The organism is Collimonas sp. OK412, from assembly GCF_900112135.1.
Lineage (GTDB): Bacteria > Pseudomonadota > Gammaproteobacteria > Burkholderiales > Burkholderiaceae_D > Collimonas > Collimonas rhizosphaerae.
In genome coordinates, this window is the sequence record NZ_FOLC01000002.1 from 112,506 (window position 1) to 167,231 (window position 54,726).

General features: G+C 61.3%; 62 protein-coding genes and 3 tRNA genes (2 of these 65 running past the window's edge). 35 read left to right on the plus strand and 30 right to left on the minus strand.

The annotated features are described in order from the left end of the window. The 14 genes from lepA to BM062_RS03045 all read left to right on the plus strand — a co-directional run. Window positions 1-1,121, plus strand: the 3' portion of a protein-coding gene (lepA, locus tag BM062_RS02980; RefSeq protein WP_092392923.1) for a translation elongation factor 4. It extends 673 nt beyond the left edge of the window; only the last 1,121 of its 1,794 coding nucleotides appear in the window; its start codon lies off the left edge, out of view; it ends in the stop codon at window positions 1,119-1,121. After that, window positions 1,118-2,035 carry a signal peptidase I gene (lepB, locus tag BM062_RS02985; protein WP_092392926.1) on the plus strand — a complete coding sequence of 306 codons (918 nt, stop codon included), beginning with the start codon at window positions 1,118-1,120 and terminating at the stop codon, window positions 2,033-2,035. Before lepA ends, lepB begins: the two co-directional genes overlap by 4 nt. 27 nt (window positions 2,036-2,062) lie before the next feature. After that, a complete protein-coding gene (locus tag BM062_RS02990; protein WP_092392929.1) occupies window positions 2,063-2,431 on the plus strand; it encodes a DUF4845 domain-containing protein in 369 nt (122 codons plus the stop codon). Between the two features lie 62 nt (window positions 2,432-2,493). Next, entirely contained in the window at window positions 2,494-3,486 is a 993-nt protein-coding gene (gene rnc / locus BM062_RS02995) for a ribonuclease III (protein WP_092392932.1), read from the plus strand. Then, a complete protein-coding gene (gene era / locus BM062_RS03000) occupies window positions 3,483-4,412 on the plus strand; it encodes a GTPase Era (protein WP_092392935.1) in 930 nt (309 codons plus the stop codon). The genes rnc and era overlap by 4 nt, the downstream gene beginning before the upstream one ends. A gap of 24 nt (window positions 4,413-4,436) precedes the next feature. Next, complete coding sequence (recO, locus tag BM062_RS03005) at window positions 4,437-5,288, plus strand: DNA repair protein RecO (RefSeq protein ID WP_092392938.1); 852 nt, start codon at window positions 4,437-4,439, stop codon at window positions 5,286-5,288. 51 nt (window positions 5,289-5,339) lie between these two features. Beyond that, window positions 5,340-6,098: a pyridoxine 5'-phosphate synthase gene (gene pdxJ, locus BM062_RS03010; RefSeq protein ID WP_092392941.1), complete on the plus strand. Its 759-nt coding sequence runs from the start codon at window positions 5,340-5,342 to the stop codon at window positions 6,096-6,098. A gap of 11 nt (window positions 6,099-6,109) precedes the next feature. Then, entirely contained in the window at window positions 6,110-6,517 is a 408-nt protein-coding gene (acpS, locus tag BM062_RS03015) for a holo-ACP synthase (protein WP_092392944.1), read from the plus strand. After that, window positions 6,514-7,566, plus strand: coding sequence for a beta-N-acetylhexosaminidase (gene nagZ, locus BM062_RS03020; protein ID WP_092392947.1), 1,053 nt, complete (start codon window positions 6,514-6,516; stop codon window positions 7,564-7,566). The genes acpS and nagZ overlap by 4 nt, the downstream gene beginning before the upstream one ends. Before the next feature lie 207 nt (window positions 7,567-7,773). After that, a complete protein-coding gene (gene uvrC, locus BM062_RS03025) occupies window positions 7,774-9,642 on the plus strand; it encodes an excinuclease ABC subunit UvrC (protein WP_092392950.1) in 1,869 nt (622 codons plus the stop codon). Window positions 9,643-9,769: 127 nt separating this feature from the next. Then, entirely contained in the window at window positions 9,770-10,363 is a 594-nt protein-coding gene (pgsA, locus tag BM062_RS03030; protein ID WP_061540860.1) for a CDP-diacylglycerol--glycerol-3-phosphate 3-phosphatidyltransferase, read from the plus strand. A 114-nt stretch (window positions 10,364-10,477) separates the two neighbouring features. Further along, window positions 10,478-10,553: transfer RNA gene (locus BM062_RS03035), tRNA-Gly, on the plus strand. Between the two features lie 119 nt (window positions 10,554-10,672). Continuing rightward, window positions 10,673-10,746 (plus strand) — tRNA-Cys (locus BM062_RS03040). A 10-nt stretch (window positions 10,747-10,756) separates the two neighbouring features. Next, window positions 10,757-10,832 (plus strand) — tRNA-Gly (locus tag BM062_RS03045). A gap of 296 nt (window positions 10,833-11,128) precedes the next feature. Here the strand turns inward: BM062_RS03045 and BM062_RS03050 are convergent. Continuing rightward, the gene (locus tag BM062_RS03050; RefSeq protein ID WP_092392953.1) at window positions 11,129-11,965 is read right to left on the minus strand and encodes an IclR family transcriptional regulator; all 837 of its coding nucleotides are present in this window, start codon (window positions 11,963-11,965) and stop codon (window positions 11,129-11,131) included. Between the two features lie 185 nt (window positions 11,966-12,150). On the opposite strand from BM062_RS03050, the gene BM062_RS03055 reads away from it, so the two are divergent. From BM062_RS03055 to BM062_RS03085, 7 genes are all read left to right on the plus strand, one after another. Continuing rightward, on the plus strand, window positions 12,151-13,227 hold the full coding sequence (locus tag BM062_RS03055) for an ABC transporter ATP-binding protein (protein WP_092393562.1): 1,077 nt from the start codon (window positions 12,151-12,153) through the stop codon (window positions 13,225-13,227). Then, complete coding sequence (locus tag BM062_RS03060; RefSeq protein WP_371326536.1) at window positions 13,178-14,086, plus strand: ABC transporter permease; 909 nt, start codon at window positions 13,178-13,180, stop codon at window positions 14,084-14,086. Before BM062_RS03055 ends, BM062_RS03060 begins: the two co-directional genes overlap by 50 nt. A 17-nt stretch (window positions 14,087-14,103) precedes the next feature. Then, entirely contained in the window at window positions 14,104-14,901 is a 798-nt protein-coding gene (locus BM062_RS03065) for an ABC transporter permease (RefSeq protein ID WP_092392960.1), read from the plus strand. Between the two features lie 28 nt (window positions 14,902-14,929). After that, on the plus strand, window positions 14,930-15,226 hold the full coding sequence (locus BM062_RS03070) for a (2Fe-2S)-binding protein (protein WP_092392963.1): 297 nt from the start codon (window positions 14,930-14,932) through the stop codon (window positions 15,224-15,226). Then, window positions 15,219-16,604: an FAD/NAD(P)-dependent oxidoreductase gene (locus BM062_RS03075; protein WP_092392966.1), complete on the plus strand. Its 1,386-nt coding sequence runs from the start codon at window positions 15,219-15,221 to the stop codon at window positions 16,602-16,604. The genes BM062_RS03070 and BM062_RS03075 overlap by 8 nt, the downstream gene beginning before the upstream one ends. Continuing rightward, window positions 16,601-17,722: an NAD(P)/FAD-dependent oxidoreductase gene (locus BM062_RS03080; RefSeq protein WP_092392969.1), complete on the plus strand. Its 1,122-nt coding sequence runs from the start codon at window positions 16,601-16,603 to the stop codon at window positions 17,720-17,722. The genes BM062_RS03075 and BM062_RS03080 overlap by 4 nt, the downstream gene beginning before the upstream one ends. Before the next feature lie 88 nt (window positions 17,723-17,810). Further along, window positions 17,811-18,857 (plus strand): ABC transporter substrate-binding protein, encoded by a 1,047-nt coding sequence (locus BM062_RS03085; RefSeq protein WP_092392972.1) that lies wholly within the window; start codon window positions 17,811-17,813, stop codon window positions 18,855-18,857. A gap of 12 nt (window positions 18,858-18,869) precedes the next feature. On the opposite strand, the gene BM062_RS03090 is transcribed toward BM062_RS03085, so the two are convergent. Beyond that, a complete protein-coding gene (locus BM062_RS03090) occupies window positions 18,870-19,313 on the minus strand; it encodes an Lrp/AsnC family transcriptional regulator (protein ID WP_092392975.1) in 444 nt (147 codons plus the stop codon). A 133-nt stretch (window positions 19,314-19,446) separates the two neighbouring features. Here BM062_RS03090 and BM062_RS03095 point away from each other — a divergent pair, with 133 nt between their 5' ends. Further along, window positions 19,447-20,334, plus strand: a complete 888-nt coding sequence (locus tag BM062_RS03095) for a DMT family transporter (RefSeq protein WP_092392978.1) — start codon at window positions 19,447-19,449, stop codon at window positions 20,332-20,334. Between the two features lie 55 nt (window positions 20,335-20,389). On the opposite strand, the gene BM062_RS03100 is transcribed toward BM062_RS03095, so the two are convergent. The 21 genes from BM062_RS03100 to BM062_RS03195 all read right to left on the minus strand — a co-directional run bounded on the left by BM062_RS03100 (window position 20,390) and on the right by BM062_RS03195 (window position 38,498). Beyond that, window positions 20,390-21,082 (minus strand): alpha/beta fold hydrolase, encoded by a 693-nt coding sequence (locus BM062_RS03100; protein WP_092392981.1) that lies wholly within the window; start codon window positions 21,080-21,082, stop codon window positions 20,390-20,392. A gap of 150 nt (window positions 21,083-21,232) precedes the next feature. Next, the gene (locus BM062_RS03105; protein ID WP_139219977.1) at window positions 21,233-21,436 is read right to left on the minus strand and encodes a type 2 periplasmic-binding domain-containing protein; all 204 of its coding nucleotides are present in this window, start codon (window positions 21,434-21,436) and stop codon (window positions 21,233-21,235) included. Then, window positions 21,423-21,578 (minus strand): hypothetical protein, encoded by a 156-nt coding sequence (locus tag BM062_RS25505; RefSeq protein ID WP_175500862.1) that lies wholly within the window; start codon window positions 21,576-21,578, stop codon window positions 21,423-21,425. Before BM062_RS25505 ends, BM062_RS03105 begins: the two co-directional genes overlap by 14 nt. Before the next feature lie 120 nt (window positions 21,579-21,698). Continuing rightward, window positions 21,699-22,571 carry a pirin family protein gene (locus BM062_RS03110; protein ID WP_092392987.1) on the minus strand — a complete coding sequence of 291 codons (873 nt, stop codon included), beginning with the start codon at window positions 22,569-22,571 and terminating at the stop codon, window positions 21,699-21,701. Between the two features lie 182 nt (window positions 22,572-22,753). Then, window positions 22,754-23,356: a HupE/UreJ family protein gene (locus BM062_RS03115; RefSeq protein WP_092392990.1), complete on the minus strand. Its 603-nt coding sequence runs from the start codon at window positions 23,354-23,356 to the stop codon at window positions 22,754-22,756. Window positions 23,357-23,420: 64 nt separating this feature from the next. Beyond that, window positions 23,421-24,050, minus strand: coding sequence for an urease accessory protein UreG (gene ureG, locus BM062_RS03120; protein WP_092392993.1), 630 nt, complete (start codon window positions 24,048-24,050; stop codon window positions 23,421-23,423). Between the two features lie 35 nt (window positions 24,051-24,085). Beyond that, window positions 24,086-24,766 carry an urease accessory protein UreF gene (locus BM062_RS03125; RefSeq protein ID WP_092392996.1) on the minus strand — a complete coding sequence of 227 codons (681 nt, stop codon included), beginning with the start codon at window positions 24,764-24,766 and terminating at the stop codon, window positions 24,086-24,088. Window positions 24,767-24,780: 14 nt separating this feature from the next. Then, the gene (gene ureE, locus BM062_RS03130; RefSeq protein ID WP_092392999.1) at window positions 24,781-25,299 is read right to left on the minus strand and encodes an urease accessory protein UreE; all 519 of its coding nucleotides are present in this window, start codon (window positions 25,297-25,299) and stop codon (window positions 24,781-24,783) included. Between the two features lie 21 nt (window positions 25,300-25,320). Further along, window positions 25,321-27,024, minus strand: a complete 1,704-nt coding sequence (gene ureC, locus BM062_RS03135; protein WP_092393002.1) for an urease subunit alpha — start codon at window positions 27,022-27,024, stop codon at window positions 25,321-25,323. Window positions 27,025-27,036: 12 nt separating this feature from the next. After that, a complete protein-coding gene (locus tag BM062_RS03140) occupies window positions 27,037-27,360 on the minus strand; it encodes an urease subunit beta (protein WP_092393005.1) in 324 nt (107 codons plus the stop codon). Between the two features lie 17 nt (window positions 27,361-27,377). Next, entirely contained in the window at window positions 27,378-27,680 is a 303-nt protein-coding gene (locus tag BM062_RS03145) for an urease subunit gamma (RefSeq protein WP_092393009.1), read from the minus strand. Window positions 27,681-27,736: 56 nt separating this feature from the next. After that, window positions 27,737-28,645 carry an urease accessory protein UreD gene (locus BM062_RS03150; RefSeq protein ID WP_092393012.1) on the minus strand — a complete coding sequence of 303 codons (909 nt, stop codon included), beginning with the start codon at window positions 28,643-28,645 and terminating at the stop codon, window positions 27,737-27,739. A 6-nt stretch (window positions 28,646-28,651) separates the two neighbouring features. Further along, on the minus strand, window positions 28,652-29,350 hold the full coding sequence (gene urtE, locus BM062_RS03155; RefSeq protein ID WP_092393016.1) for an urea ABC transporter ATP-binding subunit UrtE: 699 nt from the start codon (window positions 29,348-29,350) through the stop codon (window positions 28,652-28,654). Between the two features lie 6 nt (window positions 29,351-29,356). Next, complete coding sequence (urtD, locus tag BM062_RS03160) at window positions 29,357-30,217, minus strand: urea ABC transporter ATP-binding protein UrtD (protein ID WP_092393019.1); 861 nt, start codon at window positions 30,215-30,217, stop codon at window positions 29,357-29,359. Beyond that, window positions 30,214-31,353: an urea ABC transporter permease subunit UrtC gene (urtC, locus tag BM062_RS03165; protein WP_092393021.1), complete on the minus strand. Its 1,140-nt coding sequence runs from the start codon at window positions 31,351-31,353 to the stop codon at window positions 30,214-30,216. Before urtC ends, urtD begins: the two co-directional genes overlap by 4 nt. Next, window positions 31,350-32,954, minus strand: coding sequence for an urea ABC transporter permease subunit UrtB (gene urtB / locus BM062_RS03170; RefSeq protein ID WP_092393023.1), 1,605 nt, complete (start codon window positions 32,952-32,954; stop codon window positions 31,350-31,352). Before urtB ends, urtC begins: the two co-directional genes overlap by 4 nt. A gap of 494 nt (window positions 32,955-33,448) precedes the next feature. After that, window positions 33,449-34,702, minus strand: coding sequence for an urea ABC transporter substrate-binding protein (gene urtA / locus BM062_RS03175; protein WP_092393025.1), 1,254 nt, complete (start codon window positions 34,700-34,702; stop codon window positions 33,449-33,451). Window positions 34,703-35,049: 347 nt separating this feature from the next. Next, window positions 35,050-36,132 carry a calcium:cation antiporter gene (locus tag BM062_RS03180; RefSeq protein ID WP_092393028.1) on the minus strand — a complete coding sequence of 361 codons (1,083 nt, stop codon included), beginning with the start codon at window positions 36,130-36,132 and terminating at the stop codon, window positions 35,050-35,052. Window positions 36,133-36,207: 75 nt separating this feature from the next. Next, complete coding sequence (gene dapA, locus BM062_RS03185) at window positions 36,208-37,152, minus strand: 4-hydroxy-tetrahydrodipicolinate synthase (RefSeq protein ID WP_092393032.1); 945 nt, start codon at window positions 37,150-37,152, stop codon at window positions 36,208-36,210. Window positions 37,153-37,203: 51 nt separating this feature from the next. Then, window positions 37,204-37,569, minus strand: coding sequence for a hypothetical protein (locus tag BM062_RS25860; RefSeq protein WP_254784883.1), 366 nt, complete (start codon window positions 37,567-37,569; stop codon window positions 37,204-37,206). A 128-nt stretch (window positions 37,570-37,697) separates the two neighbouring features. Further along, on the minus strand, window positions 37,698-38,498 hold the full coding sequence (locus BM062_RS03195; RefSeq protein ID WP_092393035.1) for an AraC family transcriptional regulator: 801 nt from the start codon (window positions 38,496-38,498) through the stop codon (window positions 37,698-37,700). A gap of 88 nt (window positions 38,499-38,586) precedes the next feature. Here BM062_RS03195 and BM062_RS03200 point away from each other — a divergent pair, with 88 nt between their 5' ends. Further along, on the plus strand, window positions 38,587-38,853 hold the full coding sequence (locus BM062_RS03200; protein WP_092393038.1) for a hypothetical protein: 267 nt from the start codon (window positions 38,587-38,589) through the stop codon (window positions 38,851-38,853). A gap of 31 nt (window positions 38,854-38,884) precedes the next feature. Here the strand turns inward: BM062_RS03200 and BM062_RS03205 are convergent, their stop codons facing one another. Both BM062_RS03205 and BM062_RS03210 read right to left on the minus strand, forming a co-directional pair. Further along, complete coding sequence (locus BM062_RS03205; RefSeq protein WP_092393041.1) at window positions 38,885-39,595, minus strand: N-acetylmuramoyl-L-alanine amidase; 711 nt, start codon at window positions 39,593-39,595, stop codon at window positions 38,885-38,887. Further along, window positions 39,592-40,545 (minus strand): LysR family transcriptional regulator, encoded by a 954-nt coding sequence (locus BM062_RS03210; RefSeq protein WP_217647557.1) that lies wholly within the window; start codon window positions 40,543-40,545, stop codon window positions 39,592-39,594. The genes BM062_RS03205 and BM062_RS03210 overlap by 4 nt, the downstream gene beginning before the upstream one ends. A gap of 136 nt (window positions 40,546-40,681) precedes the next feature. Between BM062_RS03210 and BM062_RS03215 the strand changes: the two genes are divergently transcribed. The 6 genes from BM062_RS03215 (at window position 40,682) to BM062_RS03240 (ending at window position 46,769) form a co-directional block, all read left to right on the plus strand. Next, the gene (locus BM062_RS03215; RefSeq protein ID WP_092393047.1) at window positions 40,682-41,920 is read left to right on the plus strand and encodes an argininosuccinate synthase-related protein; all 1,239 of its coding nucleotides are present in this window, start codon (window positions 40,682-40,684) and stop codon (window positions 41,918-41,920) included. Next, on the plus strand, window positions 41,921-42,676 hold the full coding sequence (locus BM062_RS03220) for a 2OG-Fe dioxygenase family protein (protein WP_092393050.1): 756 nt from the start codon (window positions 41,921-41,923) through the stop codon (window positions 42,674-42,676). It abuts the gene before it with no gap. 129 nt (window positions 42,677-42,805) lie between these two features. After that, complete coding sequence (locus BM062_RS03225; protein WP_092393053.1) at window positions 42,806-43,798, plus strand: DMT family transporter; 993 nt, start codon at window positions 42,806-42,808, stop codon at window positions 43,796-43,798. 483 nt (window positions 43,799-44,281) lie between these two features. Further along, the gene (locus tag BM062_RS03230; RefSeq protein ID WP_175500863.1) at window positions 44,282-46,177 is read left to right on the plus strand and encodes a S53 family peptidase; all 1,896 of its coding nucleotides are present in this window, start codon (window positions 44,282-44,284) and stop codon (window positions 46,175-46,177) included. 104 nt (window positions 46,178-46,281) lie between these two features. Continuing rightward, window positions 46,282-46,506, plus strand: coding sequence for a hypothetical protein (locus BM062_RS03235; RefSeq protein WP_092393059.1), 225 nt, complete (start codon window positions 46,282-46,284; stop codon window positions 46,504-46,506). Window positions 46,507-46,553: 47 nt separating this feature from the next. Continuing rightward, a complete protein-coding gene (locus tag BM062_RS03240; RefSeq protein ID WP_092393062.1) occupies window positions 46,554-46,769 on the plus strand; it encodes a hypothetical protein in 216 nt (71 codons plus the stop codon). A gap of 11 nt (window positions 46,770-46,780) precedes the next feature. Here the strand turns inward: BM062_RS03240 and BM062_RS03245 are convergent, their stop codons facing one another. Beyond that, window positions 46,781-47,182 carry a hypothetical protein gene (locus BM062_RS03245; protein ID WP_092393065.1) on the minus strand — a complete coding sequence of 134 codons (402 nt, stop codon included), beginning with the start codon at window positions 47,180-47,182 and terminating at the stop codon, window positions 46,781-46,783. Window positions 47,183-47,549: 367 nt separating this feature from the next. Here BM062_RS03245 and BM062_RS03250 point away from each other — a divergent pair, with 367 nt between their 5' ends. Next, window positions 47,550-48,200: a glutathione S-transferase family protein gene (locus BM062_RS03250; protein ID WP_092393068.1), complete on the plus strand. Its 651-nt coding sequence runs from the start codon at window positions 47,550-47,552 to the stop codon at window positions 48,198-48,200. An 80-nt stretch (window positions 48,201-48,280) separates the two neighbouring features. Next, the gene (locus BM062_RS03255) at window positions 48,281-48,637 is read left to right on the plus strand and encodes a DUF1304 domain-containing protein (RefSeq protein ID WP_092393071.1); all 357 of its coding nucleotides are present in this window, start codon (window positions 48,281-48,283) and stop codon (window positions 48,635-48,637) included. Window position 48,638: 1 nt separating this feature from the next. Here the strand turns inward: BM062_RS03255 and BM062_RS03260 are convergent, their stop codons facing one another. Continuing rightward, on the minus strand, window positions 48,639-49,178 hold the full coding sequence (locus BM062_RS03260) for an NADPH-dependent FMN reductase (RefSeq protein ID WP_092393074.1): 540 nt from the start codon (window positions 49,176-49,178) through the stop codon (window positions 48,639-48,641). Between the two features lie 75 nt (window positions 49,179-49,253). Further along, window positions 49,254-49,508 (minus strand): hypothetical protein, encoded by a 255-nt coding sequence (locus tag BM062_RS03265; protein WP_092393077.1) that lies wholly within the window; start codon window positions 49,506-49,508, stop codon window positions 49,254-49,256. Window positions 49,509-49,782: 274 nt separating this feature from the next. Between BM062_RS03265 and BM062_RS03270 the strand changes: the two genes are divergently transcribed. The 4 genes from BM062_RS03270 (at window position 49,783) to BM062_RS03285 (ending at window position 52,859) form a co-directional block, all read left to right on the plus strand. Next, window positions 49,783-50,781 (plus strand): alpha/beta hydrolase family protein, encoded by a 999-nt coding sequence (locus BM062_RS03270; RefSeq protein WP_092393079.1) that lies wholly within the window; start codon window positions 49,783-49,785, stop codon window positions 50,779-50,781. Window positions 50,782-50,827: 46 nt separating this feature from the next. Further along, entirely contained in the window at window positions 50,828-51,157 is a 330-nt protein-coding gene (locus tag BM062_RS03275; protein WP_371326544.1) for a 4a-hydroxytetrahydrobiopterin dehydratase, read from the plus strand. Continuing rightward, a complete protein-coding gene (locus tag BM062_RS03280; protein ID WP_092393085.1) occupies window positions 51,154-51,963 on the plus strand; it encodes an SDR family oxidoreductase in 810 nt (269 codons plus the stop codon). Before BM062_RS03275 ends, BM062_RS03280 begins: the two co-directional genes overlap by 4 nt. An 83-nt stretch (window positions 51,964-52,046) precedes the next feature. Then, window positions 52,047-52,859, plus strand: coding sequence for a DUF1223 domain-containing protein (locus BM062_RS03285; protein ID WP_254784884.1), 813 nt, complete (start codon window positions 52,047-52,049; stop codon window positions 52,857-52,859). Between the two features lie 87 nt (window positions 52,860-52,946). Here BM062_RS03285 and BM062_RS03290 read toward each other — a convergent pair whose 3' ends face one another. After that, window positions 52,947-54,305: an amidase gene (locus BM062_RS03290; RefSeq protein ID WP_092393091.1), complete on the minus strand. Its 1,359-nt coding sequence runs from the start codon at window positions 54,303-54,305 to the stop codon at window positions 52,947-52,949. 32 nt (window positions 54,306-54,337) lie between these two features. Further along, window positions 54,338-54,726, minus strand: the 3' portion of a protein-coding gene (locus BM062_RS03295; RefSeq protein ID WP_092393094.1) for a DUF2848 domain-containing protein. It continues 298 nt past the right edge of the window; 389 of the gene's 687 nt are visible here — the last part of the coding sequence; the start codon falls outside the window, past its right edge; the stop codon is at window positions 54,338-54,340.

Genomic DNA, 54,726 nt, shown 5'->3' on the forward strand with positions numbered 1-54,726 from the left:
TGATGGCTACCGGTTCCCAGCATCTGACGGAGAGCGTTGGCGTGTTTACGCCTAAATCGCAGGCCCGCGAATCGCTTTCGGCCGGCCAGGTGGGTTTCATCATCGCCGGCATCAAGGAGCTCAAGGCCGCCAAGGTAGGCGATACCGTCACCCTGGCCGGCAAGCCCGCAGCGGCGGCCTTGCCCGGCTTCAAGGAAGTGCAGCCGCAGGTGTTCGCCGGCTTGTTCCCGGTCGAGGCCAACCAGTACGATGCGTTGCGCGACTCGCTGGAAAAGCTCAAGCTGAACGACGCTGCCTTGCAGTATGAGCCAGAGGTATCGCAAGCGCTGGGATTCGGTTTCCGCTGCGGCTTCCTCGGTTTGCTGCACATGGAAATCGTCCAGGAGCGCCTGGAGCGCGAGTTCGACATGGACTTGATCACTACCGCGCCTACCGTGATCTACGAGGTGGTGAAGCGCGACGGCACCATCATGCTGGTGGACAATCCGTCGAAGATGCCCGATCCGTCGAATATCGAAGAAGTGCGCGAACCGATCGTCACCGTCAACCTGTACATGCCGCAGGAATATGTGGGTTCGGTCATTACGCTGTGCACCCAGAAGCGCGGGCAGCAGATCGACATGAGCTACCACGGCAAGCAGGTCAAGCTGACTTATGAAATCCCGATGGCGGAGGTGGTGCTCGATTTCTTCGACCGCCTGAAATCGACGTCGCGCGGTTACGCCTCGATGGACTACGAATTCAAGGAATACCGTTCGGCCGACGTGGTCAAGGTCGACATGCTGATCAACAGCGAAAAGGTCGATGCGCTGGCGATCATCGTGCACCGCGCCAACAGCCAGTACCGCGGCCGGGCAGTGGCGGCCAAGATGCGCGAGCTGATTCCGCGCCAGATGTTCGATGTCGCGATCCAGGCAGCGATCGGCGCCAATATCATTTCGCGCGAAAACGTCAAGGCTCTGCGCAAGAACGTGCTGGCGAAATGCTACGGCGGCGACATCAGCCGCAAGCGCAAATTGCTGGAAAAGCAGAAGGCCGGTAAAAAACGGATGAAGCAGGTGGGTTCCGTCGAGATCCCGCAAGAAGCATTCCTGGCAATCTTACAAGTGGATGAAAAATGACATTGCAATCAATCTTAGGAAATTTCGCATTAATCCTGTTTGTCTTGACTGTTGTCACCGGCATCATCTGGTTTTTTGACCGCTTCTACCTGAGCAAGCAGCGGCGCGCCAAGGCCGACGCCGCGCTGGCTGAATTCGATGCGCGCAACGCCAAGCTGAGCGCCGACGGCATCAAGCTGGAGAACAGCGGCCGCGCTGCGCTGGAGGCGAACCTGCTGCGCCAGCCGACCTGGGTTGAGTATTCCGGCAGTTTCTTCCCGGTGATCGCCATGGTGTTTTTCTTGCGCTCGTTCCTGTACGAGCCGTTCAAGATTCCATCGAGTTCGATGGTGCCGACCTTGCTGGTGGGCGACCTGATCCTGGTCAACAAGTTTACTTACGGTATCCGCTTGCCGATCCTGAATAAAAAAGTGATCGAAATGAATAACCCGCAGCGCGGCGACGTGATGGTGTTCAAATATCCCAAGGATATGTCGCTCGATTACATCAAGCGCGTGGTTGGGGTGCCCGGTGATAAAATAACTTACCAAAACAAGCGCTTAACGATTAACGGTCAAGCTCTTTCTTATGTGTCGTTGCCGGATTACCTGAATGAAGACAGCCTGGACTACTCCCAGCAATTCACGGAAAACCTGTCAAACGTGCAACATACGATCGCAGTGCGCAGCGGCCGGCCACCGATTTCGCTGGAAGGCGTGATGGATTTCCCTAACAAGGACGCTTGTTCCTATAACCCTGAAGGTTTTACCTGTACCGTTCCTGCTGGAAATTATTTCATGATGGGGGATAATCGGGATAACAGCGAAGACAGCCGTTACTGGGGATTCGTACCGGATGAGAATATTGTTGGAAAAGCATTTTTGGTCTGGATGAACTTAGGCAATTTCAAACGTATCGGCACTTTCTTTAAATAAACCATTTAAACCATTGCGGAGTCAGGGATGACAAGAATTTCCGGATCTACACGGAAGCAGCAGGGCATTACATTATTCGGCCTGATCGTTGTGTTGGCGGTCCTCGGCTGTATCGGTGTGCTGGTGGCCAAGGTGACGCCGACCACGATCGAATATTTTTCGATCAAGAAAGCGATCGCCGCAGCCCGGACGTCCGGCACCACGGTGCAGGAAATCCAGAATGCGTTCAACAAGCAGGCCGAGGTGGGCTACATCGATGCGATTTCAGGAAAAGACCTGGAAATCACCAAGAATGGCGACGATATCCAGATCAGCTTTGCGTACCAGAAAAAGATCCCGCTGGTCGGTCCTGTCAGCTTGCTGATCGATTATGCAGGCAGCACCGCCAAGTCTTGACCGGTGTTGCACCAAGGGTTGAAGAACTAGCGCGGACGACAACCGTAAACGTCGAAGAAAAAATGGACCTCATGTTATTGCAGAATCGGCTAGGCCACACTTTTAAGGATGCTACGTTATTGCAGCAGGCCTTGACGCATCGCAGCCATAGCACCTTGCATAACGAACGGTTGGAATTCCTCGGCGATTCGATCCTGAACTGTGTTGTCGCTTCATTGTTGTTCGACCGCTATACCAAGATAGACGAAGGCGACCTGTCGCGGGTGCGCGCCAACCTGGTCAAGCAGCAATCGCTGTATGAAATTGCGCAAAGGCTGGAATTGTCGCAATTCCTGCGGCTGGGCGAGGGCGAGCTGAAGTCCGGCGGCTTTCGCCGGCCTTCGATCCTGGCCGATACGCTGGAAGCGCTGTTCGGCGCGATTTTCCTGGACGCCGGCTTTGACGCCGCGCGCGACGTGATCCGCGCCTTGTATATCCCGATCCTCGATACTGTCGATCCCAAGACCCTGGGCAAGGATGCCAAGACCCTGCTGCAGGAATACCTGCAGGGGAAAAAGATCGCCTTGCCGCAATATAACGTCGTGGCTACCCACGGCGCCGCGCACAACCAGGAATTCGAAATCGAATGCCTGGTGCCGAAGCTGGATATCCAGGTCTTCGGCAACGGCGGCAGCCGCCGCGCCGGCGAGCAGGCCGCGGCCAAGCTGGCGCTGGAAGCGGTGCAAAAGGCCTTTGTGAAAGCGCCGGCCGCGCCGCGCAAAGCCAAGCCGCGCACCGCGCAGCTGAAACTGAGCGGAATTGCGACGATTCAGCCGGATGCGCCGGAAGCGGCGCCGGATGAAGCCGGCAAGCCTGCCGCGTCGGCCAAGGACAAAACCCCGGTCGAGGCAGCCGCCAAAACACCGGCGAAAACCCATGCGCCGGCCGTCAACGGCAGCGCTGAGGCAGCCGCCCCAGCCAAGGCGAGCCCTGTCGCGGAAACCATCGCCGCAGCCGGCGCCGCCGCTCCTTCTAATGCAACACCCCATACTACGAGTAAATCGAAAACCGCATGACAGACTCTACACCCCAGGCATCGACTGCTATGTCGTCGGCTGCAGCTGATTTCCGTTGCGGCTACATAGCTATTGTCGGTCGCCCTAACGTAGGCAAGTCGACCTTGATGAACGAGCTGATCGGCGCCAAGGTCAGCATTACGTCGCGCAAGGCGCAGACCACGCGCCATCGGATTACCGGGATCCAGACCGTGGCCGACACGCAGTTCGTGTATGTCGATACGCCAGGTTTCCAGACGCGCCATTCGAATGCGCTGAACAAGACGCTGAACCGCACCGTGACCACGACGCTGACAGCGGCCGACGTCATCCTGTACATCATCGAAGCAGGCACCTTTGGCCCGGCTGACCAGCAAGTGATGGCTTTGCTGCCGGCCAACGTGCCTTGCATCCTGGTGATCAACAAATCGGACCGGGTCAAGGACAAGGCGGTGCTGCTGCCGTTCGCTCAGAAAATCGCCGCCATGCGCGATTTTGCCGCGGTGGTGCCGGTATCGGCCAAGCTGCGCTTCCAGCTGGATAACCTGCAAGGCGAAATCCGCAAGCACCTGCCGGCCAATCCGCCGATGTTCGGCGAAGACGATATTACCGACCGCAGCGAGAAATTCCTCGCGGCCGAAATCGTGCGTGAAAAAGTATTCCGTTTTGTCGGCGATGAACTGCCTTATACCAGCACGGTCCTGATCGAGAAATTCGAACTTGAAGGCAACCTGCGCCGCGTGTTTGCGGCGATCCTGGTCGAGCGCGACACCCACAAGTCGATGGTGATCGGCCAGAAGGGCGCCCGCCTCAAGGATATTTCAACCCAGGCGCGGCTGGACATGGAACGTCTGTTCGGCGGTCCGGTGTACCTGGAAATCTGGGTCAAGGTGAAATCCGGCTGGGCCGACAACGAAGCCGGATTGCGCGCCTACGGCTACGAATAAGCCCGACTCCATACCTCACTGAGCATGAGCGCCATCATCGCTGACGACACCGCCGGAGAAGTTGCCATGCAGCCGACCGTGGTTGAAGATGAATTGATCGCCGTCATCGGCGAGGCTGGCGGCGCTGCAGCTTCCAGCCCGCCCAAACGCCGGGCCCGGCCGCTGGATACCCGCGTCACAGGCCAGCCCGGTTTTGTCCTGCACAGCTACCCGCACCGCGAAACCAGCCTGATCATCGATGTCTTCAGCCGCGATTACGGCCGCATCGCGCTGGTTGCCAAGGGCGCCAAGCGTCCCTTGTCGAAGCTGCGCGGCGTGCTGCAAACCTTCCAGCCCTTGTCGCTGAGCTGGAGCGGCAAATCCGAAATCCGCACCCTGATCGCCGCCGAATGGGTAGGCGGCTTGCTGCCGCTGGAAAAATCAGCCTTGCTGTGCGGTTTTTACCTGAATGAACTGCTGGTCAAGCTGGTGGCGCGCGACGATCCGCACGCGGCGCTGTTCGATCACTACGTCACCACGCTGAATCAATTGGCGCACCAGGAGCCGGCGCCTATCGTCCTGCGCCAGTTTGAAAGAGCGCTGCTCAAGCAGACCGGCGTCGCCGGCGATTTCACCCGCTGCACCAGCAGCCGGCAAGCGGTAGATCCTGCCGAAAATTACGTGGTCGATCCCGAACGCGGCCCGCGCCTTGCGCGCGCGGCCGATTCCTGGCCGCGCGTCAGCGGCAAGACCTTGCTCGACATGGAGCGGGAAGACTATAGCGATGTCGTCACCCAGGCCCAGAGCAAGGTCCTGATGCGCTTCCTGCTGGCCCACCACCTGGGCGGCGCGCCATTGAACACGCGGCAGATACTGATCGACCTGATGCAGCTGTAAATATGCAGATGACTGCCGCCGACAAATCCCATCCCATTACCTGAGCATACGATGAGCTATCTCAATCCTACCTCCGCCGTGATCGACCTTGGCGTCAATATCGATCACGTCGCCACCTTGCGCAATGCGCGCGGCACCACTTACCCCGATCCGCTGCAAGCGGCATTGCAGGCTGAAGAGGCGGGCGCCGATGTGATCACCTTGCATTTGCGCGAAGACCGGCGCCACATCAAGGATGCCGACGTCGAAATCATCCGGCCGCAATTGCGCACGCGGATGAACCTGGAAGCGGCAGTGACCCAGGAAATGATCGATTTCTCCTGCAAGATCAAGCCGGAGGATTCTTGCCTGGTGCCGGAGCGCCGGCATGAACTGACCACCGAAGGCGGCCTCGACGTCGTCAAGTATTTTACCCAGGTGCAGGCGGCGGTGCGGCAGTTGCAGGCGGAAGGCATCCGGGTCAGCCTGTTCATCGATCCTGAAGCCGACCAGATCCAGGCCGCGGCGGAAATCGGCGCGCCGGTGATCGAACTGCATACCGGGCGTTATGCCGAAGCGCATGACGAAGCAGGGCAGCGCAGCGAGCTGGAGCGGGTGCAGATCGCGGTGCAGGAGGGCGTCAAACGCGGGCTCAAGGTCAATGCCGGCCACGGCCTGCATTACAGCAATACCCAGGCCATTGCCGCCATTCCCGATATCGCCGAGCTGAACATCGGCCACGCCATCGTGGCGCACGCAGTGTTCGTCGGCTGGAAAAACGCCGTCAGCGAAATGAAAGCCCTGATGGTGAAAGCACGCCTGGGGAAATAGAAAGGCTTGTGATGATTTATGGCATCGGCACCGACATCATCCAGATTCCGCGCATAGCCGCAGCGCTGCAGCGCAACGGCGATCGTTTCGCCGAAAAAATCCTGGGTCCCCAGGAAATGGAAAAATACCTGCAGCGCAAAACCAAGGTAGAGGCGCGCGGCATCCGTTTCCTGGCCACCCGTTTTGCGGCCAAAGAGGCTTTTTCCAAGGCGCTCGGGCTGGGCATGAAGATGCCGATGACCTGGCGCGCCATGCAAACCTTGAATGCGCCCAGCGGCAAGCCTGTCGTCGTGGTCAACCCGGCGCTGGAAGAATACATGCAAAGCAGGGGCTTGACCGCCCAGGTATCGATTACCGATGAAGTGGAGTACGCGGTCGCCTTTGTCATTGTGGAACAGAATCGCGTGGAGAAAACATGAGTAGTGGTTTGAAACAGCGCGCAGCCGGCCAGGCTGCGCTTGGCCCGGTCATGCTGGACGTGGCCGGCGCCAGCCTGAGCGCCGACGATATCGGCCGTATCCGGCATCCGCTCACCGGCGGCGTGATCCTGTTCACGCGCAATTACCAGGATCGCGCGCAGCTGACCGCGCTGACCGCTGCGATCCATGCCGCGCGTCCCGGCATATTGATCGCAGTCGACCATGAAGGCGGCCGGGTGCAGCGCTTCAGGACCGACGGTTTTACCCGCCTGCCGGCGATGCGCCTGCTCGGGCAGCAATGGGACCGCGATGTGCTGGCGGCAACCAAAACAGCGACCGCGGTAGGTTTCGTGCTGGCCAGCGAACTGCGCGCCTGCGGCGTCGACCTGTCGTTTACGCCGGTGCTGGATCTCGATTACGGCGATTCCAGCGTGATCGGCGAACGCGCTTTCCATCGCGATCCGCGCGTAGTCGCCTTGCTGGCAAAGAGCCTGAACCACGGACTGGCGCTGGCCGGCATGGCTAACTGCGGCAAGCATTTTCCCGGCCACGGTTATGTGCATGGCGACTCCCATTCGTCGCTGCCGGTCGACGACCGCAGCCTGGCGCAGATCATGGAAGAAGACGTCAAGCCCTACGACTGGCTCGGCATGAGCCTGGCGGCGGTGATGCCGGCGCATGTGATTTATTCCAAGGTGGACCGGCACTCGGCCGGATTCTCCCGGAAATGGCTGACCATCCTGCGCGAGGAGATCGGTTTCAACGGCGTGATTTTCAGCGACGACTTGAGCATGGAAGCCGCCGGTTCGGCCGGCGGCGTGCTGGAGGGCGCCAAGGCGGCGCTGGCGGCCGGCTGCGACGTGGTCCTGATCTGCAATTCGCCAGACAAGGCGGACCAGCTGCTGGCCGGACTGGAGGGCGGCGCCACGCCGGCATCGTGCGCGCGCCTGATGGCGCTGGCGCCGCAAACGGCGGCGCTGGATTGGGAAACGTTGCAAGCCGATGCGCGTTACCTGGCCGCCAGGTCGCTGGTGCAAGCGCTGCTGTAAGGTATGATTTAGTGTAGTGTTTCGCACATAATGACACTTAATAAACGGCGTCTAGCCGACCGCGTCTTTTCGCGCCATGCGTCGTTGCAAATCCTCGCGATAGTCCAGCTATCGCTCCGGTTCGCGCGGGGCGGCCATCCGCCTAGCCTGACACAAAAATCCACCATTTCTTAAGCGCCATTATGTGCGAAACACTACACTAGCATCATGACTGAAGCTGAAATTCCCGATCCGCGCGCGGTGGTGCTGGAGACCGTCGCCAAGCTGCCGAACCTGCCTGGCGTGTATCGCTATTTCGACGCAGCCGACAATATCCTGTATGTCGGCAAGGCGCGCGACCTGAAGAAGCGGGTGTCGAGCTATTTCCAGAAGAACCTCGCCAGTCCGCGCACCGCGATGATGGTCGAGCGCATCGCACGGCTGGAGACCACGGTGACGCGCAGCGAAGCGGAAGCCTTGATCCTGGAAAGCAACCTGATCAAGAGCCTGCAGCCGCGCTACAACATTCTTTTCCGCGACGACAAATCCTATCCCTACCTGAAAATCAGCGGCCAGGAATATCCGCGCATGGCGTATTACCGTGGCGCGGTGGATAAAAAGAACCAGTATTTCGGTCCTTTCCCGAACGCCTGGGCGGTCAAGGAATCGATGCAGATCCTGCAGAAGGTGTTCTTGCTGCGCACCTGTGAAGACAGCGTCTTCGCCAACCGCACGCGGCCTTGCCTGCTGCACCAGATCCAGCGCTGCAGCGCGCCGTGCGTGAAGCTGGTCAGCCATGAGGATTACCTGACCGATGTCGACAACGCCGCCAAGTTCCTGCGCGGACGGCAGACCGAAGTATTGACGACGCTGGACAAGAAGATGCATGCCTACGCCGCCGAACTGAAGTTCGAGCAGGCGGCCGCGGTGCGCAACCAGATCACTGCGCTGTCGCGCGTATTGCATCAGCAAAGCATGGAAACCGTGGGCGACAGCGATATCGATATCGTCGCCGTCATCGTCCAGGGCGGGCGCGCCTGCGTCAACCTGGCGATGGTGCGCGGCGGCCGCCACCTGGGCGACCGCGCGTATTTCCCGAGCCACGTCGACGGCGCGCTGTCGAACCCGGAAGAAGCGGCGGGCGAAACCATTGAAGTCGCTGTGCTCAAAGCCTTCATGGCGCAGCATTACATCGATACGTTCATTCCCGGCACCCTGATCCTGAATATCGAATTCGACGAACCGGCCCTGATGGTGGCGCTGATGGAACAATGCGGCCACCGTATCAACCTGCTGTTCCAGCCGCAGGGGCAGCGCCGCCAGTGGCTGGAGATGGCGCAGAAGGGCGCCGAGATTTCGCTCGCCAGGCTGCTGTCGGAGCAGGGGTCGCAGCAATCCAGGACACGCGCGCTGGTGGAGGTGCTGGGCCTTGAAGTCGAAGATATCGACAGCTTGCGCGCCGAGTGCTTCGACATCAGCCATACCTCGGGCGAGGCCACGCAAGCATCCTGCGTGGTATTCCATCATCACGCCATGCAAAACGGCGAATACCGGCGCTACAACATCAAGGACATCACGCCTGGCGACGACTACGCCGCGATGCGCCAGGTGCTGATGCGGCGCTACGAAAAAGTGGCCAACGGCGACGGCGTGATGCCCGACATCGTGCTGGTCGACGGCGGCAAGGGGCAGGTTGAAATGGCGCGCCAGGTGCTGGCGGAACTGGGGCTGGATATCAGCCTGATCGTCGGCGTCGCCAAAGGCGAAGGGCGCAAGGTCGGGCTGGAAACGCTGATCTTTGCCGACGGCCGCGCCGCACGCGAGCTCGGCAAGGAATCGGCAGCATTGATGCTGATCGCGCAGATCCGCGACGAGGCGCACCGCTTTGCGATCACCGGCATGCGCGCCAAGCGGGCCAAGGCGCGCCAGAGTTCGCGGCTGGAAGAGATTGAAGGGATCGGCGCCAAACGCCGCCAGAAGCTGCTGGCGCGTTTTGGCGGACTGCGCGGCGTGGCGGATGCCAGCATCGAGGACATCGCCTCGGTCGAGGGGATATCAAGGCTGCTGGCGGAGGAGATCTACAAGCAGCTGCATTAGCACCCGCCGGCATTGTGTTGCAAGCCAGTTCTTTGCTTGTTGCTTTTGCAGGTTTTGTTTCCCAACTGCGGCATACTCCTAGATAATTAAAACATGAACAGTTGGCTCCTTACCCATAAAACCATTTATGCCATTTAACATTCCGATTTTACTGACCTGGTTGCGGGTTGCCTTGATCCCGTTGGTGGTCGGCGTTTTCTATCTTCCTGACCTCGGTTTTTCGACGCTGCAGCTGGGCCTGGCGTCCACCATCATTTTTATCGTCGCCGCAGTGACCGACTGGTTCGACGGTTTCCTGGCGCGGCGCTGGAACCAGACCTCGGCTTTCGGCGCTTTCCTGGATCCGGTCGCAGACAAGCTGATGGTTGCCGGCGCCTTGCTGGTGCTGGTGCACCTGGGGCGGGTCGATCCCATCATCGCGTTTGTGATCATCGGCCGCGAGATCGCCATCAGCGCCTTGCGTGAATGGATGGCGCAGATCGGCGCATCGAAATCGGTCGCCGTCAGCTCCATCGGTAAAATTAAAACCACGGCACAGATGGTCGCGATCCCGATGTTGTTGTATTATGGCGACCTGCTTGGCATCGATACCCGTTTCTGGGGACAGGTGCTGCTGGTGATAGCAGCGGTGTTGACGGTGTGGTCCATGTTTTATTATTTGCGTAAAGCGTGGCCGCTGATCAAGGAAACTACCGCAGCAAAAGAAAACAACAAGCAGTGAAGTAAAAAGTCGGTGTTTTGAAAAAATGTGATGAATATTTTTCGAAATTATTGACAAGCTCTGTAGATCAACTATAATGTCGTCTCTGTAGTTAATACAGAAAAAGAAACAAATGCGGGAGTAGCTCAGTTGGTAGAGCGCAACCTTGCCAAGGTTGAGGTCGAGAGTTCGAGACTCTTCTCCCGCTCCAGATTCAAAAAAGGAAGCTGGAAAAAGCTTCCTTTTTTTATGTAGAATCAATAGCTGATCGTATTGCCTGGCAGATGTCCATCCAGCCAATATGCTTTGATTTTGCAGCAGGACACCCCTGGCGGGGTAGCAAAGTGGTTATGCAGCGGCCTGCAAAGCCGTTTACGCCGGTTCGATCCCGACCCCCGCCTCCAGACTCCATATGCGGGAGTAGCTCAGTTGGTAGAGCGCAACCTTGCCAAGGTTGAGGTCGAGAGTTCGAGACTCTTCTCCCGCTCCATATTCCAGGCAAGGAAGATGAACATGTCTTCCTTGCCGTTTCAGTAAAAAATCCTCTCTTGATTTTCTCCTGATTTGCCGCGCTGCCTTCCTGCGCGCATGGATTTTCCGGAGCCTTGCCGTCGTTCGGGTGCCGATACAAGAGTAGATTCACCTTTCGCCGGGGCCACTTTCCAGATAGGACTGGGTTCCGGGAGTCTTCTCCTTTATCGGCTATCGCGACAGCCGCATCCTTTCCAATTTACGTTTTGCCATTCAGTTTGACGACCGGTCCGTACGCGCGAGCCGGTCGTTTTGTCATTTTGGCGGCTCAATCGGCAAGCCGCCGAGTATCTGCGCAGGCCTGCGCAGCACCGGGTCGAACGGGTTAAGCTGCGCGCCGACGCTCGCGGCTTCTTTCTTCAATATCTGCACCACGGTCGGCAAACGATCGGCATTCAGTCTTTCCGCCAGCGTGGCGACGCTCAGGGCGGCCACCGCACGGCCCTGGCGGTCCAGCACCGGCACCGCAATGCCCGCCATGCCGGGCAGCAGCCCGACGCCGTGGCTGGCGGCGTAGCCAAGATCGAGAGAACGCTTGATTTCGGTGCGCAGATACACTTCGTCGTACAAGCCCAGGTCCAGCAGGCGCGGCAGGTTGAAGCGGATGATTTCTTCCCGTTCTGCTTCCGGCAGGAACGCCAGGATCACCAATGCTCCCTGGCCGACCCCGAGCGCGACCCTGCCGCCTACGTCTCCCGTAAACGAACGGATCGGGAACGGTCCCTCGCTACGGTCCAGGCACATCGCGTCGTAGCCGCTGCGCACCAGCAGGAACATGGTGTCGCCCAGCGCTGCCGACAGCCGCAGCAGGATGGGGCGGCAGATATCGCGCAAGTTGCCGCGCTGGCCGGCGCGCGCAGCGAGCGCAAAAAATTCCACGCTCAAGCGATAGGCCTTGCTGCGTTCATCCTGTTCGACCACGCCTTCGCCCGCCAGTGCGCGCAGGATGCGGTGCGCAGTGGGCTGGGCCAGGCCGGTGGCCTGGGCGATATGGGTCAGCTTGGCGCCATCGCCGCTGCTCGCGGCCAGGGCCCGGATAATCGCGAAACCGCGCTGCAGGCTGGTTCCGGTAGAACCATCTTGATCCTTCATCAATTTCTCCAGGTGGAATATATATATCTATATGTTTAATAATATATTCATTTAATGGAGTAAATCAAATAATTAGTCTGCTATATGGAATATTGAATTGACCCTGATTTTTCTTTTCACTATATTTCGGAAAAGGCTTTGGCAAGGTATTGGATGCAAAACCGACCGTCATGGGAGACAAGTCGATGTCGTTTCTACAGCTGGAAAACCTATCCAAGCACTACGGTGACTTCACCGCGGTGGAGAAACTCAACCTGACGGTGGAGAAGGGGGAGTTCGTTTCGCTGCTCGGACCTTCCGGCTGCGGCAAGACCACCACCCTGCAAATGATCGCCGGTTTTATCGAGGCGAGCGCGGGCCGGGTGCTGCTGGATGGGCGCGACATCACCCATGAAAAACCGAACCGCCGCGGCCTCGGCATCGTGTTCCAGAGTTATGCCTTGTTCCCGCACATGACGGTGAGCGGCAATGTCGGCTTCGGCCTGGAAATGCGGCGGATTGCACCGGACGAATGCGCGGAGCGGGTACGCAAGGCGCTGGCGCTGGTGCACCTGGAAAAATTCAGCCATCGTTATCCACGCGAGCTGTCCGGCGGCCAGCGCCAGCGGGTGGCCCTGGCGCGCGCCCTGGTGATTGAACCGCCGGTGCTGCTGCTGGATGAGCCGATGTCGAATCTCGACGCCAAGCTGCGCGAGGACATGCAGGTAGAGCTGCGCGAGATCCAGCGCAAGGTCGGCACCACTACCATCATGGTCACGCATGACCAGTCGGAAGCCTTGTCGATGAGCGACCGCGTGGTGGTGATGGATGCCGGCCGCGCGATCCAGATCGCCAAGCCGTTCGATGCCTATGAATCGCCGGTCAACCAGTTTGTCTCGCAGTTCGTCGGCAAGGCCAACCTGTTCGAAGGGCAGGTGGCCTCAGTCAGCCAGCATGGATCGGCGCTGAATGTTCACGGGCATCTGCTGAACACCAACGACGCCACCTTGCAAATCGGCGAACAGGTCACGCTTTGCCTGCGCCCGGAAAAACTGGAACGCTGCAGCCCGCAGGATGAAATCATTCGCGGCCGGGTGCGTTCCGGCGTGTTCCTTGGCAACCAATGGCTGTATCACATCGACACCGGACTGGGTGATTTGCTGGCCACTTGGCAGAACTGCGGCAATGCCGCATGCAGCGACGGCCAGGAGGTTTCCTTGCGCTGGCCAGCGGATGCGCTGCACATCGTCAAGCGCGGACAGCCCGAGGTCCGGCATGGCTAAGTCGCCCGCGCTGTCGTCGCCATGGCTGCCGTACTTGCTGACCGCACCGGGCGTGATCCTTTTTTTCACGATGGTGCTGGTGCCGTTGCTGCTGACCTTGCTGCTGTCTTTCTACGGCTTCGATTCCGGCACCGGCATCGTCGCCAAATTCAGCCTGAACAATTACTGGCAGGTGTTCAGCGACGAATATTTCCATTCCATCTTCTTGCGCACATTCTGGATAGCGGGACTGACCACGCTCATCTGCATAGTGATCGGCGCGCCGGAAGCTTATGTGCTGAGCCGCATGGGGAAACCGTGGCGCTCGATTTTCCTGATCGTCATCCTCGGTCCCCTGCTGGTGTCGGTAGTGGTGCGCGCTTTCGGCTGGAGCATGCTGCTCAGCGCCAACGGCCTGGTTAATTCGGCTATCGCCTGGTTCGGTTTTGCGCCGCTCAAGCTGCTCTACACCACGGGCGCCGTTGTGATCGCCCTGGTACACGTGATGCTGCCGTTCATGGTGATTCCAGTATGGACCTCCTTGCAAAGGCTGGATCCTACCGTCGCCCAGGCGGCCTTGTCCCTGAACGCCTCGCCGGCGACGGTGCTGCGGCGGATCGTGCTGCCGCAAGTCTTGCCCGGCATCCTGTCCGGCAGCCTGATCGTGTTCGGCCTCAGCGCCAGCGCCTTTGCGATTCCGGGCTTGCTGGGCGGACGCCGCCTGAAAGTGGTGGCGACCACTGTCTACGACGAATTCCTCGGCTCGCTCAACTGGCCGCTGGGAGCGTCGATAGCCATCATCCTGCTGCTGGCGAACCTGCTCATCATGCTGAGCTACAACCGGGTCCTGGAACGCAAGTATTCCAGGACGCTGGGCTAACCGGGGAAACCGATCGTATGCGCAACAATGGTCCGATTGCCTTGATATTCCACACGCTGGTGGTGGCGTTTGTGCTGGCGCCGCTGCTGGTGGTGTGCCTGGTCGCGTTTACGCCGGAAGACACGCTGTCCTTGCCGACCCACGGTGTTTCATTGCGCTGGTTCAAAGCCGTCTTCGAACATCCCGACTTCGTGCAATCGTTCTACAACAGTTTGCTGCTGGCGCTGCTGTCCGCCACGCTCTCGCTGTGCATCGCGCTGCCGGCAGGATTGGCGATAGGACGCCTGGGTTTTGCCGGCCGCGATTTCCTGAATGCCTTGTTCCTGTCGCCGCTGATCATTCCCTCCCTGGTGCTGGGGGTGGCGCTGATGCGCCTGTTCGCCAGCATGGGTGTCAGCGGTTCATTCAGCTGGCTGGTGGTGGCCCACGTGGTGGTGATCAGCCCCTATGTATTGCGGCTGGTGCTGGCAGCGGTAGTGGGCATGGACCGAAGCGCCGAACAGGCCGCGCAGTCGCTCGGCGCCGGACCCTGGACGGTATTCCGGCGCGTCACGCTGCCGATGATCCTGCCCGGCATTACCGGCGGCTGGCTGCTGGCGTTCATCAACAGTTTCGACGAGCTGACCATGTCGATTTTCGTGACCACGCCGGCTACCGTCACCCTGCCGGTGCGCATGTACATGTACGCCACCGAATCGATCGACCCGATGATGGCTTCGGTGTCGGCATTGATGATCCTGGTTACCGGCGCCGCGATGCTGGTGCTGGATCGCGTCTACGGGTTGGACAAGGTATTGATCGGCCAGCAGGGATGAATCCATGCCAGCAACAGGAAACCAGGCAATGACTTTATTTACCAGAATCGCAGAGACGCAACGCGAACCGGTCAGCTTCTCGCTGGACGGCCGGAGCGTGACCGCGCTGGCGGGCGACACCGTATTGACCGCGGTCCTGACGCAGGCGGACAGCTTGCGTTTGTCTGAATTCAGCGGCAAGCCGCGCGCCGGCTTTTGCCTGATCGGCGCTTGCCAGGATTGCTGGATGCGCACTGAAGACGGACAGCCGCTGCGCGCCTGCAGCACCGAAATCCAGGCCGGCATGCGGTTGCTGACTGCGGTCTCGGGAGTACGGCATGGATGAGCCGCGGATCGTGATTGTCGGCGCCGGACCGGCCGGGGTGCGTGCCGCCGAGGTCTTGGTGGCGGCGGGATTGCGGCCGGTGGTTGTCGATGAAAACCAGCGTGCCGGCGGCCAGGTATATCGCCAGCCGCCTGCGGGGTTTGTGCGCTCGAAAAAACAGCTGTACGGTTTTGAATCTGCAAAAGCGGATGCGCTGCACCGCACATTCAACAAACTGCGCAGCTATATCAATTATCTGCCCGAGACCCTGGTATGGAATTGCGATGGCCGCCAGCTGGATCTGCTGGGCCGCGGCCAGCACCAATCCTTGCCCTATACGCACCTGATGTTATGTACCGGCGCCATCGACCGGGTGTTGCCGTTCCCAGGCTGGCTCTTGCCTGGCGTGTATACCCTGGGCGCAGCCCAGGTCGCGCTGAAAGCGCAAGGCTGCGTGATCGGCAGCCGTATCGTCCTGGCTGGTTCCGGACCCTTGCTTTACCTGCTTGCCTATCAATATGCGAAAGCTGGCGCCGACATTGCCGCAGTGCTGGATACCTCTTCTTTTGCCGGCAAGCTGCAGGCGACATTTGATCTGCTTAAGCAGCCGCTTGCTTTGGCCAAGGGTTTGTATTTTCTGGCTTGGCTGCGCTGCCATGGCGTCAAGGTGGTGGAGGGCGTGGAAAAAATTGCAGTCAAAGGCGAACAAAAGGTAGAAACCATTTCCTGGCATAAGGATGGCCGTGAACAAACGCTGGAGTGCGACGCTGTCGCCAGCGGTTTCGGCCTGCGTTCGGAAACCCAGCTGGCCGACCTGGCGGGCTGCGCGTTCGAGTTCAGCCAGCTCAACCAGCAATGGCTGCCGCAGCGCGACCAGGCCGGGCGCAGCAGCGTCAAGGGGGTATACCTTGCGGGCGATGGCGGCGGCATTGCCGGCGCCGACGCCGCCGAACTGGCGGGACGGCGCGCCGCCCTGGCTTTGCTTGAAGACTTGGGAAAGACAATCGACGTGGGAGAAAGCAGGCGCCTCGATCGCACATTGCAACGTATACAGGGATTTCGACGCGGACTCGAGCGCGCATTTCCAACGCCGGTCGAATGGGCGCGCGAGTGCGCCGATGAAGAAATCATTTGCCGCTGTGAAGAAATCACGGCAGGCGAACTGCGCCATGCCGTGAACCATGCCGGCACGGTCGAAATGAACCGGCTGAAAGCACTGACCCGGGTTGGCATGGGACGTTGCCAGGGACGGGTTTGCAGCGCTGCTGCTGCTGAAATCCTGGCTTGCAGCACCGGCAAGTCGCTGGCGGAAATCGGACGCCTGCGCGGCCAGCCGCCGATCAAACCGATGCCGGTGGCGGCTGGCGCGGCGGCGAGCCCGGTACGGGAAACGTCATGAGCGAGCAGCTGACAGCGGATGTCGCCATTATCGGCGGCGGCCTGATGGGCTGCTCGGCCGCGCTGGCCTTGCGTCGCATGAACCTGTCAGTGGTGTTGCTGGAGCAGGGCTGGTGCGGTGCGCAAGCCAGCGGCGTCAATTATGGCGGAGTGCGGCGCCAGGGCCGGGCTGCGGTGCAGCTGCCGTTATCGCAGCGTGCCTATGCGATCTGGCAGCGTTTGCCGCAGCTGATAGGCAGCGACTGCGAATATACGGTTTCAGGCCATCTGAAACTGGCGCGCAGCGAGATTGAACTGGCGTCGCTCGAAGACTACCGCGCGCAAGCCGACGGCTTCGGCTTGCAGCTTGAGATCCTCGGACGCGCAGCACTGCGCCAGCGCTTTCCGTGGCTGGGCGAGAAGGTCGCCGGCGGCTCCTTGTGCCCGGGCGACGGCCACGCCAATCCACGGCTGGTGGCAGCCGCTTTTGCGCTGGCGGCAAAGAATCACGGCGCCGACCTGCGCGAGGAGATGACGGTAGAAAGCGCCGTCTTCGATGGCGGGAAATTTACGGTTCGTGCTGCCGGCGGGCTGGAAGTCAAAGCGAAATTCCTGCTTAACTGCGCCGGTGCATGGGGCGCAAGATTTGCCGAACAATTTGGCGAGCGCGTGCCGGAATATCCAATTTTTCCGAACATGTGGGTGACCGAACCGATGCCCAAACTGGTTGAGCCCAATGTCGGCATCGTCGGCGGCGGTTTTTATGTGCGCCAGGTAGAAAGAGGAAATTTCGTGCTGGGCGGCGGACGCGGCACGGGGCAGTTGGCGATTGCATCGACGCGGCCGGCCAGCGCTTCCATGTTTGCCTCGATGAGGATGGCTTGCGAATTCATTCCTGCATTGCAAAACGCATTGGTGATCCGCAGCTGGACCGGCGTCGAGGGCGCATTGCCGGATCATCAGCCGGTGCTCGGACCGAGCGCGACGACTCCTGGCCTGTTTCATGCTTTTGGTTTTTCCGGCGCCGGCTTCCAGCTGGCGCCGGCAGTGGGGGAAGTCCTGGCGGACCTGGTAGCCCATGGGGCGACGGCAACGCCTATCGAGGCTTTCAGCATCGGCAGATTCAGCGCACCAAGTTGAACATAAGTTGAAAACAAGCTGAAGACGATGCATCAGGAAATGATGTGGCAGGCATATCGGGGCGTTTAATCTTTGAGGAGGCGGGACCATGAAATTCAAACAGATTCTCCTGGCGACAGGATTCATTTCTGCATTAGGCGTCGCGGCGGCAAGCAGCGCCGAGACGCGCACGCTGTATGTCGGCATGAACGGCGGCAGCATGGAAAAAAATTACACTAGCTATATATTCCCGGAATTCGAAAAAGCCAATAACGTCAAGATTGTGGTGGTTCCCGGCACCTCCGCCGACATCATGGCCAAGATGTCGGCGCAAAAAGACAAGCCGCAAATGCACCTGGTGTTTCTCGACGATGGCGTCATGTACCGCGCGGTCGGCATGGGGCTGTGCCAGAAACTGAAAGACGCCCCGGTATTCAAGGAAATTTATCCATTCGCGCGCATGGCGAACGATCAGGCAGTGGGGATAGAACTGGGTACGGTCGGCATCGGCTACAACAAGAAGATGTTCGATGAAAAAGGCTGGGCTGCGCCGACGTCCTGGATGGATTTCGCTGATCCGAAATACAAGGGAAAAGTGGTGTTCCAGTCGATCCAGAGCAGCACCTTCGGCCTGCACAGCTTCCTGATGTTCAACCGCCTGGTCGGCGGCACCGATAAAAATGTCGAGCCGGGTTTCCAGAAATGGGGCAGCACGGTCGGTCCTAACGTGCTTGAGTACCTGTCCAGCTCAGCGAAAATATCGGAAATGGTGCAAACCGGCGAAACCGCGATTTTTCCGCTGACGCCGACGGCGATTGCGAATCTGAAAGCCAAGGGCATCCCGGCCGAATTTGCTACGCCGAAAGAGGGGGCCGTCATGCTGATGGTCGGCGCTTGCGCCTTGAAGAATAATTCCGAGCCCGAACTCTCGCAGAAACTGGCGGAATACCTGTTGAGCGCCGGCGCGCAAGCCAAGGCGGTGGAGTATGCCAACGTCATTCCGATCAACAAGAATGTCAAGATACCGGAATCCGTGCAAGCCAAGATAGGCAATGTCGACAAGCTGATGAAAAACATCAACACGGTCGACTGGGACGCCATCAACAAGGACCGCGCCGCCTGGAACGATCGCTGGAGCCGCATGATCGAGCGTTAACCTGGCGCCGTCCTATGCGGCGGCAAACGGCGGCGGCCGGCGCTTGATCGGCTGCGCCTTGACGATCGCGGTATTGGTCTCGGCCTTGTCGGCGATGCGGTCGATGACCTGGTCCAGTTCTGCGATCGAGCGCACGAACAGGCGCGCGATATAACAATCTTCTCCGGTCACCTTGTCGCATTCGCAGAATTCGGGCGTGTCTTCGATCAGCTTCTGGACCATCTGCAGCTTGCCGGGCAGGGGCCGGATGCGCACGATGGCTTGCAGCTGGTAGCCCAGCGCCTGCGGATCGATATCCACCGTGAACCCGCGGATGACGCCGCGCTCCTCAAGCCGGTGCAGCCGCTCCGACACGCTGGGCGAGGACAGGCCAACCTGCTGGCCCAGTTCTTTGAGTGAAATGCGCGCATCCTTGAGCAGGACTTCAAGGATGCGCTGGTCGACATTGTTCAGCATTTTGCATGTCTCCGAAAATTTGAAATATTGCCTTATATAATAAGGATAATGACGGATATTTCCTTGTATTAAGCATGGAAAACACGATGATAAAGTGAGATTATCAGGCTCTGACGGCTTTCGGGAGCTTTATATGAATAAGAAGGTAAGCGGCACGGTTGAAATGACCGCCGCCATGGTCATTTCGGGAACCATCGGCTGGTTTGTCGTGGTTTCGGGCCAGCCGGTGCTGGACGTGGTGTTCTGGCGCTGTGTGTTTGGCGCGGCTACCTTGCTGCTAGTCTGCGCTGGAATGGGGCTGCTGCGCGGCGCCATCACGCTGCGCCTGCTGGCCCTGGCGGCGCTGGGCGGCGTGGCGATCGTGGTCAACTGGCTGCTGCTGTTCGTCTCTTATTCGCATGCGTCGATCTCGATCTCTACCGCGGTCTACAACACTCAGCCGTTCATGCTGGTCTGCCTGGGCGCGGTTTTTTTCGCTGAGCGGCTGACGCTCAACAAGCTGACCTGGCTCGCGATAGCCTTTGCCGGCATGCTGCTGATCGTGCTGGCGCAACCGGGGGCGGCCGATAGCGGCAGCAATTACCTGGTGGGGATACTGATGGCGTTGGGCGCAGCCTTTTTCTATGCGGTGGCCGCCATCATTACCAAGAAACTGGCCGGCACGCCGCCGCACCTGATTGCCTTGGTCCAGGTTTGCGTCGGTATGCTGATGCTGGCCCCTTTCGCCCACTTGTCGGCGCTGCCTTCCGGCCTCGGCACATGGAGCATGCTGGTGACGGTCGGCGTGGTGCACACCGGGCTGATGTATATCCTGCTGTATGGCGCGATCCAGAAATTGCCGACGCACCTGACGGGATCGCTGTCGTTCATCTATCCCATCGTGGCGATCGCAGTGGATTTCCTGGCCTTCGGCCACCGGCTGCAGCTGAGCCAGCTGATCGGCGCCGCCGCTATCCTGATCGCTGCCGCGGGCATGAACCTCGGCTGGACGCTGTGGAAGCCAAGGGTGCAAATGCAATGACGATAAGCGCGGCAGCCAGCCGGTAGCCGGCTGCCGCGGCGCTGTGACGGCCGCATCAGGCCAGGGCGCGCGCCGCCTCTTCAATCAGGGCGACGATTTCATCCGGATGCGAGGCCATGGAAGCGTGGCTGGCCGCCAGTTCGATGGTCTTCCTGGGTTGCATGCGTTCGGCGAACCAGCGCTCGGTTGCCGGCGGGATCATGCGGTCGTTGCTCGAGACCTGGTACCAGGAGGGCTTGGTTTTCCAGGCCGGCGGCCCGGAGGCGTCGCCGAAGCAACGGGCAGCGATCGGCTTCTGCGTCAGCGCCATCACCAGTGCTTCCGTTGCATCCACGTCCTGGCAGAAATTGTCGCGGAACTGGTCGCGGGCGAGCCACAGGAAACCGTTGTCGTCCGGCGCGATGCTGGCGGCGCCGGGCGGCGGTTCGCGCATGCCGAAAATGCCTCCCGGGGTTTCACCTTCATCGGGAGCAAAGGCGGCAACGTACACCAGGCCAAGCACATTCGGCGCATGGCCCGCGCCGGTGATCACCATGCCGCCGTAGGAGTGGCCGACCAGCAGCGTCGGGCCGTCCTGCGCCGCGGCGAACCTGGTGGTGCGGTCGACATCGTCGGCCAGCGAGGTGAGCGGGTTTTGCACTGCGCTCACGCGGTATCCTCTTGCGTGCAGCGGCGGAATCACGTGGCGCCAGTGCGAGCCGTCGCCCCATGCGCCATGCACCAGGACTATATTAAGCTGGGTTGCCATATTGCGTTCTCCTGTTCTGTCGAGCGACCGTGGAAACTGCAGGATGGCGTCGCTCAAGCCATCCCGGACCATGCTAGCCGTTGACGCCGGTTTGCGCTTTCCCAGCCCAGTGTGCCGTTGATATTGGCCAGATGCGATGGCAGCCTGGCATCAAATCATCCTGGCGTCCGGAAAAGTTTCCAGCAACAGGTCGGAGAATACCCGCAGCCTGCTGCTGACATGGCGCCGGCTCGAATACAGCAGCCAGACTTCCACTTCGCTGTCAGCCAGGATGCCGATCTCATGCAGCAGGCCGCGTTCCAGTTCCTGCCGGATCAGCGACGGCGTCGCGGACCACGATCTAAGGATCGCCACGGCATCCTTGCGCAACCTGGATTACGTGAAGAGCCTGGGCGCCGACAGGGTGCTTGATTGCGGTTCGCCGCAGCCGTTTGCCGATGTTGCCGGTATCGACCTGGTGCTGGACCTGGCCGGCGGCGGTTGTAAGCTTTTTCATGCAATTCCTTTCAGCGAACGGCAGAGAAGGTCTGGCTCGTATTATTCTCGATATAAGTAAATAGATAAGATCAATTTTAATTAAATTATCAATAATTATTAACTGCTGATGGATATGAGCTTATGCATCCGGCAAGGGAATCCGTTCGTTGTCGCCCGGTACCGGATCGAAGCGCTGCTCGCGCCAGTTGTCTTTAGCGGTTTCAATCAGCTGCGGATCGCTGGCGACAAAATTCCACCAGATGGTGCGCGGCCCGTCGATAGGGGCGCCGCCCAGCAGCATGACCTGGGCTGCTTCGCTGGCGGCAATGCGTACCGCCTGGCCAGGTTCCAATACCGCCAGCACGCCCATTTCCAGCGCTTCGCCATCGATGGTCACGCTGCCGCTGGCGACATACACCGCCTGCTGCGGATATTCCGCTTCCAGCGTGAACTGCGCGCCGGCCTGCATGTCGGCGGCGACATACAAGGTCGGCGCCAGGACCTTGACCGGCGCCTCCTTGCCAAAGGCGCGGCCGGCGATGATGCGTAACCGGTAGCCGTCGCCTTCGACCAGGGGCAGGCTGGCGGCCGGATGGTGGACGAAGGCCGGCGGTCCCTGTTCGTCGGCCAGCGGCAGCGCCACCCAGGTCTGGATGCCGTGCAGGCGCCAGCCTTTGGCGCGTTGCGCCGCAGGCGTGCGTTCGGCATGGACGATGCCGCGTCCGGCAGTCATCCAGTTGACGTCGCCCGGAATGATTTCCTGGTCGTTGCCCAGGCTGTCATGGTGGCGGATGGCGCCTTCGAACAGATAGGTGACTGTCGCCAGGCCGATGTGCGGGTGCGGGCGGACATCGATGCCCTGGCCGCTGGCGAAGTCGACCGGCCCCATGTGGTCGAAAAACAGGAAAGGTCCCACGCTTTGGTGGCGGCCGGCCGGCAGCACGCGGCGTACTACAAGTTCGCCGAGGTCGCGGGCGCGCCCCGGTATCCGGTATGCAATAGAGGTAGTCATGTTATATCCAGTCCAGGTAGCAAAATAGGAAGTGCAATGACTCAGGCAAGCTGAAAGACATTAGCATATTTGGATGTACGAGGGGCTTGCGCAATAAAAAGCCAGGCTCTCCGCAGCGAACCGCGGAAGAGCCTGGTTTTTTTGAATGGCTGCAAGCAGCAGCCGCAGGGCTTGGCTGTTTCTTAGAGTGCGCCGGACAGCAGGTAGCAGCCCACCGCCGCAATCGCCACGCCGCCCAGCCGCACTGCCTGCGCCGCCATTTTCTGGCCGGCAACCAGGCCGATCGCCAGGCCAAGCGCATGCAGCAGCGCTGTCGCAGCGACAAAACCGACGCCATACCAAAGCGCCGAGGCGCCATGCGGCAATTCGCTGCCATGCGCATAGCCGTGGAACAGCGCGAAGATGGAAACCACGCCGGCGCTGGCCCAGAGCGGCATGCGCACGGCGAAGGCGATCAGCAGGCCGAGCACGGCGACCGATGCCGCAATGCCGGTTTCAACCGCGGGCAGCTGCAGGCCGGAAAACGCCAGCAGAGCGCCGGCCACCATCATCAGCGGAAACGCCAGCGGCAGCACCCACAGCGCGGAACGCTTGTTTTGCGCCGCCCACAAGCCAACCGCCAGCATCGCCAGCAAATGGTCGATGCCGGAGAGCGGATGGGAAAATCCGTCGTTGAAGCCGAACGCGTCGGGATGGCCCGGATGGGCGAATGCCGAGCCGATGCCGAGGGCGGCGATGGCCAGCGCGCTGAGGCGGCCACAAGTGCGGGCGGAAAGATGGGACATGGCGGTGCTCCTTGAAAATGGCTGTTTATTTGAAGAATTCATTTAGGTTGCTTATTTAGGCTGCTTATTTAGATTGATCAAGCAACCCTTGCTCGCGGATGAAAGCGATCACTTGCTCAACGCCGTCGCCGCTGCGCAGGTTGGTGAAAATGAACGGCCGTTCGCCGCGCATCTTCTTGGCGTCGTGCGCCATCACATCCAGGTTGGCGCCGACGTAGGGGGCGAGGTCGGTCTTGTTGATGATCAGCAGGTCGGAACGGGTGATGCCGGGGCCGCCCTTGCGCGGGATTTTTTCGCCGCCGGCAACGTCGATCACGTAGATGGTGAGGTCGGACAGTTCCGGGCTGAAGGTCGCCGCCAGGTTGTCGCCGCCGGATTCCAGCAGGATCAGGTCGAGGTCGGGAAAGTCGGCGCTCATGCGCGCAATCGCTTCCAGGTTGATCGAGGCGTCTTCGCGTATCGCGGTGTGCGGACAGCCGCCGGTCTCCACGCCCATCAGGCGCTCCGCCGGCAAGGCGTCGGCGCGCAGCAGGATCTCCATGTCTTCCTTGGTGTAGATGTCGTTGGTGATGACCGCCATGTCGTAGCGGTCGCGCATGCCTTTGCACAGCATTTCGCACAGCGCGGTCTTGCCGGAGCCGACCGGGCCGCCGATGCCGACGCGGAGTGGATTGGATGTTGAGGAAGTGGTCATGTTGAGATTCGCTTAAAAATATTGAATGCTTGGTTTCAGGAGCGGTAAAGGCGGCTGTATTGTTCTTCATGCTGCATCGACAGCAGCGACAGGCCAGGCGCCCAGTTCGACAATTCATGGTCGGCCAGTCCTTGCGCTTGCTGTGCAGCCAGCTGCAGTTCTGTCTGCAAGGACAACAGCAAACGCTGGCCGGCGACCTGGCCCAGCGGTATCGATTTGACGCACACCAGCACCTGGTTTTCCGCCCAGGAAAACAGCATGCCCAGCAGCGCCGCTTCAGGCGGCACCTGCAGCGCTACCGCGGCGTAGGCGTAGGCGGTCGGCAGCGGCAGTTCCGGCTGGGCCTGCAAGATCGCCAGCAAGGCGCCATCGCCTACCTGCAGTTCGATCGCCAGCTTGCCCAGCGAATATCCCATCTGTATGGTTTCGGCGCGGAATTCGGCGGTGTCGCGGGTTGCGATGAAACGTTCAGTCCACAGCGCAACCGCGGCGCCGTCGCGGCCTTCGAACGCTTGCAGCAGGCGCCACAAGACGGGCGCCTCAAACAGCGCCACTACTTGCTGCAGGTTGTTGCAGATCCAGCCGCGCGCGGATTCCGAATCCTTGACCCAGCCCTTGTCTATGGCCGTTTCCAGCCCCTGCGAATAGCTGTAGGCGCCGATCGGCAGCGACGGACTGGCCAGTTGCAGCAGGTGGAGCAGCGCGGTCGCGTTCATCTTGTGCGCGGAACTCAGGTGCCGGACTCGTCGCCGGGGCGATGGATTTTCTGGCGCAGCGGCACCGGCGCCAGCAAGCCGTCGTGCTGGTGGTGATGGCCGCCGCCATAGGCTCCCGATTCGGGCTCGAACGCCGCCAGTTCTTCAGTGACCGTGGCTTGCAGGCCCTGCAGCATTTCCTTCAGCACCGGATCCTTGCGTATGCGCAGGAAACCGTCGCCGACATGCGCCTGGGTGTGCCGGTTGCCCAGGTGGAAAGCACAGCGCAGCAAGGCGTGCGGACTGGCGCATTCGATGCGGTAGGTTGCTTCGGCAGCCGCCATGATCTTGACCACGCGCTCCTGGCCGCTGTCGTCGCTGCCTTTGAGCAGGTCGCCATGGCGCAGCACGGTGCCGCGCACCGTGAATACGCCGACTTCTTCGCCGCTGGACAGCGCTGCCCGCAGGCGACTCTTCTCGCGCAATTCATAGGGCAAGACCAGTTCGCCATGGATCAGGTCGGCGCGTTCTACTTTTGTGTTGAGGATTAACATCTTGCTTTCGTCGAAATTGAATCAGAACAGGAAATAACGCTGCGCCAGCGGCAATATGCTGGCCGGTTCGCACACCAGCAATTCGCCGTCGGCCCGCACTTCATAGGTTTCCGGATTGACTTCCATGTGCGGCGTGGCGCTGTTATGGATCATGTGGTGCTTGCGCAGGTGGCGCACGTCTTTGATCGCGACTACCGGCTTGTTCAGCTTCAGGCGTTCGCCTATGCCGTCGTCGAACGCCGCTTGCGAAACAAAGGTGAGCGAGGTCTTGAGGCCGCCGCCGTAGGCGCCGAACATCATCCGGTAGTGCACCGGCTGCGGCGTCGGGATAGAGGCGTTCGGATCACCCATCTGGGCGGCCGCGATCATGCCGCTTTTCAGGATGGTGGATGGCTTGACGCCGAAGAAAGCCGGCTTCCACAGCACCAGGTCGGCAATCTTGCCGACTTCGATCGAGCCCACCACATGCGAAATGCCATGGGTGATGGCGGGATTGATCGTGTATTTCGCGATATAGCGCTTGACGCGGAAATTGTCAGCCTTGCTGCCGCTGTCCTCGGCCAGCTTGCCGCGCTGGACCTTCATCTTGTGGGCGGTCTGCCAGGTGCGCATGATGACCTCGCCGACCCGGCCCATGGCCTGCGAATCGGACGACATCATGCTGATGGCGCCGATGTCGTGCAGGATGTCTTCGGCGGCGATGGTCTCGCGCCGGATGCGCGATTCGGCAAACGCCACGTCTTCGGCAATCGCCGCATCCAGGTGATGGCAGACCATCAGCATGTCCAGGTGCTCGTCCAGCGTGTTGACGGTAAACGGCCGGGTCGGGTTGGTGGACGAGGGCAGCACATTGCTGTTGCCGACCGCGGCGATGATGTCCGGCGCATGGCCGCCGCCGGCGCCTTCGGTATGGAAGGTGTGGATGGTGCGGTCCTGGAACGCGGCCAGCGTGTGTTCCAGGAAACCGCCTTCGTTCAGGGTGTCGCTATGGATCGCGACCTGCACGTCCATGCGGTCGGCCACGCTCAGGCAGTTGTCGATGGCGGCCGGGGTCGAGCCCCAGTCTTCATGCAGCTTGAGGCCGATGGCGCCGGCCCGCACCTGTTCTTCCAGCGGCCCCGGCAGGCTGATGTTGCCCTTGCCGAGGAACCCCAGGTTCATCGGGAAAGCGTCGGCCGCCGACAGCATCGCATGCAGGTGCCAGGGGCCGGGCGTGCAGGTGGTGGCGGCGGTGCCTGCCGCCGGGCCGGTGCCGCCGCCGAGCATGGTGGTGACGCCGCTCATCAAGGCTTCTTCCATCTGCTGCGGGCAGATGAAATGGATATGGCAATCGATGCCGCCGGCGGTGACGATCTTGCCTTCGCCGGCGATGATCTCGGTGGCGCCGCCGATCACCATGGTCACGTCGGGCTGGATGTCCGGGTTGCCGGCCTTGCCGATGGCTGCGATCTTGCCGCCCTTGATGCCGATGTCGGCCTTGACGATGCCCCAGTGGTCGATGATCACGGCATTGGTGATCACCGTGTCCATCACGTCCTTATGCATGCGCTGCGACTGGCCCATGCCGTCGCGGATCACCTTGCCGCCGCCGAATTTCACTTCTTCGCCGTAGGTGGCGTAGTCCTTTTCGATTTCGATGAACAGCTCGGTATCGGCCAGGCGGATGCGGTCGCCGGTGGTGGGGCCGTACATTTCGGCGTAGGCATGTCTTGTAATTTTATTCATTTGCGATCTTGCTCATGATTTTGCTCGTTTCGTTAATGCACCCATGACCTTGCCGTTGAAGCCGTAGACGATGCGGTCGCCCGCCAGCTCCACCAGTTCCACCGTGCGCTTCTGGCCCGGCTCGAAGCGCACCGCGGTGCCGGCGGCTATGTTGAGCCGCATGCCGTAGGCATCCTCGCGCTCGAACAGCAGGGCCGGGTTGACTTCGTAAAAATGAAAGTGCGAACCGATCTGGATCGGCCGGTCGCCGCTGTTGGCGACAGTGACGCTGCTGCAGCGGCGGCCGACATTGAGTTCGATGTCGCCGCCCTGGATCTGCATTTCTCCTGGAATCATGGTGGCTCCGGCGCGGGTTAGGGAATAGGGTGATGCACGGTGACCAGCTTGCTGCCGTCCGGGAAGGTGGCTTCGACCTGGATGTCGGGAATCATTTCGGCGATGCCGTCCATCACGTCGGCGCGCGTCAGGATCTGGCTGCCGTAGGACATCAGTTCGGCGACGCTCTTGCCGTCGCGCGCGCCTTCCATGATGGCGGCGCTGATCAAGGCTACCGCTTCCGGATAGTTCAGCTTGAGGCCGCGCGCCAGCCGCCGTTCTGCCAGCAGGGCGGCGGTGAAGATCAGCAGCTTGTCTTTCTCTCTTGGCGTCAGGTCCATGTGACTGTTCTTTCTTTTCGATGACGGAGGTGATGTCGGTTCGTTGATTCGTTGATTCAGGTGTTCCAGATACGCGGTATCAATGCTTCGTGCCCCAGCATTTGCGGGCGGACCAGCTGCCAGGCCAGCATCATCCACTGCCGCGCCAGTTCGCTGGAGTGGCCCAGGTGGCGCAGCACCAGGACCGATTTCACCTGCGTGACGCCGACGCTGGCGCGGTCTCCCGCCAGTTGGTTCGAGAGTTCGCGCAACTGTTGCACGAAGCCCGGAGAAAACGGCTTGCCGGCCGCCACCAGGGTGGCGCACACGGTACAGCCCGCCAATCCCAGGCGGTTATGCATGGCTGGGCTGGCGCCGCTCAGCGTGCCTTGTTCGAACCACAATAATTTGCCGTCGCGGCGGATACTGGTCTGCTGCGAGATGCGGCCGCTGTTGAATGTTTCGCCCGAGGCGGTGCGGCCGAAGCACAGGATCTCGCCGCCGATGTAGCGGGCTTCGCCTTGCAGCTCGACCTGGTGTTCCAGCGCGACTTCGGCCCGGTCGAAAAAAATGGTTTCTTGCGGCAGCCATTCCATGGTTGCCCAATCGGCAACCTGCAGCCGGACTTGTTGCCGCGAAAGCTTGCCGTTGGCCTGGTACCACTTGGCCGCGCCGGGCGTAGTGAGGAAGGCGTGGGCGGCTGCGCCGACGCTGGCCTTGACGGCAAGCTGGTCGCCGCCGACCACGCCGCCGGGCGGATGGACGATGATGGCGTGGCAGATCGATGGATGTTCCGGATAGAGCGCCTTCTGCACGCGCAAGGGACCGTAGTGGGCGCGCTCCAGCAGCCGCGTGGTGCCGCGGTCGTCGCCAAAGCGCAGCGACAGCCATGCCTGGTTGCCGGCGCGATGGATTGGCTCGGACAGGGCCGCAGGCAGGGCGGTCTCGGCGCTAGCGGGCATGGGCTGGACGGTCAAGTTATCCATGGAGCACTATACCGCCAAGTGCCGTTTCACGCTGTCGTCATCCATGCCGTCCTGGCTGCCGGCGGCCACCACTTCGCCGCGCGACAGCACGACAAAGTTGTCCGCCAGGTCGCGCGCAAAATCGAAGTACTGTTCGCACAGCAGGATGCCGATGTCGCCGCGTTCGCGCAGCAGGCGGATCACGCGCCCGATATCCTTGATGATGGAGGGCTGGATGCCTTCGGTCGGTTCGTCCAGGATGATCAGCTTAGGTTCCGCCAGCAAGGCGCGCGCGATCGCCAGTTGCTGCTGCTGGCCGCCGGACAGGTCGCCGCCGCGCCGCTGCAGCATTTCCTTCAGCACCGGGAACAGTTCATAGACCTCGTCCTTGATCAGCAACGCCTTCTTGCCCGATTTGGTAGCCATGCCCATCAGCAGGTTTTCTTCCACCGACAGGCGCGCAAAGATTTCACGTCCCTGCGGCACATAGGCAATGCCAAGCGCGGCGCGCTGGTGCGGCTTGAGGCTGGTGATGTCGCGTCCTTCCAGCGTCACCTTGCCGCTGGCGCTGGGCAGCACGCCCATCAGGCACTTCAGCAGGGTGGTCTTGCCGACGCCGTTACGGCCCAGCAGAGCCAGGCACTTGCCTTTTTCCAGGGACAGCGAAACGCCGCGCAGGGTATGCGAGGAGCCGTAATACTGGTTCAGTTGTTCAACGTTCAGCATAGTCTTCTAGCGCCCGAGGTAAACTTCGATCACGCGCTCATCGGCCTGCACTTCCGACATCTTGCCGGCTGCCAGCACCGCGCCTTCATGCAGCACGGTGACCTTGCCCTCCTGCGCGATCTCGGCGACAAAGCCCATGTCATGCTCGACTACCATGATCGAGTGCTTGCCGCGCAATTCATTGAGCAGTTCCGCAGTGCGCGCGGTTTCCGCATCCGACATGCCGGCCACCGGTTCGTCCAGCAACAGCAGCTGCGGTTCCTGCATCAGCAGCATGCCGATTTCCAGCCACTGCTTCTGGCCGTGCGACAGCAGGCCGGCCAGTCGCCGCTCGTTGCCGTTGAGGCGGATCAGCCTGAGGCAAGCGTCGATCTTGTCGACCTGTTCCGAGCTCAGCCGCGAAAACAAGGTGGTCCGGACTGTCAGGCGCTTGCCCATCTTCATCGCCAGCTCAAGGTTCTCGAACACGGTATGCTGTTCGAACACCGTCGGCCGCTGGAACTTGCGGCCGATGCCGGCGTGGGCGATGTCGTATTCGGTCAGCTTGGTCAGGTCGATGCTCTGGCCGAAGAAAGCGGTGCCGGCGCTGGGCCGGGTCTTGCCGGTGATGACATCCATCATGGTGGTCTTGCCGGCGCCGTTGGGGCCGATGATGCAGCGCAGTTCGCCCACCGAAATATCCAGGTTCAGGTTGTTCAGCGCCTTGAAACCGTCGAAGGAAACCGTGATGTTTTCCAGGTAGAGGATGGCGCCGTGGGTGGTGTCGACGCCTTCCGGCTTGATCCGCGCATACGAGGTGCCGTAGTCGGCGTGCAGGGCGTTATCGACCTTGTCGGATGGCTGCGCCGGGTTATAGATCTGGCTCATGCGCTCTCCTTGCCGCTCTTGAATTTGCTCTTCAGCTTGTCGGCCAGGCCCAGGATCCCCTGCGGCATGAACAGCGTGACCAGGATGAAAATCAAGCCGAGCGCGTACAGCCACAGGTCGGGGAAGGCGCCGGTGAACCAGCTCTTCAGGCCGTTCACCGAGAAGGCGCCGATGATCGGCCCCAGCAGCGAGCCGCGGCCGCCGACCGCGGCCCAGATCACCATTTCGATCGAATTCGCCGGCGACATCTCGGACGGATTGATGATGCCGACTTGCGGCACGTACAAGGCGCCGGCAATGCCGCACAGGACCGCCGACAAGGTCCACACGAACAGCTTGAACCAGAGCGGGTTGTAGCCGATGAACATCAGGCGCGATTCGGAATCGCGCACTGCCTGCAGCACCCGTCCGAGCTTGGAGGTGACGATCCAGCGGCACAGCAGCAGGGCGCCCAGCAGGAAGGCCAGCGTGATCAGGTACAGCACCGCCTTGGTCGACGGCGCCGTGATGGAGTAACCCAGGATGCGCTTGAAATCGGTGAAGCCGTTGTTGCCGCCGAAGCCGGTGTTGTTGCGGAAGAACAGCAGCATGAAGGCGAAGGTCATGGCTTGCGTGATGATCGAGAAATACACGCCCTTGATGCGCGAGCGGAAGGCGAAATAACCGAACACGAAAGCCAGCACCCCCGGCACCAGCACCACCAGCGCCATGCAGTACCAGAAATGGTCGGTCAGCGACCAGAACCAGGGATAGGTTTTCCAGTCGAGGAACACCATGAAGTCGGGCAGGTTGCTTTGATAGACGCCGTCGCGGCCGATCGCCCGCATCAGGTACATGCCATGGGCGTAGCCGCCCAGTGCAAAGAATACGCCGTGGCCGAGCGACAGGATGCCGGTGTAGCCCCATACCAGGTCGAGCGCCAGCGCCGCCATGGCGTAGCACATGAACTTGCCGACCAGGGCTACCGTGTAGCCGGAAATGTGCAATACATGGCCGGCAGGGAAGGCCAGGTTGAGCACCGGCAGCAGGGCCAGGACCACGCTGCAGAAAATGATCCCGCTCCATGCCGGACGCGAAAACAACGGCGTCCTGGTGGCGGCGATCTGCTGGGAAACCGGTAGGGTTGCGCTGCTCATTCGACGCTCCTGCCTTTCAGCGCAAACAGGCCTTGCGGGCGTTTTTGAATGAAGACGATGATGAAGACCAGGATCGCGATCTTGGCCAGCACGGCGCCGGCCACCGGCTCCAGGAACTTGTTGACTTCGCCCAGGCCGAACGCGGCGATCACGGTACCGGCCAGCTGGCCGACGCCGCCCAGCACCACCACCATGAAGGAGTCGACGATGTAGCCCTGGCCCAGGTCCGGCCCGACATTGCCCAGCTGCGACAGCGCCACGCCGCCGAGGCCGGCGATGCCGCAGCCGAGGCCGAAAGTCATCATGTCGATCTTGCCGGTCGAGACGCCGACGCAGGACGCCATGCGGCGGTTTTGCATGACCGCCCGCACGAACAGGCCGAGCCGGGTCTTGTTCAGGATCAGCCACACCGCCAGCACCACGGCCAGCGCGAAGAAAATGATCACGATGCGGTTATACGACAGCACCAGCGAACCGAGCACGGTGACGCCGCCCGACATCCAGCTGGGATTGGCGACTTCGACGTTCTGCGCGCCGAAGATGGAACGCACCAGTTGCATCAGCATCAGGCTGATGCCCCAGGTGCAGAGCAGGGTTTCCAGCGGCCGGCCGTACAGCCAGCGCAGCACCAGCCGCTCCAGCACGATGCCGACCGCGGCGGTGACGATGAAGGCGGCCGGCAGCGCGACCAGCAGGTAGCCGTCCAGCGCGCCCGGGAAATACTGGCGGAACAGCAGCTGGCAGACATAGGTGGTGTAGGCGCCTATCATCAGCAGTTCGCCGTGCGCCATGTTGATGATGCCCATCAGGCCGAACGTGATCGCCAGCCCGAGCGCGGCCAGCAGCAGCACGCTGCCGAGCGAGATGCCGTAGAACACCTTGCCGATGAAATCGACCGTCGCCAGGTGGCGGTCCAGCACGCCCAGGGTGCGCACTGCTTCGATGCGTACCGCCGGATCCGGCTCGACATAACTGCCGTCCGGGTTCTTGTCGAGCAGGTTTTGCAGGGCGGGGCGCAGGTTGGCGTTGGTGCTGCCGGCCAGGGTTTGCACCGCGGCCTTGCGGGTGGCGGCTTCGGGCGAGTGCAGGTTGGCGGTGGCGATCACCTGTTGCAGGATGGCCTGGATTTCGGGATCGCTTTCCTGATGCAGGGCTTTGCTGATCAGCGGGATTTGCGCCGGGTCGGCGGTTTTTATCAGTTCCGTGGCGGCGGCAATGCGCTGGTTGCGGTTGGCGGAAAACAGTTTCAGGCCGGACAGGGCGCCTTCCACTACGCCGCGCAGGCGGTTGTTGACGCTGATGCCTTCGGCGTCGTCGGGTGCGGGCGAGGCCTGGTCGGTGGCTGGGTTGAATGCCTGGGTGTCGTCGACGATCAGTATGGTGCCGTCGGGGCGGGCGTACAGGGCGTCGGTGTTCAGCGCGTTCAGGATCTTTAGTGCGTCGTCGTTGGCCAGTGCGGCGATCTGGTTGACTGCGGCTATGCGTGCATCGGGATCGTCGCCGGCCAGCGGCTTGAGCAGCGCCGGATCGATCCTGGCGTGCGCCAGCGCGGTGTGCAGGCACAAACTTGCAATGAGAAGAATTTTTCTTGAGATTTTCATTAGTCTGTTTGCGAGCCGATTTTTCCTGCCTTGGCATTACGGGACGGTAGTTAAATGGGGTCAGAGTTTTTTTTCGCGCCTTTTGCGAAAATTACTCTGACCCCATTTAACGGGCTACGGAGTACATTCGGTGGCATGCGGTGAACGTTTGTCGTTGATTAAAACGGTAGCTACTCCGTGGATGCAAGCCGGGGGCGGCCCGGCAGCCGCTCACTTTCTTTTGCTTCGCCAAAAGAAAGTAAGCAAAGAAAAGGCGACCGCAAAGCCGTTGCCTTCCCTTCGGTCAGGTCCCCAAATGAGCCAGCAGTCAGCCGGGTGGGAAGACAAACTCGCTTCGCTCAAACATGTCTTCCCACAATTCCCGGCTGACCGCTGTCTCATTTGGCAACGTCCCAATGCGGAATTCAAAAGCAACGGCAACGTCAAAAGCAACCCCAACGTCAAAAACAACTACAACAGCAACGTCAAAACCAACAGCCTTGATGCCGCTACGGTCAGAGTTTTTGTTTGCTTTCGTTGCCTGGGATGTACGGGCTCCAGGGCTGTGCGCGGATCGTGGTCTTGGTTTTGTTGACTACGTTGAATTGGCCGTCAGCCTTGATTTCGCCGATCATTACCGGCTTGTGCAGGTGATGGTTGGTGGCGTCCATTTCCAGTTCATAGCCGGACGGGGCCTTGAATTTCTGGCCGGACATGGCGGCGATCACTTTGTCGGTGTCGGTGGACTTGGCTTTTTCCACGGCCTGTTTCCACATGTAGATGCCGACATAGGTCGCTTCCATCGGATCGTTGGTGACTACGGTGCTGGCATTCGGCAGTTTCTTGGCGACGGCGTAGGCTTTCCATTTCTTGATGAAGGCGGTGTTGACCGGGTTTTTCACCGACTCGAAATAATTCCATGCGGCCAGGTGGCCGACCAGCGGCTTGGCGTCGACGCCGCGCAATTCTTCTTCACCGACCGAGAACGCTACCACCGGCACGTCCGTGGCTTTCAGGCCGGCATTGCCCAGTTCCTTGTAGAACGGCACATTGGAATCGCCGTTGATGGTCGAGATCACTGCAGTCTTGCCGCCGGCGGAAAATTTCTTGATGTTGGCGACGATGGTCTGGTAATCGGAGTGGCCGAACGGCGTGTAGACTTCGTCGATATCCGCATCCTTTACGCCCTTGCTGTGCAGGAAGGAGCGCAGGATCTTGTTGGTGGTGCGCGGGTAGACATAGTCGGTGCCGAGCAGGACGAAGCGCTTGGCGCCGCCGCCTTCTTTCGACATCAGGTATTCGGTGGCCGGGATCGCTTGCTGGTTAGGCGCGGCGCCGGTGTAGAACACGTTCTTCTCCAGCTCTTCGCCTTCATACTGCACCGGATAGAACAGCAGGCTGTTGAGTTCCTTGAAGACCGGCAGCACCGATTTGCGCGAAACCGAGGTCCAGCAGCCGAACACCACCGACACCTTGTCCTGCGAAATCAGCTGGCGCGCCTTTTCGGCGAACAGCGGCCAGTTGGAAGCCGGGTCGACCACCACCGGCTCCAGTTGCTTGCCCATCACGCCGCCGTTGGCGTTGATCTCTTCGATCGCCATCAGGGCCACATCCTTCAGCGAGGTTTCAGAGATCGCCATGGTGCCCGACAGCGAATGCAGGATGCCTACCTTGATGGTGTCCGCGGCAAATGCAGACGGCAGCCAGGAGCTGGCGGCCAGGGCGAAAGCGCCGAGTGCGGTAGCTTTCAGAAGGGTGCGACGTGACATGAATTTCTCCTCCGGTTATGAGCGATAAAAAACAGAAAAAGCACGAGCAAAGAAAGCCTGCGGCAAATCTGGTGCGGGGATGCGCCGATTACACAATGGCATTAGCAGAATGCATGCCAGAGAGGCGGGACGGCGCCATGCGCCGGATTCGGGGAGAACGACTTGAATCTGAAGCAATATCGACGCCGGCGAGACGCGCGGCGCCCATATTTGGTGAGAGGGGATTTTGGTGCAGGATAAGCGCACCAGCATGGTGCTGCGCTATGCGGCGACCCTGGGGCCGCTGCAAAAAACGATACCGGTTGGTGCGGAAAACCCGGAACTGGCTGGCCGGTTCCGGGATTGGTTCAGGGAACGATGGTGGTGAACAGGTAAACCGCAAAAATCACCAGGTGCACCGTGCCTTGCATGACCGTGGTGCGGCCGGTGCCGAGCGACAGCGTGGCGACGATGAAAGACAGCAGCAACAGCACGGTGGATTTGACGTCCAGGCCGAGCGACAGGGTCCAGCCGGTGGTGAGCGAAACGATGGCAACCGCCGGAATGGTCAGGCCGATGCTGGCCAGCGCCGAACCCAGCGCCAGGTTGAGGCTGGTCTGCAGGCGGTTGGCGCGCGCCGCGCGCACCGCGGCCAGTCCTTCCGGCAGCAGCACCACGGCGGCAATGATGATGCCGACCAGGGTCTTGGGCGCGCCGACGCTCGCCACCGCGGTTTCCAGGGCCGGCGCCAGCGATTTCGCCAGCAGCACCACCGCTCCCAGGCAAACCAGCAGCAAGCCGCCGCTGAGCGCGGCCACCTTGGCCGATGGCGGCGCCGCGTGGACATCTTCATCGTTGACAGCTTCTTCCGGCAAGAAGTAATCGCGATGGCGCACGGTCTGCACCAGCACGAAGGTGCCGTACAGTATCAGCGAGATGACGGCGATGAACGCCAGCTGGCTGGGACTGTAGAACGGGCCCGCGGCGCTCGAGGTGTAGTTGGGCAGCACCAGCGTCAGCACCGCGATCGCCGCCAGCGTCGCCAGCGAAGCGCTCACGCCCAGCAAGCCGAAACTCTGTTCCTTGTGGCGGCTGGCGCCGACCAGCAGGCAGATGCCGACGATGCCGTTGAGGATGATCATGATGGCGGCAAATACGGTATCGCGCGCCAGGCCCGTGGTTTCTTCGCCGCCGGCCAGCATCAGCGAGACGATCAGCGCCACTTCGATCAGGGTCACCGCCAGCGCCAGCACCAGCGTGCCGTAAGGTTCGCCGACCCGGTGCGCGACGACCTCGGCGTGGTACACCGCCGCCAGCACGCTGCCGAGCAAGCCGATCACCAGCAATATCGTGTAAAAACCGCCTGGATTAAAGCTCGCGCCGCCGAGCAGGAGCCAGCCGGCGACCGGAGCGGCAATGGACCATATGGGGAGTGCAGGGGAAATTTTCATAAGGCGATTGGACACGCATCAAGCATTTTTTGCAAGTATTGCGTGGAAATCGGCCGCCGGTAAGGACAGAGCGTCTCATCTCACCAGGCCCAGCAGCCGGGATTTGCCGCGCACGGCCGATTCCGGCTGCGCGCTCTTGCCGGCAACCGGCACCGTCATCAGTTTTTCCAGCGCCCTGGCCAGCTTGACCCGGCCCGCCGCCGACATCCGTGTCATCGGCAGCCGCAGTTCGTCCTGTATCTGGCCTTGCATGGCCAGCGCTGCCTTTACCGGACCAGGATTCGGTTCCGAGAACAGCAGCTGGATCATCGGCAGCAGCTGCTTGAACAGGGCGCGCGCCGAACCGAGCTGGGCGGCGCGCACCAGTTCGAACAAATGCACAAACAGGTCGGGCCGTATGTGCGCCGCGGCGGAAATCGCGCCGTGCCCGCCCAGGCAGAGCATATTGAACAGCAAGGAATCGTCGCCGCACAGGACACGCAGGCTGGTGCGGTTGATCAGTTCCATGGTTTGGGCCAGGTTGCCGCTGCTTTCCTTGATCGCCACGATATTGGCATGCTGTTCCAGCGCGCTCACGGTAGCGACATCGATATTGACGCCGGTCCTGGCCGGGATGTTGTACAGGACCAGCGGGCTCTCGGCGACCGCGGCCAGCGCTTCGAAATGCAGGCGTATGCCTTCTTGCGACGGCCGCACATAGGACGGCGCCGAAACCAGGAAAGCGGCCGGGCGCAAGGCGTTCAGGCGCTCGATTTTCTCGGTCACCGCGCGCGTGTCGCTGCCGCCGATGCCCATCGCCACCGGACAGCGGTCTTGCACCGCTTCCATCACGCCGCACAGCAGCTTGTCTTGTTCATGCTCGTTCAGGGTGGCGGCTTCGCCGGTGGTGGCGCATGCCACCAGGCCATGCACGCCGGCAGCGGACAGATTCAGGGCCAGTTGCTGCGCGCCGTAGAGATCAAGCTTGCCCTGGCGGAAAGGTGTGACGAGGGGAACCCAGATGCCTTCAAAAATGGACATGATGTTCTGTTTTCAGTAGAGGTTGGAATGATGTGGGGGCAGTAGCCATGCTCATGCCGGCAGCAATGGCGTGATGCGGCCGAATTCCGCCTGCGGCAAGGCGCGCATGATGTTGCCGATGACGGCGTCGATCGAGCCCTTGCTCAGGCACAGCCAGAATTTCATTTTGCTGGCGTGGTCGACCGGCTTGACGCGCATGTAGATCATCAGGTCGCCGCAGGTGCCGACGATGATGCGGCGCAACTCGGCGACCGAGGCGGCATCCACGGTGATGCGCATCATGAAATCTTTGTGGATCGGGAGAGTCGGCTGGCGATACGAATGCGAAGGGAAGGGCAAGGCAGGGGCCTGGATTTTTTTCGAGACGGCAGCGGGAAGCGAAGAGAAACGCCATGCTGCTGGAATTACCTGATTCATAGAGGGTATCTACTGGTCGTTTAGGTGACTACAGGTTAGCAGGCGGGACGTAAAGATTCTCTAAAAAGGACTGGCGGGCTTGTAAACGCGGCGTAAAAATTGCTGCGCTTCCCGTGCTCGATGCCGGTTCAGGCTACGCTGTTTTTTGCAGACAGGTATTTGCTCGGGGCGACGCCCAGCGAGCGCCGGAACATGGCGATGAATGCACTCAGGCTGTCATACCCGAGATCAAGCGCGATGCCGGTCACCGGCTGTCCCGCCATCAGCAGTTCCAGGGCGCGCATCAGCCGTGCACGCTGGCGCCATTCGGAAAACGGCATGCCGGTTTCGGCGGCGAAGCGACGGGTCAACGTCCTGGGCGCAATCGCAGCCCACTCAGCCCATTGCTGCAGGCTGCGCTGGTCCGCCGGATTGTCGGCCAGGGCCTGGGCGATTTTTTTCAGGCGGCGTTCCGCCGGCAGCGGCAACGCCAGTCTTGCGCGCGGCAGGCTGGCGATTTCATCGAGGATGACGGCCAGTACGCGCGCTTGCATTGCATCGGGCATGAGGGTATCGGACCAGCTTGCGGCTCGCAACACGGCCGCCCGCAGCAGGCCAGAGACTTGCAGCACCAGCGCTTGCCGCGGGAGACCGGCACAGGCGGCGGGCGCGACATAAACGCTCCAGCCGTCGAAGGGGCCGTGCGAGCGCAGGCTGTGCGGCTGATGGCCCGGGATCCAGACGGCGTGGCTGGGCGGCACCACCAGCCGTTCGTCGCCGGTATCGATGCTGAGCAAACCGCCGGTCGCAGCGATCAGCTGGCCGCGCGCATGGCTATGGAGCGGCGTGGCGCGAAAATCGTCGCTGCGGCAATGCACCGCGATGACTTGCGGCCCGTCTTGGCCGTCGGCGCGGGCGGGATCGAGCAGGGTTTGTGGTTTGGCTTGCATGCGACATATTATGGCTTAACAACACAAGCCAGGCCATTTTTTGCACCGCATACTGGGCACTCCTTTCTTAAATTAATGGAGCACAACCATGCGAGCAGAAGACCTGCTTCCCAACCATATCGATAGCGGTGATTTCAACGGCACCGTCGTGCGCAAGGGCACTGTCGGCGCTTTCCTGGCCAATGCCCGCACCTTCCTGGATCCGGCAGCGGCGCCGGGCCGCCGCCAGGAAGCGGAGCAGCACATGGCCGAGGCGCTTGCGGCGCTGGATGCACTCGGCCTGTTCGAGGTATGCGCGCTGCGCGATCCCGCCTTGCTGGCTTTTGTCGAAGAATGCCGCCGCAGGCAGGGTTGAATTTTGCCGGCTGTCCGCCAGCTGCATGCTCTTATGGCGCCGCCGGCAAACACTGCCGTATGCCGGCGGCGACGGCGCGGGCAGCCTTGCCGGCAAACTGCGGCGAGGCCAGGCGCGGTTCCTGGTCGGGATTGGCCAGCACGCCGATTTCGATCAGCAGCGCCGGCGACTCGGCGGTTTTCAGCACCACCAGGTCGTCAAAGCGATGGATCCCCAGCTGGCGGTCAAGCAAGGGGCGGTTTTCGCCCCGGATGGGCGTGGCGTGATAGAGCGAAGGGTGTTCGCCGATGTCTTGCAGGCGCAGGCTGATGCTTTTGGCGCAGTCCAGGCTGCGCGCATAATGCGACTTGCCGGCGGCAACAAACAGGGCGTAGCCGGAGAATTCGCGGCTCCGGCCCGCGTCCAGCCAGGCTTGCTGCATCGAATCGTGGTGGATGGAGACGAACAGCGCCGCCTTGGCGCTGGCTTTGGTGCGCGCTTGCAAGGAAACCGGCGATCCTGACGCGGCGACATCGACCACGTCCAGTCCTTCTGCCTGCAATGCCTTGCCGAGGGCGACGGTGAATTGCCGGTTGAGGTCGAATTCACGGATGCCGCCGGGGCCGGCGGCGCCGGGGTTTTCCGTCGTGTGGCCGGTATCGACCACGACTTGCTGTGCGTTGCAGCGGGCAAGCGGCAGGCCGTAGCAGCAGACCAGGCCGGCCGTCGCCAGGAGCAGCCTGCGGATGGCGGCCTTGCTCATTTATCGGATGCCAGGCGCCGCCGGTCCAGGGGTTTGAGGTCGGCTTCCATGTGGGTCGCCAGGTGGTCGATGAAGACGCGCATTTTGGGCGCCAGGTAGCGGGTCGGCAGGTATTGTATGAAAGCCGTGCCCTGGTAGGCGGCGATGAATTCCCAATCGGTGAGCACGGCTTTGACCAGCCCTTGCTCAAGCGCGTTGCGGACGATGAAGTAGGGCAGGCAGCCGATGCCCAGGTTCTGCAGCACGCCGTCCAGGCGCGCTTCGCTGTGGTTGACCACGTAACGGCCGCGCACCTTGATGATGGTGGTTTCTCCCTGGCGCATGAAGTGCCAGTCGGAATCGCCGGGATTTTCGCCAAGATAGAGGCAGCTATGGCTGCACAGGTCTTGCGGCTGTTTCGGCGTGCCGTGCTGGGCCAGGTAGCTGGGGGTGGCGCACAGCACCTGGTCGATCGACATCAGCGGCCGCGCCACCAGGCCGTCGGCCGGCTGGCTGGTGATGCGGATCACCAGGTCGGCGTCGTCGTTGATCAGGTCGACGTGGCGGTCGGTGAGTATCAGCTGCACATCGACTTGCGGATATTTTTCCAGGAAACTGGGAATCAACGGCGTCACCACGCCCTTGCCGAAGGCTTTCGGCATGCCGACCCGCAGCAGTCCCTGCGGCACCGCCACGAACTTGTCGGCGACTTCCATCGCCGCCTTGGCCGCGCCCACCATCTCCAGGCAGCGCTGGTAAGCCTCGCTGCCGGACTCGCTCAGGCGCAGCTTGCGGGTGGTGCGTTCCAGTAATCTGACAGATAATGCCTGCTCCAGACGCGATACCTGGCGGCTCACCGCCGAGGGCGTCATGCCGAGCTCCTGCGCCGCGGTCGAAAAGCTGCCGGTTTCCACTACCCGGACAAACACCGCCATATCCGGCATCAGCTTGATATATCGATTGGCTCCCATTTGTTCCCACCGTGCACAAGTGTTGTTCTGAATACATAGATTATCGTATTTGCTGGAATAAAACATAATTACATTCATTGGTGATTGTTTTTATTGATTTATTCATACTATCTAGTTTTTGAATGTCGGAGCTCCCATGATTCAGCCGCTAAAAAGAATACGCAGCATCGACGACCTGAAACTGGTTGCGGCTCACTGCGAGCATGTCCTGACTTTGTTCAGCGGTGGACTGGATAGTACCTATGCCTTGAAATGCCTGGTCGATAGCGGTTGCCGCGTGACGGCGCTGACGGTGGACTTGGGCGAGGGCATCAACGCCGCCGACCTGCAGCAGATCACGGCGCACTTCGGCGCCGAGCTGCTGGTGATCGACGGCCAGCAAGCGTTCGCCGAAGATGCCGTGCTGCCGGCGATCCGCGCCAATGCCCGCTACATGGGCATCTATCCGATCAGTTCGTCCTTGTCGCGTCCCATCATCGCCCGCTTCGCGGTCGAAACTGCCTTGCGACTCGGCTGCAACGCCGTGGTCCATACCGCCAACCAGTCGCAGAATACCCTGCGCCGCCTGAACGGTGCGATTGCGCAGTTGGGCTACGCCGGTTATTACGGGACGCCTTACGAATACACCGCGATCTCCCGCGAAGAAAAAATCGAAGCCTTGCGCGCTGCCGGCCTGCCTCACTTCCAGGCGCGCGGCATCAGCGGCGACGCCAACCTGTGGTGCCGCGAATTTGAATCCGGCTCGCTCGACAATCCGGAATCGTTCTGGGTGCCGGAATCCCTGTTTGACTGGACTGCCGCCGTCGATCCGGCGCCTGCCAGCACCGAACTGTCGATCCGTTTCGACGGCGGCCGGCCGGTCGCCATCGACGGCGAAGCTTTGCCGCTGGTGGAACTGATCGCGCGCCTGAACCGCCGCGTCGGCGCCTTCGGCATCGGCCGTTATTGCGGCCTGGAGCACCTGGAACAGGGCGAGAAAGTGCTGGAAGTACGCGAGGCGCCAGCCGCCATGGTGCTGCTGGAAGCATACCGGCATCTCGAAACCGCAGTGCTGGACGCCGAACTGCTGCGCGAAAAACTGCACATGGAGCAGCTGTGGGTGCGCGAAGCAATCGAAGGACGCTGGTTCACCCCGCTGCGCGCCGCCGCCGACCGTTTCATCCTGGAGACCGTGCAGTACGTCAGCGGCACAGTCAACTACCGCTTGCGCGCCGGCGCTGCCGACGTCTGCGCGATACGCGCCGACGCGCCGCTGTACCTGACCGATCGCGACAGCTGGGAAAAAGACATCGCCGCGCAGCGTTCCAGCCGGCAGCTGTCGGTGCCGACCGGTTCGGTGCTGGATGCCAGCAAACTGCTGGCTGAGGAAAACTAAATGGAAATCGACCTCTTGGCGCCCATCAGGATCGCGCCGCCCATCATCGACCATCTCAGCAACGAGCTGCGCCAGCGGCAATTCAGCGTGATGTCCGGCCGCGCCGTGCAAGCTGCCTGCGATGTCGATCCGGGCACCTGGGATGAATTCGCCAGCTGCTGGAACAACCTGCCGCAAGACAAGTACATGGGCGACAACGGCAGCTACCGCTTCCGCCGCTATAGCGCATTCGAACTGGACGGCGCCGACGGCGTGCTGCGGCAGCTGCCGCACGCGCCTTACGTGCAGCCGAGCTACATCAATAAATTGAACGGCGACGTCGCCCGCCATTTTGAACCGCTTGAGCAGCACTTTATCGACAACCCTTTCCTGTCCGGCCTGCTGCTGTCCCTGGCGCAAGTGTTTGACCGGGTCGATGGCGGCAGCGGCAAATGGAATATCCGCCTTCATCCTTACCGCATACGCGCCAGCTCCCATGTTCCAGGCAACCCGACGCCGGAAGGGCTGCACCGCGACGGCGTCGACTATATCGTGACCATGATGGTGCGCCGTCATAACGTGGTCGGCGGCGAGACCTACATTACCGATGTCGCCGGCAAGCTGATGTGCCGCTATACCTTGACCGACCCGATGGACCTGATGCTGGCCGACGATGCCCGCACCATGCACGGCGTGACCAAGGTGCTGCCGCATGAAGCCAAGCGTGAAGCATTCAGAGATGTGCTGGTGATTGCCTATACCAGGACCCAAGCTTAACCAAGCGTGATCCGACCCTGACCAATATCCTCGGTGCTCCCGCCGTTTGTTCCGCTCAGCCTCCACCTAGGCGGAACGTTTTTTTTTCTTAACTGATAACGCTGATGGCGTTATCCGGAGTAAAGCGAAGTGACGATCCCATCTGCCAGCCGGTCCCCCAATCCATCTGCCAAAGGTCTCTGGTTCGCCGACTTGCTGCTGTTGCTGGTTGCGATCGTCTGGGGCACCAGCTATGGCGTCGCCAAGGACGCGCTGGTGTTTTATCCGGTGCTGGGTTTTGTCGCGATCCGTTTTTGCATGACCTTTTTCCTGCTGTTGCCCAGCCTGCGCCGGCTGGGCCGGCCGGAAGGCAGGGCTGCGTTGCGGGCAGGCGTGCCGCTCGGCTTGATCCTGCTTGCCATCTTCATCTGCGAAACCTTCGGCGTGGCGTTGACGCAAGCTTCGAACGCCGCTTTCCTGATCAGCCTGTGCGTCGTCTTTACGCCTTTCGTCGAATGGCTGGTGATGGCGCAACGGCCGCCGGTCAGCGCTTTCGTGGTGGCTTTTGTTTCGCTGTCCGGCACCTGGCTGCTGACCATCGGCAGCAACCTGACCTTCAACCTGGGCGACGGCCTGATGCTGGCGGCGGCATTGCTGCGCGCCTTCATGATGGTCATGACCAAGCGCCTGACGATCGACAAGAACATGTCCAACCTGACCCTGACCGCGGTGCAATCCGGCGTCGTCGGATTCGGTTGCCTGCTGGTCGCCAGCCTGTTCATGCAAGGCGGCTTGCCGCCGCTGCCAAGCGATCCGAGCTTCTGGGTGAGCACGGTTTACCTGGTGCTGTTTTGCACCATCTTTGCTTTTTTTGCGCAGAACTATGGACTGCGGCGCAGCAACCCTACGCGGGTTTCGCTGCTGATGGGAAGCGAGCCGGTATTCGGCGCGCTGTTTGCTTCGTTCTGGCTCGGCGAGAAACTCGGCGCCTTGTCCTGGGTCGGCGGCGCGCTGATTGTCGGCGCCACTTTATGGGCGACATTGCCGCGTTCGATGCTTAATTTCGGTGCGGTTTTTTCGACCCGGAATATCAAGCAGGAGAGTGCTCCCATCATTGGTGCGGGAATTGATTCGAGCCAATGAATACAAGGGTTTGAGCGGAAACAGGGGAGCAACGAAATACGCGGTTCGATAGAAGAAAATATCAGTTGAATTGATATTGCCATATGGAAATAATTGATTTATTCTGAATCACAAGACAGATAGATTTGAATCGTAAAAAAAGATGTGAAGCGTTGATTTTTCACACGGCAACCGCTCCAAAAGAGTCATCGATGCCGTGGTTAATCCTCAAGAGGGAAGTCTCATGATTTGCACCGGATTCAATTCAATCTCCATCCGCCCGCGCTGCTCGCCAGATGCTGCGCAGCGGACCGCGGCTCCTTCCGATCTTCCGGCATCGCTAGCGCTAACGCTGCGGCCATCCAGTTAACGGACACCACGTCCCGTTAAGCAACTGCATCACGACCGGTGATGCAGACTCCAGCGCCAGACCAACTTTGCATTGCTGATCGCAATGCCGGGCTGCGGCGTCTTTTATCTGTTCCATTCAAGAGGAATATGCACATGAAATCGGAAATATCAGCGAAAGTACTAGCAGCAAATTTTGCGATTCCCCAGGCTTCGGCATTGTCATTGGCGCTGTCCCTGGTGTTTGCATCTTTGTCCGCCACCTCCTATGCAGCGGTGGCGGATAACAGCGCTTGGGTCACCACCAAGACCCAAGCGTTCTTGCCGCAAGTCCAAGCGAATCAAAAGAGCGTGGCAGCCGATGCCAGCGTGGTTACCCCAGCCGCATCCGCCGTGCAATTGGCGCAAGGCGAGCCGGTCCATGTGACGCTCAGCCTGAATTTGCGCAATGAAGCCAAGCTCGACAAGTTCCTGCAAGACTTGCGTACTCCTGGCACGGCTTCCTACGGCAAGTTCCTGACGCCGGCGCAATTTGCCGCGGAATATGCACCTTCGGAAAAAGATGTGGCGAAAGTGGTTGCCCATCTGAGCAAGTCCGGTTTCGTCAACATCCAGGTCGCCCCGAATCGCCAGCTGGTGACAGCCGACGGCACCGCCGCTACTGTGCAAACCGGCTTCCGCACGGCGCTGAAGCGCTTCCAGCAAGACGGCCGCAACGTGTTCGCCAATACCGACGCAGCGCAAGTGCCTGCGGCGCTGAGCGGCATCGTCGGCTCGGTGCTGGGTTTGCAGAACGTTGCGATCGCCCAGACCCATCATCGCTGGGTGCAGGCTCCTGAAGCAGGCGTGAGCGCACAGGCTAAAGTCACGGTCAATGCAACGCCGGTCGCGACGGCGCACAGTCCGGTGCAGTTCCCTGCAATCTATAGCGTCGGCACTACGCCAACGGCTTCCAACACCGTGGTCGGCATCATCTCGGCAGGCGATCTCAGCCCGACGATTACCGACCTGCAAACCTTCACTACCGCCAAGGGCCTGCCTACCGTCAATACTTTGGTGGTGAAAACCGGTCCTGCCGGCGCCGACTATAGTGATACTTCCGGCCAGGTCGAATGGAACCTGGACAGCCAGACCATCACCGGCACATCCGGCGGTGTCAAGCAGCTGGTTTTCTACGCGTCGCCTGACATGAGTTTCAGCGGCATCACTGCTGCCTACAACCGTGCGGTGACTGACAATGTGGCCAAGGTCATCAACGTCTCGCTCGGCGGCTGCGAATCGGATACGCATAGCGACGGCACCCAGGCAGCTGACGACAACGTGTTCAAGCAGGCTGTGGCGCAAGGCCAGACATTCTCCATTTCAACCGGAGATGCAGGCACTTACAATTGCCAGGTCAGTTCGATTTCCGGTGCGCCTGGCGTGCCGAAAAGCAAAACGACCTATGACGTCAGCGAACCGGCTTCTTCGCCTTACGTGATCGCAGTCGGCGGCACCACCCTGTACACCAACTCCGGCGCCTACAGCAGCGAAACCGTGTGGAACGAAGGCTTGAGCGCGATCGGCACCTACGACGACGCAGGCGACTACGACGCCACCAAGCGCCTGTGGGCAACCGGCGGCGGCTACAGCAAATACGAAACAGCGCCTAGCTACCAGACTGGCGTGATTGCCGCCGGCAAGACCACCCGTGGCCTGCCGGACATCGCATTTGATGCCGCCAGCGCCAGCGGCGCCACCATCTACTACAACAACCAGACCGGAACAGTCGGCGGCACCAGCTTGGCGGCGCCGATCTTCTCCGGCGTCTGGGCTCGCCTGCAATCGGCCAACAGCAATGCACTGGGCTTCCCGGCAGCCAGCTTCTACAAGTATTTCCCGGTTGCTGCCAACGCTTCGCTGTTGCATGACGTGACCTCCGGCACTAACGGCGCCAGCAGTCTGTACGGCTACAAAGCTGCCGCCGGCTGGGATGCGACAACAGGTTTCGGCAGCCTGAACATCGGCAACCTGAACACCTTCGTCAAGAACACTTCGGATTTTGCACGTTAATCTTCCGAGGTTTCTATAGCAAGCATGTCTGAAATCGCCGGCGCGGACTGGTTTGGTCCGCGCCGGCGACGAGATGGCAGTACCTGTACCGATCGGAGCCGGACATGAACAAATCGAATCTCAGATGGATAGTCGCCGCCCTTGCATTGGGCGCCGGCGGCATCTATGCGGTTTTCTCGGTCGACGATTCGATAGCGAAAACCGGGACCCAGGCCGTGGCGGCGGCCGGGGAGCGGGGCGGATTGGCATCTGGCGCCGCGCAGGCCGCTGCGCCAGCCTTGTCGGCCAAAGCGCAAGACGCCGTGAGTATCAATCCATTTGGAAAATAGCAAACGTCCGGGCCTGAACCGGACCAGCAATCAAGGAAGAATCCGCAATGACCGCATATCTGCAACGACAAGACCGGCTGGCGCTGGTGACCCAGGCCACGGCAAACGTTACCGGCAAGCGATTCTGCTCGCATCACCAGGGTGAAGTCGCGGTGGCGGAAGGCGATTTCGTGTTGCGCAACAAATCCAAGCGCTGGATCTGCTTCCGCTGCCAGGAACGCAGCCGGCTGCGCCGCGATGCGCTGGCAAAACAGGTCGGATAATCAACCTTGTTTCAACGGAATGCCGCAAGCGGATCGTATTGCGGCGCTGGAGCATCGTCTGCCTCCGCCGCGGCATTTTTCTGCTTGATGAAGCTGACCGAAGTGACGCGCCATTCGCCGCGCTGCAGCTGCCAGCCGTGTATCACTTTCTGCCAGCCCGGCTTCAGGTACAGCTGGTTGTCGCGTTCCAGTTCCCAGTGGCCGGCTTCCCATACATACCAGCCGCCTACGTAATTCCAGAATCCAGGACTCCACACCAGCCCGGCGCGCGCGACCGGCTCGGCTTCTTTCTTGGGCGCCGGCGGGGCATTCCTGAGCACGATGTCGGGACCGCCCTGGGTCCTCGGCGGCGGACTGGCGAACGATGAAAAGCGGCCGGCGATGATCGCTGCGATGCTGAGAGGGTGTTTCATATTTGCGCTCCTGAAGTTGTTCAGTGCGATCGATTGTACGAAGCGGGAATTTCAGAAATGTGTCCCGTGCATTTGCTTACACTTTTCACATTTGACTTACAGCGCCAGGCTGGTTTGCCGATCCCGGCGCAGGCTGGCGGCCGCTTCGATTCCCCTATGACAACCCCTGGTTTTCCGTGACCGCTGCGCCGCCTGCGGCGACTGCGGAGGTCTTGTGAATAGATTAATAGAACTTGACCGGGCGCTGGCGGAGTAGAGGGTTTGGACTAATGCAAGAGGAAAATATTATCTAGTTGTTTCATTATGTGTCGGCAATGCTTGAGATATATTACATGCCCTGAGCGCCATAAAAAAATCAGGAGATGCCATGACACCGAACCGCCGCGTGACTTTTTTCCATTCGCCGAACACCCGCTCCATGGGCGCCCGTATCCTGTTAGAGGAACTGGGCGCCGACTACCAGCTGCACGCGCTTAACATGAAGGCGGGCGAGCAGCGCAATCCCGCATACCTGGCAATCAATCCGATGGGCAAAGTCCCTGCGATCCGCCATGGCGAAGCGCTGATTACCGAACAGGTCGCGGTTTTCCTGTACCTGGCCGACCTGTACCAGGATGCCGGGCTGGCGCCGGCGCTGGACGATCCGCTGCGCGGCCCGTACCTGCGCTGGATGGTGTACTACGGTTCCTGTTTCGAGCCGGCGCTGGTCGACCGCGCGCAAAAGCATCCGCCGGTGGCGCCGTCGACGTGCCCCTACGGCGATTTCGATACGATGCTCAAGACCTTGACCGACCAGCTGGCCAAGGGACCGTATATCCTGGGCGACAAATTCAGCGCCGCCGATGTCCTGTGGGGCACCGCGCTGACCTGGACCACAGCTTTCCAGCTGGTGCCGATGTCGCCGGTGATACAGGCTTATATCGACCGGGTCAATGCGCGCCCGGCGGCGCAGCGCGTCAAGGCGCTCGACGCTGAGCTGGCGGCGCAGCACGCCAGCCTGGCCGCAGCCAAGGCCTGAAAGCGGATTTCACCTCGCCTGCCGCCATCCTGCCAAAGCAGGGGCGGCGGCTTCCATCATCAAAAAAAACGGAGTCTGGATTGAATACTGTCACCAACCTGCTGATTGCCCTGGTCGCCTTGCTGCACGTCTATTTCCTGGTGCTCGAAATGTTCTTGTGGGATAAGCCGTTCGGCCTCAAGACGTTCAGGCTGACGCCCGAGTTTGCCGCGGCGTCCAAGGCGCTGGCCGCCAACCAGGGTTTGTATAACGGCTTCCTGGCTGCAGGCCTGGCCTGGGGGTTGTGCCTGGGTGCACCAGGGTATGCGGTCAAGATTTTTTTCCTGGCTTGCGTAATCGTCGCCGGCATCTTCGGCGCACTCACTGTCAGCCGCAAGATCTTGTACATTCAGGCGGTGCCGGCTATCGTCGCTTTGGGTTTGCTGACGCTGGCCTGACTCATTCAGACGGCAAGCGGGCCGCCAGCACGGCGGCCCGCAAGGCGAGCAGCGCGCCGCACAGCGTCGCGGAAATTCCTGGGTGACAGACGATCTGGTCTTCGCTGAGATGTGACCCGAGGATGGGGACGGTGACCGACGCCGGCTCGACAACCTGCGCCGACATCATCGTGACGATTTCCTTCAAGGACGCCTGGGCGTGCACCGCCCTGGGCGAGGCGTTCAGCAATGCCACCGGCTTGAGCACAAAAGCTTCGCAACCCACCATCCAGTCGAGTGCATTCTTCATGGCGCCGGTAATGCCGTGCGCATACTCCGGGCTGGCGATCAGCAAGGCGTCGGCGGCCACGATGCGGGCGCGCAAGTCTGCCACGGCAGCTGGGTCGCTGGCTTCGATATCGGGATTGAACAAGGGTAAATCACCCAGGCCGCTGTACAGCGCGACGCTGATGCCGGCGGGCGCCAGGCGTGCCATGGCGCGCAACAGGGCGGAATTGTGGGAGCCTGCGCGCAGGCTGCCCGAGATGGCCAGGAATTTCATGATGCCCGAGGATCTTTGCAAGGACAGCCATTATGCCAACATCCGTTCCGGGCGTCGCCGGCGCAGCGTTCCTGCCTATTTTGCAGGCGCGGCTTGCGGTGCGGGAGCAACCTGGTGTGCGGCGGCGGCTTCATCAGCGGCTTTCTTGTTGGCCAGGTGGCGTCCCACGACGCAGCCGCCAACCGCGCCGACCACTGCGTGATGGCCCGCGTAGTGGCCTGCCACCGCGCCCACGGCTGCGCCTTTCAGGCAGCCTTTTGCCTGGGCTGCGCCGGTAGCGGCGACCAGGGCAACGGTGCATAGCATTGCTGCGATGATGCTTGATTTCATGGCGATTCCTTTGGAAGATGATTGTGCTTGTGCAGATCGTTAACGCCAAGGGCTGGGCGCTCGGTTGACAGCACCTGGAAAAAAGCGGCGGCTGTCGAATTGCCTGTTTTTCAAGGAAGCAGATCAAATGCCGGTTTTTTGATAACCCGGCATAGGCCACCGCGCTGATGCAAATCAGCAATCCCGGTCAGGTGGAAAATCCGGCTGTACCCTACAATCGCCGCTATCCCGGCCTGCGATAGCCGGTTCGATTCCTGTTTAACCTGGAGATGACATGCGTTCCTTGTGCGCGGTGATATTGATCTTGATGTGCGGAGTGTTGACAGGGCAAGCCTCGGCCCGCGACGGCCAGATGAATGTCGGCATCGTCAGCCTGGCCACCGGCGGCGAGTACGACATCCCGGTCGCGGTCTGGTACCCGACCGCAGCGCCGCCGACCGAGTGGCAGACCGGTTCCGGCCTGATCCATGCCACGCGCAACGCCGCCATCGCCGCCGGGACGCATCCGCTGATCATCCTCTCGCACGGCAGCGGCGGCAGCGAATTCGGGCACGCCGACCTGGCCGAAGCCCTGGCCAGCCACGGCTACGTGGTGGCGACGCCGCGCCATTTGGGCGACAGCTATGACCGCCCGGAGGGCAGGTTCACGGATGTGCAGATCATTGGGCGCCCATGGCAAGCGGTGGCAACGCTGGATGCAGTCCTGGCTGACAAGCGGTTCGGGCCGTCGATAGACGCCAAGCGCATCGGCATGGCCGGATTCTCCGCCGGCGCCTACACCACCATGGTGATGGCGGGCGCCAAACCCAACTTCGCTTTATATACCGCCTATTGCGCGGCCCATGCCGACGACCATGGAGTATGCCCGGCCGGCGGCCAGTCGGCGCTGCAGCGCACGCGGCCCGGCTGGAACGTGCCGAGCGACAGCCGGGTGCGCGCCGCGGTGGCCATGGCGCCGTTCAGCATCATGTTCGACGCCAAGGGCGTGGCAGGCGTGACCATCCCGCTGCGCATCTACAAGGCCAGCGACGACCAGGTCTTGCGCAACCGCTGGAATACCGACCATCTCCTGAGCCTGCTGCCGGCCAGCGTGGAACGCGGCGAACTTGCCGGCGGCCATTATGTGTTCATCGCTCCCTGCAGCGACGAAATGAAGACGGCAATGCCATTCCTGTGCGTCGATGCGCCGGGCGTCGACCGGGTTGCCGAGCACGCCAGGCTGAATGCTGAAATCATCGATTTTTTCGACCGCAAGCTGCCCAAATCCGAGTGATTGGCCTTCGATACGGCATCTTTTACTCATTCCGGCGCTCCAGGTTATAGAATTGAAGTTTTCACGAACGGATACTTCAATGCCAAGTTCTACTCATATCGGCGCCGCAGCGGCGCTCCAAAGCCTGGCCACCTGGACCGCGGCGGACGGCCGCGATGCGATTCAAAAGACTTTCCGGTTTGCCGATTTCAACGCTGCCTTCGGTTTCATGACCCAGGTAGCGCTGCTGGCGGAAAAAATGGACCATCACCCGGAGTGGTCGAATGTCTATAACCGCGTAGAGGTGCTGCTGACTACCCATGACGCTAACGGCGTGACCGATCTCGATCTGCGGCTAGCGCAGTTCATGGACCGTCACGCTGCCGTCAAAAATTGAACAAGCACGCCAGCCGGCCGCCCAAGGCCGGCACGGCGGCGCCCGCCGTCGTGCTCATTACCGGCGCCGCCAAGCGGGTCGGGCGCGGGATCGCCGAACGGTTTGCGCAAGCCGGTTATGCGGTGGCGGTGCATTACGGCAGTTCGCAGCAGGAAGCGCTCGCTACGGTGCAAGCCGTCGAAGCCGGCGGCGGCAGCGCCATCGCCATGCAGGCCGACCTGCAGGCGCCGGAGCAGCTGACGGCAATGATGGACTCGGTCTACGCCAGGTTCGGACGGCTCGACGTGCTGGTCAACTGCGCCGCCGTATTTTTTCCCGATACGCTGGCCGATTTTGCGCTGCCGGACCTGGAGCGGTCATGGCAAGTGAACTGCCGTGCACCGTTGCTGCTGACCCAGGCATTTCACCGGCAAGCCAGGCAACGCGCCCAGCAAGGCGTGGTGGTCAATGTGGTGGACCAGAAGGTGCGCGCCAATTTCCATCCCGAGGATTTCAGCTATACCGTGGCGAAAGCCGCCCTGGGCAACCTGACGGCGATGCTGGCGATGTCGGCGGCGCCGGTATTGCGCGTCAATGCCCTGTATCCCGGCCTGATGGCGACCAGCGGCGACCAGAGCCAGGCCGATTTCGAATATTCTTCCTCACGTTCCACGCCGCTCGGGTATATCGCGCCGATCACTGAAATTGCCGACGCCATCCTGTTGCTGGCCAGGCCGTCGTTCAACGGCGCCGAGTTCGTGGTGGACGCCGGGCAAAACCTGGTGCGGGTCGAACGCGACGTGATCAATTTGTACCGGGCGCCGTAGCGCCTGGCCTGGGTTGGCGCTGGTGTGTAAGGAAACCGCGAGCCGGAACGACCAAGCAGCAGACGACCAGCCAGGAGACCCACGTGCCAGACCTTATCAATGTTGCAAAGAAGATTGCCGTAGCCGCGCTTGCGCTCGGCATTTCCGCCGCCGCCCAGGCGCAGGACTATAGCGCGCAAAGCCCGCCCAACCGGGTAGCGCTGGTCGAGCTGTATTCCAGCGAAGGCTGCAGCAGTTGCCCGCCGGCCGACCAGTGGCTGTCCAGGCAAGGCGCGCAAGCCGGGCCAAGCCAGGCCGGAACCGAGCGCATCGTGCCGTTGGCCCTGCATGTCGATTATTGGGACAACCTTGGCTGGAAGGACAGATTCGGCGACCATCGCTTCACCGTGCGGCAGCAGGAGCTGGCGGCATTCACCGGCAGCCGCGTGGTGTACACGCCGGAAATTTTCGTCGGCGGCCGCGAGTTGCGACAGTGGAGCGCGAGCAAGGCTTTTGACGCTGCGACCGCAAAAATCGCGCAGCAGCCGTCGCCGGCCGATATTGCCATCAAGCTGTCAGGCACGGCGGCGCGCAGCTTCGACCTGTCGGCCAGGGTCAAGCTGCGCCAGCCTTCCAAGGACAGCCATGACGCTTACATCGCGGTCTACGAAAACAAGCTGGTATCGAAAGTGGCGGCAGGCGAGAACGACGGCGTGACGCTGCATCACGATTATGTCGTGCGGCGCTGGCTCGGTCCGTTTGCATTGAAGGATGGCATGGTGCAGATCAATCAGAAGCTTGCGCTCGACAGCATCGGCACGGATCTCCGCGCTGACAATTTCGGCATCGTCGCTTTTGTCCAGAATGCGAACAGCGGGGAAGTATTGCAGGTAGCCAGGCTGGCGGTCGATCACTGATCGCTCGCTGAGCGACGGCCAGGCCCGACAAAAAAAGCCGGATCAATTGCTTGATCCGGCTTTTTGTTTGGCAGCATGCAGCCGGTATCAGTCAGCCGCCAGCGCAGCCTCCACCGCCAGCCCGATTTCCAGGATCTTGCGGTCGCTGCCGCCGGCGCCGGCCAGCATCAACCCCACCGGCGCCGTGCCCGCGGCATGGCAAGGCAGCGACAGCGCGCAGCCGTCTAGAAAATTGATCACCGACGGATTGCGCAAGATCAAGCCGTTAGCAGCGAAATACGCCTCGTCGCTGGCTTCCAGTTCGGCAATCAGCGGCGCCACGACTGGCACGGTCGGCAGCAGCAGCGCATCGTAGCCCGCGATCCTGGATTCGACCGCCGCGATCCATTGCTTGCGCGCCGCGAACAGGTCGATCAGGTCAGCCGCGCTGATCTCCTTGCCGCGCAAGATGCGCGAAATCACCCGCGGGTCATAGGCAGCGGCGCGCTCGGCGATCAGCGCGCGATGCCAGGCATATGCCTCGGCGCCGGCAAAGCCGCCCTTGGCGTTGATTGCGCCCAGCGCCGCAAATTCGGGTATCTCGATTTCCTCGATCAGTGCGCCCGCTGCCTGCAGCCGCCGGCGCGCATTGGCAAACGCCGCCGCAACCTGCTGGTCCATGCCGTCCAGCACCAGCGTGGTCGGCAGCGCCAGGCGCAGGCCGCGCAGCGAATAAGGACGCAACGGCAGCAGCGGTTCACCGGCCATGATTGCATCGAGGGTGGCGCAGCAGGCGACGCTGTTGGCGATGGGGCCGATCGAATCGAGCTGTGTCGAGAGCGGCAGTACGCCTTGCAGCGAGACCCGGCGCGCAGTCGGCTTGAAGCCGGTCAGCCCGCACAGCGCGGCCGGGATGCGCACCGAGCCGCCAGTGTCGGAACCGATGGCGGCGGCCGCCATGGCGTCGCTGACCGACACCGCGGCGCCCGACGAGGAGCCGCCCGGTATGCGGCCGGCGTCTCTGTCCCAGGGATTGCGCGGCGTGCCGTAGTGCGGATTGATGCCGAGGCCGGAATAGGCGAATTCGGTCATGTTGGTGCGGCCGATGATGACGGCGCCGGCCGCCGCCAGGCGCTGCACCGCCAGTGCGCTGACGCTGGCCGGCGCAGCGTCGCGCAGCGCCACCGAACCGGCCAGCGTGGCGCTGCCGGCGACATCGAACAGGTCTTTCACCGAAATCGGCACACCGTCGATCGGCGAGCGTGCCTGGCCGCTGGCGCGCAGCAGGTCGGAGGCTTGCGCCGCCGCCCGCGCCGCCGTCGCATAGAGTTCGGTAAACACTCGGCGGCCTTCGCCCGACGGCTCCAGCGCGCGCTGCAGCGCGGCTTCGGTGAGGTCGGCCGAACTGACGGCATTCTGGCTTAGCGCCGCGGACAGGGATTGCAGGGTAGGTAGCGTGGTAGTCATGCGGCCTCGTGAAATGGTGTGGAATCCGATGTTCAGGCAACTTCCGGCAGGACTTCTACCTGGTAGCGATGGCGCAAGGTGCGCTGCCGGCGCGGATCGAACAGCTCCATTGTAAATGACCGGGCCGGGCGGATGCCGCCGATCGCGGCGACGGTGCCGCAGGTCATGCCGCTGCCGGCGGGCAGCACGGCGGCGCCGTTGGTATAACCGGCGATCAGGTCCTGCGGCGTGCGCAGCGAAGCCAGCGTGCCTTCCTGGTATAGCAGCTGCTCGCCGTTTTCTTCAATGTAGGAGCGGATCACCAGTTCATCCCAATGATCGGCGACCTCGGCCAGGCGCCAGGCGCCGCAGGCGACCGGCTTGACGCACGCCTGTTTCGACAGCGCCACGCTGTGCGCTTCCAGCTTGCGGTCGGTATGGT

Coding starts and splice junctions, on each gene's coding strand:
- lepB (WP_092392926.1), top strand. CDS start 1,118: ATGACATTGCAATCAATCTTAGGAAATTTCGCATTAATCCTGTTTGTC.
- BM062_RS02990 (WP_092392929.1), top strand. CDS start 2,063: ATGACAAGAATTTCCGGATCTACACGGAAGCAGCAGGGCATTACATTA.
- rnc (WP_092392932.1), top strand. CDS start 2,494: ATGGACCTCATGTTATTGCAGAATCGGCTAGGCCACACTTTTAAGGAT.
- era (WP_092392935.1), top strand. CDS start 3,483: ATGACAGACTCTACACCCCAGGCATCGACTGCTATGTCGTCGGCTGCA.
- recO (WP_092392938.1), top strand. CDS start 4,437: ATGAGCGCCATCATCGCTGACGACACCGCCGGAGAAGTTGCCATGCAG.
- pdxJ (WP_092392941.1), top strand. CDS start 5,340: ATGAGCTATCTCAATCCTACCTCCGCCGTGATCGACCTTGGCGTCAAT.
- acpS (WP_092392944.1), top strand. CDS start 6,110: ATGATTTATGGCATCGGCACCGACATCATCCAGATTCCGCGCATAGCC.
- nagZ (WP_092392947.1), top strand. CDS start 6,514: ATGAGTAGTGGTTTGAAACAGCGCGCAGCCGGCCAGGCTGCGCTTGGC.
- uvrC (WP_092392950.1), top strand. CDS start 7,774: ATGACTGAAGCTGAAATTCCCGATCCGCGCGCGGTGGTGCTGGAGACC.
- pgsA (WP_061540860.1), top strand. CDS start 9,770: ATGCCATTTAACATTCCGATTTTACTGACCTGGTTGCGGGTTGCCTTG.
- BM062_RS03050 (WP_092392953.1), bottom strand. CDS start 11,965: ATGAAGGATCAAGATGGTTCTACCGGAACCAGCCTGCAGCGCGGTTTC.
- BM062_RS03055 (WP_092393562.1), top strand. CDS start 12,151: ATGTCGTTTCTACAGCTGGAAAACCTATCCAAGCACTACGGTGACTTC.
- BM062_RS03060 (WP_371326536.1), top strand. CDS start 13,178: ATGCGCTGCACATCGTCAAGCGCGGACAGCCCGAGGTCCGGCATGGCT.
- BM062_RS03065 (WP_092392960.1), top strand. CDS start 14,104: ATGCGCAACAATGGTCCGATTGCCTTGATATTCCACACGCTGGTGGTG.
- BM062_RS03070 (WP_092392963.1), top strand. CDS start 14,930: ATGACTTTATTTACCAGAATCGCAGAGACGCAACGCGAACCGGTCAGC.
- BM062_RS03075 (WP_092392966.1), top strand. CDS start 15,219: ATGGATGAGCCGCGGATCGTGATTGTCGGCGCCGGACCGGCCGGGGTG.
- BM062_RS03080 (WP_092392969.1), top strand. CDS start 16,601: ATGAGCGAGCAGCTGACAGCGGATGTCGCCATTATCGGCGGCGGCCTG.
- BM062_RS03085 (WP_092392972.1), top strand. CDS start 17,811: ATGAAATTCAAACAGATTCTCCTGGCGACAGGATTCATTTCTGCATTA.
- BM062_RS03090 (WP_092392975.1), bottom strand. CDS start 19,313: ATGCTGAACAATGTCGACCAGCGCATCCTTGAAGTCCTGCTCAAGGAT.
- BM062_RS03095 (WP_092392978.1), top strand. CDS start 19,447: ATGAATAAGAAGGTAAGCGGCACGGTTGAAATGACCGCCGCCATGGTC.
- BM062_RS03100 (WP_092392981.1), bottom strand. CDS start 21,082: ATGGCAACCCAGCTTAATATAGTCCTGGTGCATGGCGCATGGGGCGAC.
- BM062_RS25505 (WP_175500862.1), bottom strand. CDS start 21,578: ATGAAAAAGCTTACAACCGCCGCCGGCCAGGTCCAGCACCAGGTCGAT.
- BM062_RS03110 (WP_092392987.1), bottom strand. CDS start 22,571: ATGACTACCTCTATTGCATACCGGATACCGGGGCGCGCCCGCGACCTC.
- BM062_RS03115 (WP_092392990.1), bottom strand. CDS start 23,356: ATGTCCCATCTTTCCGCCCGCACTTGTGGCCGCCTCAGCGCGCTGGCC.
- ureG (WP_092392993.1), bottom strand. CDS start 24,050: ATGACCACTTCCTCAACATCCAATCCACTCCGCGTCGGCATCGGCGGC.
- BM062_RS03125 (WP_092392996.1), bottom strand. CDS start 24,766: ATGAACGCGACCGCGCTGCTCCACCTGCTGCAACTGGCCAGTCCGTCG.
- ureE (WP_092392999.1), bottom strand. CDS start 25,299: ATGTTAATCCTCAACACAAAAGTAGAACGCGCCGACCTGATCCATGGC.
- ureC (WP_092393002.1), bottom strand. CDS start 27,024: ATGAATAAAATTACAAGACATGCCTACGCCGAAATGTACGGCCCCACC.
- BM062_RS03140 (WP_092393005.1), bottom strand. CDS start 27,360: ATGATTCCAGGAGAAATGCAGATCCAGGGCGGCGACATCGAACTCAAT.
- BM062_RS03145 (WP_092393009.1), bottom strand. CDS start 27,680: ATGGACCTGACGCCAAGAGAGAAAGACAAGCTGCTGATCTTCACCGCC.
- BM062_RS03150 (WP_092393012.1), bottom strand. CDS start 28,645: ATGGATAACTTGACCGTCCAGCCCATGCCCGCTAGCGCCGAGACCGCC.
- urtE (WP_092393016.1), bottom strand. CDS start 29,350: ATGCTGAACGTTGAACAACTGAACCAGTATTACGGCTCCTCGCATACC.
- urtD (WP_092393019.1), bottom strand. CDS start 30,217: ATGAGCCAGATCTATAACCCGGCGCAGCCATCCGACAAGGTCGATAAC.
- urtC (WP_092393021.1), bottom strand. CDS start 31,353: ATGAGCAGCGCAACCCTACCGGTTTCCCAGCAGATCGCCGCCACCAGG.
- urtB (WP_092393023.1), bottom strand. CDS start 32,954: ATGAAAATCTCAAGAAAAATTCTTCTCATTGCAAGTTTGTGCCTGCAC.
- urtA (WP_092393025.1), bottom strand. CDS start 34,702: ATGTCACGTCGCACCCTTCTGAAAGCTACCGCACTCGGCGCTTTCGCC.
- BM062_RS03180 (WP_092393028.1), bottom strand. CDS start 36,132: ATGAAAATTTCCCCTGCACTCCCCATATGGTCCATTGCCGCTCCGGTC.
- dapA (WP_092393032.1), bottom strand. CDS start 37,152: ATGTCCATTTTTGAAGGCATCTGGGTTCCCCTCGTCACACCTTTCCGC.
- BM062_RS25860 (WP_254784883.1), bottom strand. CDS start 37,569: ATGAATCAGGTAATTCCAGCAGCATGGCGTTTCTCTTCGCTTCCCGCT.
- BM062_RS03195 (WP_092393035.1), bottom strand. CDS start 38,498: ATGCAAGCCAAACCACAAACCCTGCTCGATCCCGCCCGCGCCGACGGC.
- BM062_RS03200 (WP_092393038.1), top strand. CDS start 38,587: ATGCGAGCAGAAGACCTGCTTCCCAACCATATCGATAGCGGTGATTTC.
- BM062_RS03205 (WP_092393041.1), bottom strand. CDS start 39,595: ATGAGCAAGGCCGCCATCCGCAGGCTGCTCCTGGCGACGGCCGGCCTG.
- BM062_RS03210 (WP_217647557.1), bottom strand. CDS start 40,545: ATGGGAGCCAATCGATATATCAAGCTGATGCCGGATATGGCGGTGTTT.
- BM062_RS03215 (WP_092393047.1), top strand. CDS start 40,682: ATGATTCAGCCGCTAAAAAGAATACGCAGCATCGACGACCTGAAACTG.
- BM062_RS03220 (WP_092393050.1), top strand. CDS start 41,921: ATGGAAATCGACCTCTTGGCGCCCATCAGGATCGCGCCGCCCATCATC.
- BM062_RS03230 (WP_175500863.1), top strand. CDS start 44,282: ATGAAATCGGAAATATCAGCGAAAGTACTAGCAGCAAATTTTGCGATT.
- BM062_RS03235 (WP_092393059.1), top strand. CDS start 46,282: ATGAACAAATCGAATCTCAGATGGATAGTCGCCGCCCTTGCATTGGGC.
- BM062_RS03240 (WP_092393062.1), top strand. CDS start 46,554: ATGACCGCATATCTGCAACGACAAGACCGGCTGGCGCTGGTGACCCAG.
- BM062_RS03245 (WP_092393065.1), bottom strand. CDS start 47,182: ATGAAACACCCTCTCAGCATCGCAGCGATCATCGCCGGCCGCTTTTCA.
- BM062_RS03250 (WP_092393068.1), top strand. CDS start 47,550: ATGACACCGAACCGCCGCGTGACTTTTTTCCATTCGCCGAACACCCGC.
- BM062_RS03260 (WP_092393074.1), bottom strand. CDS start 49,178: ATGAAATTCCTGGCCATCTCGGGCAGCCTGCGCGCAGGCTCCCACAAT.
- BM062_RS03265 (WP_092393077.1), bottom strand. CDS start 49,508: ATGAAATCAAGCATCATCGCAGCAATGCTATGCACCGTTGCCCTGGTC.
- BM062_RS03270 (WP_092393079.1), top strand. CDS start 49,783: ATGCGTTCCTTGTGCGCGGTGATATTGATCTTGATGTGCGGAGTGTTG.
- BM062_RS03290 (WP_092393091.1), bottom strand. CDS start 54,305: ATGACTACCACGCTACCTACCCTGCAATCCCTGTCCGCGGCGCTAAGC.